52 protein-coding genes are annotated in these 48,288 nt (G+C 49.1%); 48 read left to right on the top strand and 4 right to left on the bottom strand.

The features are described 5' to 3' along the window. Positions 1 to 1,551, bottom strand: a 1,551-nt coding sequence (locus SHK35_RS09175) for an Rqc2 family fibronectin-binding protein (RefSeq protein ID WP_318709556.1), incomplete at its 3' end; no start/stop codon positions are given. A gap of 184 nt (positions 1,552 to 1,735) precedes the next feature. On the opposite strand from SHK35_RS09175, the gene SHK35_RS09180 reads away from it, so the two are divergent. The 14 genes from SHK35_RS09180 to SHK35_RS09245 all read left to right on the top strand — a co-directional run bounded on the left by SHK35_RS09180 (position 1,736) and on the right by SHK35_RS09245 (position 15,013). Beyond that, on the top strand, positions 1,736 to 2,614 hold the full coding sequence (locus SHK35_RS09180; protein ID WP_318709558.1) for a YicC/YloC family endoribonuclease: 879 nt from the start codon (positions 1,736 to 1,738) through the stop codon (positions 2,612 to 2,614). Between the two features lie 7 nt (positions 2,615 to 2,621). Next, entirely contained in the window at positions 2,622 to 2,882 is a 261-nt protein-coding gene (locus SHK35_RS09185; RefSeq protein ID WP_318702849.1) for a DUF370 domain-containing protein, read from the top strand. After that, on the top strand, positions 2,879 to 3,514 hold the full coding sequence (gene gmk / locus SHK35_RS09190) for a guanylate kinase (protein ID WP_318709559.1): 636 nt from the start codon (positions 2,879 to 2,881) through the stop codon (positions 3,512 to 3,514). Before SHK35_RS09185 ends, gmk begins: the two co-directional genes overlap by 4 nt. Beyond that, the gene (gene rpoZ, locus SHK35_RS09195) at positions 3,514 to 3,756 is read left to right on the top strand and encodes a DNA-directed RNA polymerase subunit omega (RefSeq protein WP_318702851.1); all 243 of its coding nucleotides are present in this window, start codon (positions 3,514 to 3,516) and stop codon (positions 3,754 to 3,756) included. The genes gmk and rpoZ overlap by 1 nt, the downstream gene beginning before the upstream one ends. 65 nt (positions 3,757 to 3,821) lie before the next feature. Beyond that, a complete protein-coding gene (gene rimO / locus SHK35_RS09200) occupies positions 3,822 to 5,150 on the top strand; it encodes a 30S ribosomal protein S12 methylthiotransferase RimO (protein WP_318709561.1) in 1,329 nt (442 codons plus the stop codon). A gap of 1 nt (position 5,151) precedes the next feature. Further along, positions 5,152 to 5,706 (top strand): CDP-diacylglycerol--glycerol-3-phosphate 3-phosphatidyltransferase, encoded by a 555-nt coding sequence (gene pgsA / locus SHK35_RS09205; protein ID WP_318709595.1) that lies wholly within the window; start codon positions 5,152 to 5,154, stop codon positions 5,704 to 5,706. A gap of 55 nt (positions 5,707 to 5,761) precedes the next feature. After that, positions 5,762 to 7,003: a competence/damage-inducible protein A gene (locus SHK35_RS09210; protein ID WP_318709563.1), complete on the top strand. Its 1,242-nt coding sequence runs from the start codon at positions 5,762 to 5,764 to the stop codon at positions 7,001 to 7,003. A gap of 528 nt (positions 7,004 to 7,531) precedes the next feature. Next, on the top strand, positions 7,532 to 8,605 hold the full coding sequence (recA, locus tag SHK35_RS09215; protein ID WP_318702856.1) for a recombinase RecA: 1,074 nt from the start codon (positions 7,532 to 7,534) through the stop codon (positions 8,603 to 8,605). Positions 8,606 to 8,616: 11 nt separating this feature from the next. After that, complete coding sequence (locus SHK35_RS09220) at positions 8,617 to 9,246, top strand: regulatory protein RecX (protein WP_318709565.1); 630 nt, start codon at positions 8,617 to 8,619, stop codon at positions 9,244 to 9,246. A gap of 182 nt (positions 9,247 to 9,428) precedes the next feature. After that, positions 9,429 to 10,976: a ribonuclease Y gene (gene rny / locus SHK35_RS09225; protein WP_318702860.1), complete on the top strand. Its 1,548-nt coding sequence runs from the start codon at positions 9,429 to 9,431 to the stop codon at positions 10,974 to 10,976. 115 nt (positions 10,977 to 11,091) lie between these two features. Further along, complete coding sequence (locus SHK35_RS09230; protein WP_318702862.1) at positions 11,092 to 12,438, top strand: glycoside hydrolase family 28 protein; 1,347 nt, start codon at positions 11,092 to 11,094, stop codon at positions 12,436 to 12,438. Positions 12,439 to 12,496: 58 nt separating this feature from the next. Further along, complete coding sequence (locus SHK35_RS09235) at positions 12,497 to 13,783, top strand: aminotransferase class I/II-fold pyridoxal phosphate-dependent enzyme (RefSeq protein WP_318709566.1); 1,287 nt, start codon at positions 12,497 to 12,499, stop codon at positions 13,781 to 13,783. 1 nt (position 13,784) lies between these two features. Beyond that, on the top strand, positions 13,785 to 14,324 hold the full coding sequence (locus SHK35_RS09240; RefSeq protein ID WP_318709567.1) for an NUDIX hydrolase: 540 nt from the start codon (positions 13,785 to 13,787) through the stop codon (positions 14,322 to 14,324). An 86-nt stretch (positions 14,325 to 14,410) separates the two neighbouring features. Continuing rightward, complete coding sequence (locus SHK35_RS09245; RefSeq protein WP_318709568.1) at positions 14,411 to 15,013, top strand: stage II sporulation protein M; 603 nt, start codon at positions 14,411 to 14,413, stop codon at positions 15,011 to 15,013. Between the two features lie 5 nt (positions 15,014 to 15,018). Here the strand turns inward: SHK35_RS09245 and SHK35_RS09250 are convergent, their stop codons facing one another. After that, complete coding sequence (locus tag SHK35_RS09250) at positions 15,019 to 16,047, bottom strand: 3-deoxy-7-phosphoheptulonate synthase (RefSeq protein ID WP_318709569.1); 1,029 nt, start codon at positions 16,045 to 16,047, stop codon at positions 15,019 to 15,021. Between the two features lie 463 nt (positions 16,048 to 16,510). On the opposite strand from SHK35_RS09250, the gene SHK35_RS09255 reads away from it, so the two are divergent. From SHK35_RS09255 to yaaA, 19 genes are all read left to right on the top strand, one after another. After that, on the top strand, positions 16,511 to 17,062 hold the full coding sequence (locus SHK35_RS09255) for an RNA polymerase sigma factor (protein WP_318709570.1): 552 nt from the start codon (positions 16,511 to 16,513) through the stop codon (positions 17,060 to 17,062). 36 nt (positions 17,063 to 17,098) lie between these two features. Beyond that, the gene (locus tag SHK35_RS09260; RefSeq protein WP_318709571.1) at positions 17,099 to 18,046 is read left to right on the top strand and encodes a hypothetical protein; all 948 of its coding nucleotides are present in this window, start codon (positions 17,099 to 17,101) and stop codon (positions 18,044 to 18,046) included. A gap of 148 nt (positions 18,047 to 18,194) precedes the next feature. Further along, a complete protein-coding gene (locus tag SHK35_RS09265) occupies positions 18,195 to 18,701 on the top strand; it encodes a hypothetical protein (protein ID WP_318709572.1) in 507 nt (168 codons plus the stop codon). A gap of 202 nt (positions 18,702 to 18,903) precedes the next feature. After that, positions 18,904 to 19,161 (top strand): KTSC domain-containing protein, encoded by a 258-nt coding sequence (locus SHK35_RS09270; RefSeq protein ID WP_318709573.1) that lies wholly within the window; start codon positions 18,904 to 18,906, stop codon positions 19,159 to 19,161. 260 nt (positions 19,162 to 19,421) lie between these two features. Continuing rightward, entirely contained in the window at positions 19,422 to 20,288 is an 867-nt protein-coding gene (locus SHK35_RS09275) for a hypothetical protein (protein ID WP_318709574.1), read from the top strand. A 189-nt stretch (positions 20,289 to 20,477) separates the two neighbouring features. Then, entirely contained in the window at positions 20,478 to 20,636 is a 159-nt protein-coding gene (locus SHK35_RS09280; protein WP_318702875.1) for a FeoB-associated Cys-rich membrane protein, read from the top strand. 149 nt (positions 20,637 to 20,785) lie between these two features. After that, positions 20,786 to 21,700 carry a polysaccharide deacetylase family protein gene (locus SHK35_RS09285; protein WP_318702876.1) on the top strand — a complete coding sequence of 305 codons (915 nt, stop codon included), beginning with the start codon at positions 20,786 to 20,788 and terminating at the stop codon, positions 21,698 to 21,700. 18 nt (positions 21,701 to 21,718) lie between these two features. Continuing rightward, positions 21,719 to 22,603, top strand: a complete 885-nt coding sequence (locus SHK35_RS09290) for a polymer-forming cytoskeletal protein (RefSeq protein WP_318709575.1) — start codon at positions 21,719 to 21,721, stop codon at positions 22,601 to 22,603. A 12-nt stretch (positions 22,604 to 22,615) separates the two neighbouring features. Then, a complete protein-coding gene (gene pyrH, locus SHK35_RS09295) occupies positions 22,616 to 23,311 on the top strand; it encodes a UMP kinase (RefSeq protein ID WP_318702878.1) in 696 nt (231 codons plus the stop codon). Positions 23,312 to 23,390: 79 nt separating this feature from the next. Continuing rightward, positions 23,391 to 23,942 (top strand): ribosome recycling factor, encoded by a 552-nt coding sequence (gene frr / locus SHK35_RS09300; RefSeq protein ID WP_318709576.1) that lies wholly within the window; start codon positions 23,391 to 23,393, stop codon positions 23,940 to 23,942. A 117-nt stretch (positions 23,943 to 24,059) separates the two neighbouring features. Beyond that, positions 24,060 to 24,767, top strand: a complete 708-nt coding sequence (locus SHK35_RS09305) for an isoprenyl transferase (protein WP_318709596.1) — start codon at positions 24,060 to 24,062, stop codon at positions 24,765 to 24,767. Positions 24,768 to 24,771: 4 nt separating this feature from the next. Further along, positions 24,772 to 25,596 carry a phosphatidate cytidylyltransferase gene (locus SHK35_RS09310; RefSeq protein ID WP_318709577.1) on the top strand — a complete coding sequence of 275 codons (825 nt, stop codon included), beginning with the start codon at positions 24,772 to 24,774 and terminating at the stop codon, positions 25,594 to 25,596. A 13-nt stretch (positions 25,597 to 25,609) separates the two neighbouring features. Further along, complete coding sequence (locus SHK35_RS09315; protein WP_318709578.1) at positions 25,610 to 26,755, top strand: 1-deoxy-D-xylulose-5-phosphate reductoisomerase; 1,146 nt, start codon at positions 25,610 to 25,612, stop codon at positions 26,753 to 26,755. A 3-nt stretch (positions 26,756 to 26,758) separates the two neighbouring features. Further along, complete coding sequence (gene rseP / locus SHK35_RS09320) at positions 26,759 to 27,814, top strand: RIP metalloprotease RseP (RefSeq protein ID WP_318702883.1); 1,056 nt, start codon at positions 26,759 to 26,761, stop codon at positions 27,812 to 27,814. A 109-nt stretch (positions 27,815 to 27,923) separates the two neighbouring features. Beyond that, positions 27,924 to 28,712: a hypothetical protein gene (locus SHK35_RS09325; RefSeq protein WP_318709579.1), complete on the top strand. Its 789-nt coding sequence runs from the start codon at positions 27,924 to 27,926 to the stop codon at positions 28,710 to 28,712. Next, a complete protein-coding gene (locus SHK35_RS09330; RefSeq protein WP_318709580.1) occupies positions 28,702 to 29,553 on the top strand; it encodes a serine/threonine protein kinase in 852 nt (283 codons plus the stop codon). The genes SHK35_RS09325 and SHK35_RS09330 overlap by 11 nt, the downstream gene beginning before the upstream one ends. A 90-nt stretch (positions 29,554 to 29,643) precedes the next feature. Then, positions 29,644 to 30,297, top strand: a complete 654-nt coding sequence (fsa, locus tag SHK35_RS09335; protein WP_318702886.1) for a fructose-6-phosphate aldolase — start codon at positions 29,644 to 29,646, stop codon at positions 30,295 to 30,297. Positions 30,298 to 30,324: 27 nt separating this feature from the next. After that, complete coding sequence (locus SHK35_RS09340) at positions 30,325 to 30,777, top strand: peroxiredoxin (protein WP_318709581.1); 453 nt, start codon at positions 30,325 to 30,327, stop codon at positions 30,775 to 30,777. Positions 30,778 to 30,793: 16 nt separating this feature from the next. Beyond that, positions 30,794 to 31,534 carry a peroxide stress protein YaaA gene (gene yaaA / locus SHK35_RS09345; RefSeq protein WP_318709582.1) on the top strand — a complete coding sequence of 247 codons (741 nt, stop codon included), beginning with the start codon at positions 30,794 to 30,796 and terminating at the stop codon, positions 31,532 to 31,534. 83 nt (positions 31,535 to 31,617) lie between these two features. Here the strand turns inward: yaaA and SHK35_RS09350 are convergent, their stop codons facing one another. Then, positions 31,618 to 31,815, bottom strand: coding sequence for an alpha/beta-type small acid-soluble spore protein (locus tag SHK35_RS09350; protein ID WP_318683647.1), 198 nt, complete (start codon positions 31,813 to 31,815; stop codon positions 31,618 to 31,620). Between the two features lie 240 nt (positions 31,816 to 32,055). On the opposite strand from SHK35_RS09350, the gene SHK35_RS09355 reads away from it, so the two are divergent. The 15 genes from SHK35_RS09355 (at position 32,056) to SHK35_RS09425 (ending at position 47,407) form a co-directional block, all read left to right on the top strand. Then, positions 32,056 to 33,087 carry an ABC transporter substrate-binding protein gene (locus SHK35_RS09355; RefSeq protein WP_318709583.1) on the top strand — a complete coding sequence of 344 codons (1,032 nt, stop codon included), beginning with the start codon at positions 32,056 to 32,058 and terminating at the stop codon, positions 33,085 to 33,087. A gap of 3 nt (positions 33,088 to 33,090) precedes the next feature. Further along, the gene (locus tag SHK35_RS09360; protein ID WP_318709584.1) at positions 33,091 to 34,380 is read left to right on the top strand and encodes an ATP-binding cassette domain-containing protein; all 1,290 of its coding nucleotides are present in this window, start codon (positions 33,091 to 33,093) and stop codon (positions 34,378 to 34,380) included. A 134-nt stretch (positions 34,381 to 34,514) separates the two neighbouring features. Further along, a complete protein-coding gene (gene tig / locus SHK35_RS09365; protein ID WP_318709585.1) occupies positions 34,515 to 35,855 on the top strand; it encodes a trigger factor in 1,341 nt (446 codons plus the stop codon). Between the two features lie 179 nt (positions 35,856 to 36,034). Then, positions 36,035 to 36,634, top strand: coding sequence for an ATP-dependent Clp endopeptidase proteolytic subunit ClpP (gene clpP, locus SHK35_RS09370; RefSeq protein WP_318702892.1), 600 nt, complete (start codon positions 36,035 to 36,037; stop codon positions 36,632 to 36,634). A gap of 40 nt (positions 36,635 to 36,674) precedes the next feature. Continuing rightward, positions 36,675 to 37,937, top strand: coding sequence for an ATP-dependent Clp protease ATP-binding subunit ClpX (clpX, locus tag SHK35_RS09375; protein WP_318709586.1), 1,263 nt, complete (start codon positions 36,675 to 36,677; stop codon positions 37,935 to 37,937). A gap of 73 nt (positions 37,938 to 38,010) precedes the next feature. Further along, positions 38,011 to 38,622, top strand: coding sequence for a ribosome biogenesis GTP-binding protein YihA/YsxC (gene yihA / locus SHK35_RS09380; protein ID WP_318709587.1), 612 nt, complete (start codon positions 38,011 to 38,013; stop codon positions 38,620 to 38,622). Between the two features lie 6 nt (positions 38,623 to 38,628). Next, positions 38,629 to 39,804 carry a sporulation integral membrane protein YtvI gene (gene ytvI, locus SHK35_RS09385; RefSeq protein ID WP_318709588.1) on the top strand — a complete coding sequence of 392 codons (1,176 nt, stop codon included), beginning with the start codon at positions 38,629 to 38,631 and terminating at the stop codon, positions 39,802 to 39,804. Beyond that, a complete protein-coding gene (gene truA, locus SHK35_RS09390; RefSeq protein ID WP_318709589.1) occupies positions 39,791 to 40,528 on the top strand; it encodes a tRNA pseudouridine(38-40) synthase TruA in 738 nt (245 codons plus the stop codon). Before ytvI ends, truA begins: the two co-directional genes overlap by 14 nt. 171 nt (positions 40,529 to 40,699) lie before the next feature. After that, positions 40,700 to 41,248, top strand: a complete 549-nt coding sequence (locus SHK35_RS09395; protein ID WP_318709590.1) for an RNA polymerase sigma factor — start codon at positions 40,700 to 40,702, stop codon at positions 41,246 to 41,248. Beyond that, positions 41,241 to 42,050, top strand: a complete 810-nt coding sequence (locus SHK35_RS09400; protein WP_318709591.1) for a hypothetical protein — start codon at positions 41,241 to 41,243, stop codon at positions 42,048 to 42,050. The genes SHK35_RS09395 and SHK35_RS09400 overlap by 8 nt, the downstream gene beginning before the upstream one ends. A gap of 15 nt (positions 42,051 to 42,065) precedes the next feature. Then, entirely contained in the window at positions 42,066 to 42,764 is a 699-nt protein-coding gene (locus tag SHK35_RS09405; protein WP_318702904.1) for a response regulator transcription factor, read from the top strand. 173 nt (positions 42,765 to 42,937) lie between these two features. Continuing rightward, positions 42,938 to 43,789: a TraX family protein gene (locus tag SHK35_RS09410; protein WP_318709592.1), complete on the top strand. Its 852-nt coding sequence runs from the start codon at positions 42,938 to 42,940 to the stop codon at positions 43,787 to 43,789. 72 nt (positions 43,790 to 43,861) lie between these two features. After that, the gene (locus SHK35_RS09415) at positions 43,862 to 44,575 is read left to right on the top strand and encodes an ABC transporter ATP-binding protein (RefSeq protein ID WP_318702906.1); all 714 of its coding nucleotides are present in this window, start codon (positions 43,862 to 43,864) and stop codon (positions 44,573 to 44,575) included. A 1-nt stretch (position 44,576) separates the two neighbouring features. Next, positions 44,577 to 46,148, top strand: a complete 1,572-nt coding sequence (locus SHK35_RS09420; protein ID WP_318709593.1) for a putative ABC exporter domain-containing protein — start codon at positions 44,577 to 44,579, stop codon at positions 46,146 to 46,148. Positions 46,149 to 46,270: 122 nt separating this feature from the next. Next, positions 46,271 to 47,407: a glycoside hydrolase family 88/105 protein gene (locus SHK35_RS09425; protein ID WP_318709597.1), complete on the top strand. Its 1,137-nt coding sequence runs from the start codon at positions 46,271 to 46,273 to the stop codon at positions 47,405 to 47,407. On the opposite strand, the gene SHK35_RS09430 is transcribed toward SHK35_RS09425, so the two are convergent. Beyond that, positions 47,404 to 47,964 (bottom strand): manganese efflux pump MntP, encoded by a 561-nt coding sequence (locus SHK35_RS09430; protein WP_318709594.1) that lies wholly within the window; start codon positions 47,962 to 47,964, stop codon positions 47,404 to 47,406. The genes SHK35_RS09425 and SHK35_RS09430 overlap by 4 nt on opposite strands. Positions 47,965 to 48,288 lie beyond the last annotated feature (324 nt).

Here is a 48,288-nt window from a genome sequence, read left to right on the forward strand (position 1 = left end):
GTCAGGAAGCTCTTTTTCGCCCTCGGTCTTTACGATCACATGGGAGCCGGGAATTCCCTTTGCGTGAAACCACCAGTCGTTTCCAGAGGCAAACTGAAAGGTAAGCTGATCGTTCTGAAGATTATTTTTCCCCACATAAATATGAAAGCCGTCGCTGCTGATGTAGTGTAAGGGCCTGCTTGTGAGCTTTGCCTTTTTGGCGTTTCCTTTTTTGCGGATATAGCCGCTTTGGGCCAGCTCCTCTCTGATCTGGGCCAGATCAGCCTCGGAAAGGGCGATGTCGAGAGCCGTGCTGATGGATTCCAGATGGTCGATCTGGGATTTGACCTCCCTTGTCAGCTCCGACAAAGCCTCATAGGTTCGCTTGAGCTTTCCATATTTTTCAAAATACTTTTTTGCATTTTCCGTGGCGGTGAGATTGGGGTCCAGGGGGATGGTAACTTTTTCGTTGGTATAGTAATTGACGGCCTCCAAAGATTTCGCCCCCGGTTTTGCGTCATAGCCGTAGGTATTTAAAAGCTCGCCCCAGATGCGGTAGGTATCTCTCTTTTGGGTATCCTGCATCTGCTTCAGCTGCAGGTCGTATTTTTTTATATTGCGTTCCAGCGCAGTCTGCACAATACGGCGGAGGTCTGCGGATTTCTGACGGATGCGTGTCAGCGTGTTTTTTTTCGCGTAATAGCTTTCCAGCAGAGCCGACATGGAAGGATACGCCACAGTTTTGTCAGGCCCATGGGTGTACATGGAAAGGGGCAGGGCGCCAAACTCTACCGGCTGAGAGCCGGTGTAAGCGATATTGGGCCCAAAGTCCTCCTCCCGGACAACGCGCACCATGTTTTCAAAGCGTTCAAAAAGCCGATGGTATGCGGCCTCGTCCAAGGCGGCGGTGGGAAGCTCGCCGTCAATATCAGCCTCATAGCAAAGCTCCTGGGCGAGAATGGGGGAGATTCCGGTAAAGCTGCCGTAAAGGGCCTTGAACACAGGCTGGGGCTTTGCAGAAACAGCCTTCCAAAAGGTGTCATAATCTGTGGAAAGGGCGTCCAGCTTATCCTGGGTGTGGGCCACAAAATAGGGCTTTCCGGGAAGCACCTCCCGCACACTGCTGACAGCGGCGGAAATATGCTTGATGCTGTCAATGATCCTGCCGTCCTCATCGCAGAAAATGATATTGCTGTGCTTGCCCATAATCTCCACGATAAGGGTCTTTTTCCGCAGGTCTCCAAGCTCGTCCAAGTGCTCCACCGAAATCTGCACAATGCGCTCCAGTCCAGGCTGGGAGATGTGGGTAATGCGTCCATTCTGCAGATGCTTGCGCAGAAGCATGCAGAAATTAGGGGCGGTCATGGGACTTTGCTTGTTGCTCTGGGTCAGATAAATCAAGGGCAGGGAAGCGTCGGCAGAAATGAAAAGCCGTTTCTGCCCGTTTCCTGTTTTTATGGTAAGGAGAAGCTCGTCGGCCTCCGGCTGGGCAATTTTATACAGCCGTCCACCCAAAAGCTCCCGTTTCATTTCAGAAACTACGTTTGCAATAGTGATTCCGTCAAATGCCATGAAAGATTTCCTTCCTTATATGATATGGAATTCCCAAAGGCTCTTGGGGCCTGGAAAACATTCTATAGTATAGCAGAAAATACACGGAAAAGAAAGCCCCTTACCCTTGACACTCAGAGTAACTTAATTTACAATAAAGTGAAGTGTGCGGCAGTACAATGCCGCTGCCCGGATTGGAGCGCTTATGATAAAAAGCATGACCGGCTTTGGCAGGTTTGAGACTGCAGGCAGGGACAGAAAGTTTACGGTGGAAATGAAATCCGTAAATCACCGTTATCTGGACGTAACCATCAAGATGCCGAAGAAGCTTAATTTTTTTGAAGCCGCTATTCGCAGCGAGCTGAAAAAATATATTTCCAGAGGAAAGGTAGATTTGTTCATCAGCTATGAGGACTTTTCGGGGAGCAGCGCAACCGTTTGCTATCACAGGGAGGTGGCTGAGGAATATTTAAGGTATCTGCGGCAGATGGCGCAGGACTTCGGGCTGGACGACGACATCAGAGTATCCATTTTGTCAAAATATCCCGAGGTTTTTACCATGGAGGAGCAGACCGAGGACGAGGAGGAGCTTTGGAAGGAACTGCAAAGGGCCATTGACGGCGCTGCCCAGATGTTTGTAAACGCCCGTGTGGAGGAAGGCGAGCGCCTGCGTCAGGATTTGCTTAAAAAGCTGGACGCTATGCAAAAGCTGGTGGATTTTGTTTCCAGGCGTTCTCCGCAGATCATAAGACAGTACCGGGAAAAGCTGGAGGAAAAGGTAAGGGAGCTTCTGGAGGACGTGTCTGTGGACGAGGACAGACTGCTCACGGAGGTGACTATTTTTGCGGACAAGGTGTGTGTGGACGAGGAGGTAGTGCGCCTGCGCAGCCACATTGAGACTACCAGAAACACTCTGCTGGAGGGCGGAAGCATTGGCCGGAAGCTGGATTTTATTGCACAGGAGATGAATAGAGAGGCCAATACCATACTCTCAAAGGCCAACGATCTGGAGATTTCAAACTGCGCCATTGAGCTTAAGACAGAGATTGAAAAAATCCGGGAACAGATTCAGAATATAGAATAGAGGGGCTATGAACAGGCTAATTCATATCGGCTTTGGAAATATTGTAAATACGGAAAAAATCATTGCCATTGTAAGTCCTGATTCTGCGCCCATTAAGCGTCTGGTGCAGAAGGCTAGGGAGCTTGGAACGGCTGTGGACGCCACCCAGGGACGAAAGACAAAATCCGTACTGATTATGGAGGGCGGACAGCTTGTGCTTTCGGCGCTTTTGCCGGAAACCATTGCGGGCCGGGCCCAGTCTGGAGAGGACGAAGGGGAAGAAACATGACGGAAAAAGGGATTTTAATTGTAATTTCAGGATTTTCAGGGGCGGGCAAAGGCACCATTGTAAAAAGGCTTCTGCAGACTTATGACAATTATGCCCTTTCTGTTTCCATGACCACAAGACCGCCCAGAGATGGAGAGCGGGAGGGTGTGGAATACTTTTTTACAGACAAGGAGCATTTTGAGGCAGAAATTGAACGTTCAGGTCTGATAGAATATGCCATGTACTGCGGCAATTATTACGGAACGCCCAGAGCCTATGTAGAGGAACAGCTGAGGGCTGGAAAGGATGTAATCCTGGAGATTGAGATTCAGGGAGCCCTAAAGATAAAGGAGCAGTTTCCGGAGAGCCTTCTGGTCTTTGTGACGCCGCCAAACGCAAAGGAATTGGAGCGGCGTCTGGTGGGGAGAGGCACGGAAAGCCAGGAGGTCATTCAAAAAAGGCTGGCAAGGGCCAGCGAGGAGTCGGAGGGCATGGAGTCCTATGACTATATCGTGGTAAACGACGATCTGGAAAAATGTGTGGAGGAGTTAAACTGTCTGGTGGATGCGGCCCGCAGGGCGCCTGTCCGCAGACGGGGATTTATAAAAGAAATCAGAGACGAACTGAAAGGGTTCGCGAAAGGAGCAGAATAATGTTACATCCATCTTATTCCGATTTAATGAAGGTAGTAAACAGCGACGTGGAGCCCGGAGAGGCGCCCGTGGTAAACAGCCGTTATTCCATAGTGATGGCTACCTCAAAGAGGGCAAGACAGATTATTGCCGGAGAGGAGCCCCTGGTGGACGGCAAGGATAAGAAGCCCCTTTCCATAGCGGTGGAGGAGCTCAATCAGGGAAAAATCAAAATTTTAGGCGACGAAGAAACACAAGAGTAGCTTTTTAGGGCTGTCGGGGGAAGTATGAGCGGCGGCCCTTTCTGCTGTCTATGGAGAAAAGTTTTATGAAAATATTGTTTGTGTCATTGGGCTGCGACAAAAACCTGGTGGATTCGGAGAGGATGCTGGGGATGCTGGCAGAGAAGGGCTTTACCTTCACGGACGATGAAAACCAGGCGGATATCGTAGTGGTGAATACCTGCTGTTTCATTGGCGACGCCAAAGAGGAAAGCATAAATACACTGCTTCAGATGAGCCAGCTGAAGGAGGAAGGGCGCATTCAGGTGCTGATTGCCGCCGGATGCCTGGCACAGCGCTACCGGGAGGAAATCCAGAAGGAAATTCCCCAGGTGGACGCCGTGATAGGCACCATGGCTATTGCCGATATCGCAGATGCGGTGGAGAAAGCCCTTGGGGGAAAAGCCCGCAATTACTATGAGGATATTAATGCAAGGCCGGTGGCGGGCGGAAAGCGTGTGGTGACTACCGGCGGGCATTTCGCTTATTTGAAAATTGCAGAGGGCTGTGACAAGCACTGCACTTACTGCATTATTCCAAAGGTGCGGGGAAGCTACCGCAGCATTCCCATGGAGAGCCTGCTTAAGGAGGCAGAGCAGCTTGCCGAGGAGGGCGTAAAGGAATTAATTTTAGTAGCCCAGGAAACCACCCTGTACGGTGTAGATTTATATGGAAAAAAGACACTGCCCACACTGCTGGAGCGTCTGGCAGAAATCGACGGCATTTCCTGGATCAGGCTGCTTTACTGCTATCCGGAGGAGATTACGGATGAGCTGGTGCAGGTCATTGCCACCCAGCCCAAGGTCTGCCATTATCTGGACATTCCCATCCAGCACGCCTCGGATTCCATTCTGCGGCGGATGGGAAGAAAAACAAATAAAAAAGAGCTGGAAGGGCAGATCAAAAAGCTCCGGGAAAAAATTCCTGATATTTGTCTGAGAACCACGCTGATTAGCGGCTTCCCCGGGGAAACCCAGGAGGATTTTGAGGAGCTGTACCGGTTTGTGAACGAGATGGAATTTGACAGACTGGGAGTCTTTGCCTATTCCCAGGAGGAGGATACGCCTGCGGCGGTGATGCCCGATCAGGTCGAGGAGTCCGTGAAGGAAGCAAGAAGAGATGAATTGATGGAGCTTCAGCAGGAGATTGCCTTTGAGAAGGCCGAGGCCATGGTGGGACGGATACTGACTGTGATGATCGAGGGAAAGGTGGCGGACGAGGACGTATATGTGGGCAGAACCTACAAGGACGCCCCGGGCGTGGATGGATATCTGTTTGTAAACACCTCCGCCAGTCTGATGACCGGAGATTTTGTCAAGGTACAGGTGACAGGGTCCAACGAATATGATTTGATTGGAGAAATATATCATGCGTAAAATGAATTTACCAAACAAGCTGACTATTTTCAGAATGATACTGATCGTTCCCTTTGTGGTTCTTTTGCTGGGAGGACATGCGGGATGGTTCGGTGAAAGCACCTTTACAACGGACTTGATCTCCCTGGCCGTCTTTATCATTGCAAGCCTGACGGACTTGATTGACGGAAAGATTGCCAGGAAATATAATCTTGTGACCAATTTCGGGAAATTTATGGACCCCCTGGCGGATAAGCTGCTTGTGTGCGCGGCTTTGATTGCCTTGGTGGAGATGGGGAGAATCCCTGCCTGGGTGGTAATCGTTATTATCAGCAGAGAATTCATTATCAGCGGCTTTCGGCTCATTGCTTCCGATAACCATGTGGTGATTGCCGCCAGCTACTGGGGGAAATTCAAAACCACCTTCCAGATGCTCATGGTGTGTCTGATGATTGCCAATCTTCCGGCACTTTCGCTGCTTACACAGATCGTTATGTGGATTGCCCTGGCTCTTACGGTGATTTCCTTGATCGATTACCTGATTAAGAATAAAGATGTGATGAAGGATACAAAATAGAGGGCAGAAAATAGAAGCAGGCGGAAGCTGTAAAAAGCGGAAAGGGAGATGTGACATGACGGTGGAATTGGTCTGTGTGGGCACAGAGCTGCTTTTGGGAAATATTGTAAACACCAATGGGGCCTATCTTGCGGAAAAATGTGCGGAGCTTGGGCTTTCCAGCTATTTTCAGACTGTGGTGGGAGACAATGAGGAGAGATTGGGAGAAACCCTGTCCCAGGCAGTGAAACGCTCCGATATTGTAATTGTATGCGGAGGGCTTGGACCCACCGAGGACGATCTGACAAAAGAGACGGCGGCCCGGGTATTGGGAAAAGAGTTAAAGCTCTCTGAGCAGGTAAAGGAGACGATAGAGGCTTACTTTCAAAAGCGCGGAAGAAAAGCGGCCCAAAACAACTGGAAGCAGGCCATGGTTCCTGAGGGAGCCCTGGTTTTGGAAAACAAAAACGGTACTGCGCCCGGACTGATTCTGGAGGCGGAGGGCTGCCGTGTGATTTTGCTGCCAGGCCCTCCGGGAGAGATGATTCCCATGTTTGAGGAGCAGGCAGTTCCCTACCTGCGCAGGCTAAGCCCTGAGGTGATCTGCTCCAAAACGGTGAAAATCTGTGGAATTCCTGAAAGTCAGGCGGAAATCATGGTGAAGGACCTGATCGATACCCAGACCAATCCCACCATCGCCACCTATGCCAAGACCGGAGAGGTGCATATCCGGGTAACGGCAAGGGCATCTGGAAAAAAGGAAGCCCAGGCGCTGATAAAGCCAGTGGTAAAGGAGCTGAAGAGGCGTTTCGGCCATGCAGTTTACAGCACAAAGGCCGGGTGCACACTGGAGCAGGCAGTGGTGGAGCTGCTTAAGAAAAAGGGGCTTACGGTAACCTGCGCAGAGTCCTGCACCGGAGGCATGCTTTCCGCAAGGCTGGTAAATGTGCCGGGCGTATCTGATGTCTACAGAACCGGATTTGTCACCTATTCCAATGAAGCCAAGCATGAATTTTTAAAGGTGAAGAAAAGTACGTTAAAAGAACATGGAGCCGTGAGCGCCGAGACTGCGGCCCAAATGGCTTTGGGCGCAGCCCGCTCGGGCAAAGCCGACGTTGCGGCGGCTCTCACGGGGATTGCAGGCCCGGAGGGAGGCACAAGCAAGAAGCCTGTGGGGCTTGTATATATCGCCTGCAGCGTCAGGGGAAAAGTCATTGTAAAGCGGTATGTGTTCACCGGAAACAGGCAGAAGGTCAGAGAAGCCGCCGTGGCCAGCGCGTTGACGCTGATACGGGACTGTATCCGCCGCTATGGCTGAGCCGATACGGTGATTTTTGAAATGCCGGGGCAGAATGTTTTATATCCAAGCCCCAGGCAGTCAGAATTGGCTGTCATCTGCAGAAGCCTTAGTTGCTCTTAGAAGTGGCAAATTTGCGATGTGAGAAAAAATCCGCATGTTTGAGCGCAGCGAGTTCGGATTTTTTGAAACGAAATCAGCAAATTTGCCACCTCTTAGTGCAACTTGGCTTCGAAGCCGCAGCCAATCTGACTGCCTGGGGCTTGGTAGAGATATTCTGCCCCGTATTTTTAAGAATGTATCACAAACACTTGTCCTTAAGACAGTTTTGTGATACATTTTTAGTATCTGATATTTCTTAACGTTCGGGCATTTCGCCAAGAATTTCAGTGAAGCAGGAAAAAAATTTAAGGGGGGATGCCTTTGAGGGAGTTTTATGGTACATATTGTACTGTAATATAAAAGAAGAAAAAAGAGTTGACAAATACGAACAAATGTTTTATTCTAATAAAAACAGAACATTTGTTCCTGGATGAAAAGGAGACCTTCATGGAAAAAGATGAAAAACTCAAAGCCCTTGACGCGGCGTTGAGCCAGATTGAAAAGCAGTACGGAAAGGGTGCGGTTATGAAGCTGGGAGACCCTTCCGCACAGATGAATGTAGAAACGATTCCTACCGGTTCTTTGAGCCTTGATATTGCCCTTGGACTGGGCGGGATTCCCAGGGGAAGAATCATTGAGATATATGGACCTGAGTCCAGCGGAAAAACCACGGTAACGCTGCACATGATAGCGGAGGTGCAAAAAAGAGGCGGCATTGCAGGATTTATAGATGCGGAGCACGCGCTGGACCCCGTCTATGCCAAAAATATCGGGGTGGATATTGACAATCTGTATATTTCCCAGCCGGACAACGGAGAGCAGGCGCTTGAGATTACGGAGACTATGGTGCGTTCCGGGGCCATTGATATTGTGGTGGTGGACTCTGTGGCGGCGCTGGTGCCGAAAGCCGAGATTGACGGGGACATGGGGGATTCCCATGTGGGCCTGCAGGCCCGCCTGATGTCCCAGGCCCTGCGCAAGCTCACAGCGGTGATCAGCAAGTCCAACTGCTGCGTTGTGTTTATCAATCAGCTGCGTGAAAAGGTGGGCGTTATGTTTGGAAACCCGGAGACCACTACCGGCGGACGCGCCCTGAAATTTTATTCTTCTGTGCGCCTTGACGTAAGAAGAATCGAAGCGTTAAAGCAGGGCGGAGAAGTGATCGGCAACAGAACCCGTGTAAAGGTTGTAAAAAATAAAATTGCGCCTCCCTTCAAGGAAGCAGAGTTTGACATTATGTTTGGAGAGGGTATTTCCATGACGGGAGATATTCTGGATTTGGCTGCAAGCATTGATGTAGTGAACAAATCGGGAGCATGGTATGCCTATAATGGCAGTAAGATAGGCCAGGGCCGTGAAAATGCAAAGCAGTATCTGAAGGATAATCCCGAAGTGTGTCAGGAGATTGCAAAGAAGGTACGGGCTCATTTTGGACTGGACGGCGCAGGAGACCACAGCGAAGAGGCGGCTGCACAGGAGAAAAAGGAAGCTAAGCCCGCAAGGAGCAGGGCGGCGGAATAAGGTCGGCAGAGATGACAGTGACACAGATTGTGGAGATATCAAAGAACCGCAGTAAGGTTTATATTGATCAGGAGCTCTCCTTTGTTTTATACAAAGGAGAGCTCCGCCTTTACGGGGTGCGCCAGGGAGAAGCACTGGCCGGAGAGGATTATCAGAGAATCATGGAGGAGGTGCTGCCCAGGCGGGCAAAGCTGCGTGCCATGAATCTGCTGAAAAACAGGGAGTATACCACTGCCAGGCTGCGTGAAAAGCTAAGGGAGGGATTTTATCCGGAGCAGGTGATTGACCAGGCTATGGAATATGTGGCTTCCTTCCGGTATACGGATGACGTGCGGTACGCAGTGGACTTTATCATCTGTCATGAAAAGGACAGAAGCCGCAGAAGAATCGAGCAGGATCTGGCAGGCAGGGGCATTGACAGAGCCACCATGGAAAAGGCATGGAAGGAGTGGGAAAGCAAGGGGGGAGAGCAGGATGAGCAGGCTATGATCCGGCGTCTGCTGGAAAAGAAGCGGTACGACCCCGAAACGGCTGACTATAGGGAAAAACAGCGGATTTATGCCTTTTTGGGGCGGAAGGGCTTTTCCGGAGAGCAGATAAGCAAGGTTATGCGCTCCTTCCCGGAGCTGGATATGGAATAAATAATTTACAAATACTTGACATAACAACTGTTTCAGTTTAAAATTTAACTGTTGTAAATTGCTTGTTAGAATGTTTTCAGCGCTCCTTTGGGAGCATGTACATACATTCTATGATATGCTGCGGAGGAACCTTCTGCAGCCACAGTGTACAATGAAAATTAAATAAGGAGGTGCTCCTGTAGATGCTTAGTTATGTGATCACAGCATTGGTCAGCATCCTTGTAACAGCTGCTATTACCGCTGTTGTAACAGCGGCTTATCAGAAAAAAGTCACGGCTGCAACCATTGGCAATGCAGAGGACAAGGCAAGGGAAATTATTGATGAAGCGCTTAAGACTGCAGAGACAAAGAAACGCGAATCGCTGCTTGAGGTAAAGGAAGAGTCCATTCGCACCAAGAATGAGCTTGACAAGGAAATCAAGGAACGAAGAGCAGAGGCTCAGCGCTATGAGCGCAGAGTACAGCAGAAGGAAGAGAACATCGATAAAAAGGCTGATGCTATTGAAAAGCGTGAAGCAAGTTTGGCGGCAAAAGAAGAATCCTTAAATAAGCTGAAGGATGAAGTTTCCAAACTGAATGAGCAAAGAGTACAGGAACTGGAACGAATTTCAGGTTTAACCTCTGAACAGGCAAAAGACTACTTATTGAAAATTGTTGAAGATGAAGTAAAACATGAAACGGCTGTGATGATCAAGGAAATGGAGAGTCGCGCCAAGGAAGAAGCAGACAAAAAAGCAAAGGAGTATGTTGTGTCAGCAATTCAGAGATGCGCAGCAGATCATGTCTCTGAGACCACAATCTCCGTTGTACAGCTTCCAAACGATGAAATGAAGGGAAGGATTATTGGCCGTGAAGGACGTAATATCCGTACCCTGGAGACCATGACAGGTGTGGATTTGATTATCGACGACACACCCGAGGCGGTTATACTGTCGGGCTTTGACCCGATTCGTCGCGAGGTTGCAAGAATTGCCCTCGAAAAACTGATTGTCGATGGACGTATCCATCCCGCCAGAATCGAAGAGATGGTGGAAAAGGCACAAAAGGAAGTAGAGGTAATGATAAAGGAAGAGGGTGAAGCAGCGACCTTGGAGGTCGGTGTACACGGTATTCACCCTGAGCTCGTAAAATTACTGGGTAAGATGAAATTCAGAACCAGCTATGGACAGAATGCGCTGAAGCATTCTATCGAGGTAGCACAGCTGTCGGGTCTGCTGGCAGCCGAGATGGGACTGGATGTAAGGCTTGCGAAAAGAGCAGGTCTGCTCCACGATATCGGCAAGTCTGTGGATCATGAGATGGAAGGCTCTCATATCCAGCTGGGTGTTGAGCTTTGCCGGAAATACAAGGAGAATGCTACCGTTATCAATGCGGTGGAATCTCACCACGGCGATGTAGAGCCCACTTCCCTGATTGCATGTATTGTACAAGCTGCTGATACAATATCCGCTGCAAGACCGGGAGCTAGAAGGGAAACATTGGAAACCTACACTAGCAGATTAAAACAATTAGAAGATATAACAAACAATTTCAAAGGCGTAGATAAATCTTTTGCTATTCAGGCAGGTCGCGAAATTCGTGTAATGGTGGTGCCGGAGCAGATTTCAGATGCCGATATGGTTCTTTTGGCACGTGATATTTCCAAGCAGATTGAGGCTGAATTGGAGTATCCCGGACAGATTAAGGTAAATGTAATCCGCGAAAGCCGTGTTATTGATTATGCAAAATAGTCAATGGGCAGCGCTGCCGTGACGGTTTTTGACTTGAAAAATTTCATAGGAATCAAAACCGCTGTATTTTATAGGTACAGCGGTTTTTTATTACAATGTAGAAATGAGGGTCAATATGCGAGAATTTAACATTATGGATTATGGGGCTGTGGCAGACGGCGTTACCAATAACGCAAAGGCCATTCAAAGGGCGGTAGATTTGTGCTGGGAGAGCGGAGGAGGAAGAGTGACGGTTCCGGCAGGAAGGTACATGAGCGGTTCCATTCAGCTCAAAAGCAATGTGGATCTGCACCTGGAGATGGGAGCGGTGCTGATTTCCAGCCTGAACAAGGAGGACATTGACGACTTTATGACCCAGGTGGACGACGATAATGAGACCACCGGCTGGGAGGGTGGCTGCTTTTTGGGCGCTATCCATGGAGAAAACATTTCTTTGTCCGGCGACGGTATGATTTACGGACAGGGAGAGAAGGTTTTCTACGATGACGGCGCAGACGGCGGGTATGCGGAAAGTCCTATGTGTGTGGCCGATTTTCGTCCCAGGCTGATTTTGTTTGAGGATGTGGAAAATCTCAGTGTGAGGGATGTAACCCTGAAAGATGCTGCCTTTTGGACACTGCATATGGCGGGGTGCCGTCATGTGCGTATTCATAATATCCGGATTCTCAATGCAGTGCGGGGTGCCAATAATGATGGGATCGACCCGGACAGCTGTCAGGACGTTGTAATCAGCAACTGCATGATTGAATCCGGGGACGACGCCATTGTGGTGAAATCCACAAAGCCCATGGCAGCAAGATACGGAGCCTGCGAAAATGTGGTAATCACGGGGTGTGTGCTCCATTCCCATGATTCTGCGCTGAAGGTGGGAACAGAGACGCACGGGGTAATCCGTAATATTTCCTTTGGAGACTGCATCATCAAGGACTGCTCCAGAGCAGTGGGCATCTGGGTGCGGGACGGCGGCACCGTGGAGGATATCCATGTGCATCATCTGACGGGGGCGGTGAGAAGATATGCAGACGCACCCCAGAGAAGATGGTGGGGAAAGGGGGAGCCCTTTTTTATCAGCGCCACCTACAGGAACGAAAAGAAAGATTTCCCCGGCATTATCCGGCGCGTTTCCTTTGACCATATCTACTTAAAATCCGAATCCTGTATTTTTATCGCCGGGGAGGAGGAGTGCCCTGTGGAGGATATCAGCATGGATCATGTGCGGATCGAAATGATCAGACAGGGCACACAGAAGGAAATCCCTTTTGATGAACAGCCCTCTCTTTATGGAGTGTATGCCCACGGCATTCCTTATTTTTACGGAAGGCATGTAAACGGCATGAGGGCTTTTGACTGTGTGATCAGACGTTTCGGAGAAGGATTTCCTATGTGGACGGAGGAAGTGGAGCTGATAAATTGTAAAAAAATTGAATTTTCCTCTTGTGAAATACCGTCGCTTATAGTATGATAGTCGGAGTGTATGATTGTATACGATTATCCAATAAGGCATGAGAGGAAGAGAAAACATGAAAGCGTATCAGGAGCTTAGTAAGGAAGAACTGTTATCACTGCAGGCACAGCTTGCCGCGGCTTATGAGGATGCCAAGGGAAAGGGATTAAAGCTGGATATGTCCAGAGGCAAGCCCTCCATAGCCCAGCTGAATATGGCTATGGACTTTATGGATGTGATAAATTCTGAAAGCGATATGAGGACAGAGGACGGCGTGGACGTGCGCAATTACGGCGTTCTTGACGGCATACCGGAGTCAAAGCGTTTGATGGCCGATATTATGGGAGTGAATGCCGACAATGTGATTGTCTGCGGCAACGCCAGCCTGACGATCATGTTTGATACGGTTGCCCGCTCTATGACTCACGGCGTGCTGGGAAGTACTCCTTGGTGCAAGCTGGATCAGGTAAAATTTCTCTGCCCTGTTCCGGGATATGACAGACATTTTTCCATTATGGAATACTTCGGCATTGAAATGATCAACGTTCCCATGACCCCGAATGGACCGGATATGGATATGGTGGAGCGTCTTGTGGCACAGGATGAGAGCATAAAAGGAATCTGGTGCGTACCCAAATATTCCAATCCCCAGGGATATTCTTATTCAGATGAAACGGTAAAGCGCTTTGCAGCCTTAAAGCCTGCAGCGGCGGATTTCCGTATTTACTGGGATAATGCTTATGCGGTCCACCATCTGTACGACGACAGACAGGATGAGATATTGGATATTCTTACAGAATGTGAGAAGGCAGGCAATGCCGATATGGTATATATATTCGGTTCCACCTCAAAGGTGACCTTTGCGGGAGCAGGAATTGCGGCAGTGGCATCCTCCAAAGCCAATCTGGACGCCATCAGAAAGAGCATGACCATTCAGACCATCGGCTATGACAAGATCAACCAGCTGCGCCATGTGCGTTATTTTAAAAATTTTGAGGCCGTGAAAGCTCATATGAGAAAACACGCGGAGATTATGCGTCCCAAATTTGAAACCGTGCTGCGTATTTTGGACAATGAGCTGGGAGGACTGGGCATTGGCCAGTGGACCAGGCCAAACGGCGGCTATTTTATTTCCTTTGACGCCATGGAGGGATGTGCTAAGGCCATTGTGAGCAAATGCAAGGAGGCCGGCATGGTGCTCACCGGTGCAGGCGCCACCTATCCCTATGGAAAAGACCCCAAGGACAGCAACATCCGCATAGCGCCCACCTTCCCGACCACAGAGGAAATGGAAATGGCTACAGAGCTGTTTGTGCTGTGCGTGAAGCTGGTAAGCGTAGAGAAGCTGCTTGAGGAGAAGTAGGATGGAAAATTTTAAGCGTATCAAGAGAGAGCTGGTGGCAAAGGGCGCCATTATCGACTATTATCAGGATACCATGCAGATTCCAAACGGAAATATTGCAAAATGGGATTTAATTGACCACAAGGGAGCTGCGGCAGTGGTGGCTGTGAAAGAGGACGGCAGGCTGCTTATGGTCCGCCAGTACCGCAATGCGCTGGAGCGGGAAACCCTGGAGATTCCAGCCGGGGGCTTAAACGGCAGACAGGAGCCCACCGATGTGGCGGCAAAGCGGGAATTGGAGGAGGAAACGGGATATACCTGTGAAAACTTGGAGCTTTTAACCTCCATTTTTACAACAGTTGCCTTCTGCAATGAGAAAATTGATATTTATGTGGCCAGAGATTTAAAGCCGGGGAAGCAGCATCTGGATGAAGATGAATTTATCAATGTGGAGGCATACACGGTAGGAGAGCTGAAGCAGATGATATTTGACTGTAAGATTCAGGATGCCAAAACCATTTGCGGCATTATGACCTATGCCGCAAAATATTCCGCAGACTAAAAAGGGAATCATGTTTGCTTTCCACACAGCATAGAATAAACTGTCATGTAAGGCGTGAAGGTTTATCAGACAAGGCGGTGCGGAATATGCTGCATATCTCGGGAAGAAATACAGGGTCGGGGAAACTTCCCCTTCTCCCTGTTTTTCTGACAGGAATTCTGGCGGGAATTTTTATCATGAATATAGGAAAGAGCATTTTGCTTGAAAATACGGGATTATTGGACGAATACGCATTGTATCATATGAAATATATGACCGTAAACAGCAATGCTCTTTTTTATTATGTGTTAAAACAGAGGATGGGTACATTGCTGATTCTGGCAGTGTCAGCCACTACTTATCTGGGGCTTGCGGTCTGCCTGGGGATGACGCTCTGGTACGGCATGGCGGCGGGGGCATTCCTGTCGGCCCTTGTGATACGCTATGGCATGAAAGGAATTTTGTTTGCCCTGACAGGTGTGATGCCCCAGTATCTTTTGTATGTGCCTGCCATGCTGGCGCTGCTTTTTTGGTGTGAAAGCCTCTGCAGAAGCATTTATTTCAGAAATACAGTTTACATGGAAGGGAATATGACTGTGCCGAAACGCCTGGTGCATTTAGCGTTTATTGTTGTGGCAGTACTGGCGGGCTGCTTTTTGGAAAGTTTTGTAAATCCCCATCTGATGTCAGGATTGCTGAAAATCTTTTAGGCGCTTCAGTCATATTCTGCAATATCATAAATCAATCTTTCAGAATCCTCCCAGCCCAGGCAGGGATCGGTGATAGATTTGCCGTATACGCCGCCGCCAACCTTCTGACAGCCCTCCTCGATATAGCTTTCAATCATAAGACCCTTTACCAGCGTGTGGATATCCGCATTGAGCCTGCGGCTGTGCATTACCTCCTTGGCAATGCGGATTTGCTGCTCAAACTGCTTGTTGGAATTGGAATGGTTTACGTCTATCACACAGGCAGGATTTTTCAAGTCCATCTTGCCATACATTTCCAAAAGACGGTTTAAATCCTCATAGTGGTAGTTGGGAATATTGTGCCCGTGCTTGTTTGTTGCGCCCCGAAGCACCGTGTGGGCCAGATCATTTCCTGTAGTGTTTACCTCCCAGCCCCGGTAAATAAAGGAATGGGGATGCTGGGCCGCATACACGGAATTGAGCATAACGGAAAAATCGCCGCTGGTGGGATTTTTCATGCCGGAGGCAACGTCGAAGCCGCTGACCGTCAGACGGTGCTGCTGATCCTCCACGGAGCGGGCGCCGATGGCAACATAGGACAAAATATCCGAAACATACCGCCAGTTTTCGGGGTAAAGCATTTCGTCCGCAGCGGTGAGACCGGTTTCCTCCATGGCTCTGATGTGCATTTTCCGCATAGCAATCAGGCCGGCCAAAAAGTCGGGCTTTTTCTCAGGATCCGGCTGATGCACAATTCCTTTATAGCCCTCCCCGGTAGTGCGCGGCTTGTTTGTGTAGATTCTGGGAATCAAAATCAGCTTGTCCTTTACTTTTTCGTTTACCTTTGCCAGACGATTTACATAATCACATACGGAATCCTCGTTGTCTGCGGAACAAGGACCTATGATTACCAGAAACTTATTGCTCTTGCCCGTAATTACGTCGCGAATTTGCGCGTCCCGCTCTTCCTTCACTTTTACAAGGGAAGGGGGAAGCGGATATTTTTCACGAATCTCTGCCGGAGTGGGCAGCTTCTTGATAAATTCAAAACTCATTTTAATACCTCATTTCTGAGCGACTTGTTGCGAAAAGGCGACGGAGGCAGATCCTTTCTTTCGCTCTGTAAAATCCTTACTATTATAGTATAGATCGGAAAAACCTGCAAGGCATACAGGTGTGTATTGTCATTGTTACATAAAAAAATTGAAAAATAAGACAAAATTTTATAAAAAAATATATTTCCTTTTTCAAAATCATAGTGTACAATAAGCGTAGGTTTTTTAACAAAACCTCCCCTTTTTTGGACAACATCCCACCCCCAAGGGATGTTGTCTTTTTTTGCGATGAAAAGTCCGCAAAGCATCTGATGCGCCGCCCCGGAAATTTACAGAGGCTGTATTATGCTGTGGGGTGCAAAAAGCCAGTCCACGTTTTCTAAATTAATGGTAGAATTTTTGGAAAATAATGGTAAATTAGTATTATACAAAAGATAGCTGAACAAAGCAGGCGGATAAGGAAATGGATAAAGAAGCTGAATTTGTAAAAATGTATGAGGAGCACTATAAAACGTTGCAAAGATATGTGAGGACAATTCTCGGCAGCAGCTCTTTTTCGGAAGACGTGGTACAAGACACATTTTTGGAGGCGTGGAGGAAATTTGACATTATCAGAGAACATCCCAACCAGGGTGGATGGCTGATACGCACCGCATGCTATAAAATCCGCAACATCAGGAAAAGATTTAACAGACTGGAAACGATTTCTTTGGATGATGGCGTGGAACCCTCCAGGGAGGATTACGCCCTGGAGACAAAGGAGCTGGATGTGATTTTGGAGAAAACGCTGAATGAGGAGGAACGTCTGCGGTTTAAGAGATATTATCTGTGGGGATACACCATTCCGGAGATTGCCAGACTGGAGGGGATTTCGGAAAACAATGCCAGAGTGAGAATCAGCCGTGTAATCCATAAGCTGAGAAAGGAAATTCTGGCGGTGAGCTTTTTGTCCTTTGCCATGAGCGGTATGCTGGAAAATCTTTGCATGCTGGTGAAAGACTTCATGATGTTTTGACGTGTAAAAGGGAAATGGAGGAAGTGGATGTAGGAAATGAACAGGGAGTATAAAAATCAAAAGGGTAAGGAAACAATTATTAATGAAATCAGGGAGCGGCTGCGATGGTATACCTTTGAAGCTTCCGAAGAGGAGATTGACCCGAAGGAAATGGCGGCCATGGTGAAGCTCTTGGAGGTTTTAGAGGGGGAAAACAGGGAACCTGAAGAGAGCATAAAGGAGGCTTATGCCCGCTTCCAGACCCACCGGGACCAGTGGGAGGCGGATGAGGCCGAAATTTCAGCCCTGAGAGAACAGGAGACTTTGCAAAAGGCGGAAGAAAAGGGACGCCGGAAATTTGTTCCAGGGCTTGGCAGAAAAATGGGAGCAAAGAGAAGGCTGGTTGTGGGCCTTTCTGCTGCGGCCTTATTTGTGGCAGTATTCACCGCAGGGGGAGCGGTGGGCGTCAACGCCGAGAGAAACGGCGGATTTTTCCATTGGCTGAAGCGGGACGAGACGGGTGTTACGATGATTACGTCACCGGACAGTTTGGATACGGGGACAAATATTGAGGGGACAGCAACCTACGAAAGCTGGGATGAGGTGCCGGAGCCATATAGGCAATACGAAATCCAGCCGGAGGACATAGAGGTTCTGGAGGGGTATTCTTTGGCGAGAGTCGAAGTAACAAAAACAAACGCTTATGTAAATGTATCTTCTGAGTTTGAAAAAAAGGAAAACAGTCATATTCTAAATATTAGTGTCATGGATTATGAAAATGTGATTTCTTATAGTAGGTTGCCTTATCTGGAAGCAGAGTATCTTTACACTATTCAGGAGGGGGAAATACAGATGGACGTTTTATCTCAGGAGGATCATGGAGAAGAGATATACACAGTTTATTTTTACTTTGGTAGAGGGCAGTATTGTGTACGGGGGAAAGGAGAGTTGGCACTTATTGAGGAGGCGGCCAGGGAATACTATGCTTTTGTGTCGGGAAAATAGAAAAATTAAAAAAATTTTATCTTTTTTGTAATAAACTGCCTCTTCGGGACATATATTAAGTAGAAGGGTAAAATTGGAAGACACGATGAGGGAAGGAGGAAGAAAGCCCTTCGATAACAAAGCTACAAAAGAAAAAGGAGTACTTAGAATGAACGGAAGGATCAAAAAGAAAATGCGGAGATTTTTCTGTACGGCGTTGGCAGCGATGTTTCTGGTGTCTGCTCCCTGTACACAGGCTCTGGCCGCAGAGGCGGATACGGGATATGAGGAGGTGCAGGTGCTGGAGGCTTCAGTCTATTCCTTGCCGATGGATGAAAACGCCCCTAGCCTGCAGACGGTTTTTGGCAACTGTGCGATTGTCGTCGATGGTAGCGACAGCGGTATGCTGATTCAGATTCAGACACAAAGCTTCGGTGTTTCCTCTGTCATTGGAGTGAAGGATATCAAAATCCAAAAGAAGGTGTGGTATGGCTGGCAGACAGTGGGCACCTCCAGCGGCGGAGAACTTACCAACGTGAGCAATGTAGTTTGCAGTGTTTTGTATGAGGGCGCTGAAAAGGGCGAAACCTACAAGATTACTTGTGTGCATTATGCCAATGTGGATGGGTATAAGGAAGGAATCGGAGACAGCGGTGAATTTGTGTACAATTATTAAGTAAAATAAGTAAAAAGGGAAATGGGATGTCCGAAAATTTTTAAGGGGAATTTTCAGGATTTTTACATAGCAGGTTTTTGATACAACAGGAACAAATGCAATTGTCTTAGTGGGTGGGAATTGTCATACGTGAATTGGGGAATTCTACGGTGGACAGATCGCAGATGGCGATGAATACATTGGTTGGGCGTAATGGCCCGGGTTGACAGTTGTAAGGAAAGGGGCTTTTATCATTAAACATTTCAAATTTGGCGGCACACACATTGACACGGCGGCGTATGACGCTCAATGCGAGGTGCTGGAGGTAAGATTTTGGCGCGGCGGAGAAGTGTGGCAGTATTCCGGCGTACCGGAGGAGCTCTGGTACACATTTAAGGGAGAAGCAAGACCGGACATGTTCTATCACAGGAATATTAAGGGACGCTTTGATGAAAGAAGGATATGGACGCCAAAATATTAATTAAGCGGCAAGCAAGAGTTGTTTTTGGGGAATTGGGAGTGTCGCAAAATCATCAAATAAGGTGATTTTGCGGCACTTTCGCGCTTGACAGGATGCCTGCAATTTGCTACGATAAAGTTACATATCAGGGAAGGTTCTTAACCGCTTCGGTTGCAAATCCCATGGACAAAATAATAAATAAGGCGGGATGCACGGAAGGGGAGAGAGCTTTCACAGAACCCTTTGTCTTTGCATCTGCCAAAGTACGAAAGGGGAAAGCTGTGGAAAAAAGAAAATTAAAAGAGCTGAATCTGCTGGATGATTTTTTGTTCAATACCATGGTGACACATCCGGAAATCGGAGAGCAATTCTGCAGGATATTGCTGGGGATGATACTTGGAAGAAGCCTTGGAAGATTAGAGATCATAGCACAGAGAACTTATTATGGATGCGACACGGATTTACATGGGGCGCGGCTGGACGTGTGTCTGGAAGAGACGAAAGAGAGCGGCAGACAGGGATATATCTATGATGTGGAGCCTGGCCTTTATGGGAGGGGCGGTGCGGCAATGGTGTATCCCAGGAGGGTGCGCTTTTATCACGCGCAGATTGATGCGGACAGCCTCAGGTCTGGTCAGGATTATGCCCTTTTGAAAAATGTGTATGTGATCGTGATTACGCCCTTTGATCCCTTTGGCTTAAACCGGATGCTTTATACGATAAGGAGAAGCTGTGAGGAAGAACCTTATATGTATTATGAGGACGGGGACCGCACCTTATTTTTATATACCAGGGGCACGAAGGGGGACCCTCCTGAGGAGCTGGCACAGCTTTTGCATTACATGGAGGACAGCACGGAAGCAAACGCGGTAAATGAAAAGCTGCGCACGCTTCATGGAATGGTGGAAAGAGTAAAACAGGACAGGAAGGTGGCGGTACATTATATGAAAATCTTTGAGAGAGAGCAGATGCTTTTGGAAGAGGGCAGGGAGGAAGAACGTGCCAACACGGAAAGGGAGCGGGCGAAAGCGGAAAGGGAGCGCAAAAGGGCTGAGACCGCAGAACGTCAGGTCCGGGAGCTGGAGAAGGAGCTGGAGGCTTTAAGGAAGCAGATGCTTTTTCAGAATGCACACGATCAGGAAAACTGACATAGACTGTTTATAAGATAGGTAATTGAGAAACTCGCTCCCTGGTATCAGAAACTGGGCATAATAACCAAAATAAGGGTGACTAGCCACTGCTTCGGAACCCGTTTTTGGTTATTATGACCGGGTTCTTGACTTTGTCAGCGAGTTTCGTAAACGCCTATGTTTATAAGAATAAGAAAGGAAAGACACATGGCAGATATTGTGATTGTGGCGGCAATAGCCATTGCAGCGTTTTTTATCATACGAAACCAGCTCCGTCGCATCAGAAAGGGCGGCTGCGGATGTGGATGTGCAGGCTGCAGCGGATGTGGGGCGGAAAAGAAAAGAAGCCAGACACAGGACAGATAAAGGAAAACGAAAAAAAGGGCATTTTTCATGTCCTTTTTGTATTTTTGTCTTTCCCAAAAAAGTGGAATATGCTATACTGTTACGGAAGTATAAAAAAGAAGATCAAATTGGGAGAGACTATGCCGCAAGAGAATCCTCAAGGCGCGGCAATGAGAAAAAAGCTCATTTTATTGCCGTTGTCTGTATTCACTTTGATGCTCTTTATCCTGTGCCTGATTTTGTTTGGCAGGATACAGAGTCTGAATGAAAGGCTTGATATGCTTTCCTCTCAGCTGGAAACGCTGGAGCGCACTGCACAGGAGCAGCAAAAGCAGCTGGAGGAGCTTCTTTCTTTCAGGGAGACAAAAGAGGAGGATGGGGAAGGACAAACTCAGGAACCGGAGGATGTGGAGATTTCGGGGAATGCCGTTTCCAGACAGGAGGAAGCGGCGCATAAGGTATATCTGACTTTTGACGACGGTCCCAGTAAGCATACGGAAGAAATCTTGGAAATATTGGACAGGTATGACGTGAAGGCAACCTTTTTCGTGGTGGGAAAGGAAGGGGATGCCTCAGAGGAAATCCTGAAAAAGATTGTTGAGGAGGGCCACACGCTGGGGATGCACTCCTACAGCCACGAGTACTCTGAAATTTATCGTTCCAAAGAGGACTTTGCAGAAGATTTTCAGAAGATACGGGAGTATGTGTATGAGGCTGCAGGTATAGAAAGCACGGTGTATCGGTTTCCGGGTGGAAGCTCCAACAAGGTGAGCGATGTACCAATGGAGGAGCTTGCAGATTATCTGGAGAGTCAGGGAGTACGCTTTTTTGACTGGAATGTGTCTGCCGGAGACGGAGGAAGCAGAGAGCTGACGGTGGATATGGTGGTGGAAAATTGTACCAAGGAGATTGACCAGAGAAAAACATCGGTTATCCTGATGCACGATTCCGTAAATAAGAGCACGACCCTGGAGGCACTGCCTGTGATTATTGAGAACATTCTGGCGTTGGAAGATACTGTAATTTTGCCAATTACAGAGGAAACAGAGCCGGTTCAACATATAAAAACAAAAAACAATGAATGAATGGAGGTATAAGGTACCATGGGTTTTTTCTCAGATTTGAAGGAGGACCTGTCGCAGGCGGTTAATGAATTAATGCCGGAAGAGGAACAAAATGCAGAAGGAAATGCGGAAAGGAACGGCGAGTCTGTAAAGCCTCCCCAGACGGTGGCAGAAGCGGACCAGGGAGGGCTGTCTGGCATACAGGAAACGGCGGAAGCCGTAAAGGAGGAAGCGGAGCCGGTACATACGCAGTCTTTGTATACGCAGCCTGGGCAGGGGGAAGCTGCTTTGGAAAGCGGCACATCCGGAGAGCAGAACAAAGAACCGGATTCCCAGGAAATGGATTTGGAGAGCGTGGTGGAGAAGGCGCTTGCGCCTGACACAGAAATGGAAGAACAGGCAGAAGAGGGGGCGGAAAACAGAATGGATACCTACGAACGAAAGAGTGTTTCGGACGAAACCTCTATTATCACTGCGGGAATGACCATTTCTGGCGATATCACGTCGGAAGGGTTTTTAAATGTGGTGGGAAATATCATTGGAAATATTGATATATTAGGGAAGCTAAATGTCACCGGCTATATCACGGGTAATTCCAAGGCGGCAGAGATTTATGCGGAGAGCGCGAAAATCAACGGTGAGATTGTCAGCGAGGGTGCGGTAAAGATCGGGGCAAGCTCAGTTGTTATCGGTAATATTACGGCCACAAGCGCTTCCATTGCCGGCGCCGTAAAGGGAGATATTGATGTAAAGGGACCGGTTATTCTGGATGCGTCGGCTATTGTCATGGGAAACATCAAGTCAAAATCCGTTCAAATCAACAATGGTGCGGTGATCGAAGGTATGTGCTCTCAGTGCTATGCGGATGTCAGCCCCTCTTCCTTCTTTAAGGATTACAAAATGGAAGGCAAAAAACAGAAATAGGAGAGTTAGAACATGCGCAGAATATTACTGAAGCTCAGCGGTGAGGCTCTTGCAGGTCCTCAAAAAAGCGGCTTTGACGAAGAAACGGTCAAGAAGGTTGCACTGCAGGTCAGGGAATTGGCTGATTCCGGCTTTCAAGTGGGAATTGTCATTGGAGGCGGTAATTTCTGGAGAGGGCGCTCCAGTGAAAATATCGACCGCACCAAGGCGGATCAGATCGGAATGCTGGCCACCGTTATGAATTGTATTTATGTGTCGGAAATCTTCCGCTCCCAGGGCATGAGGACGGGGATTCTCACACCCTTTGTATGCGGTTCCTTTACGGAACTCTTTTCCAAGGACCGGGCGGAGTCGTATTTTGAACAGGGCATGGTGGTCTTTTTTGCAGGAGGAACAGGGCATCCTTATTTTTCCACCGATACGGGAGTAGTGCTGCGCGCGGTAGAGGTAGAAGCAGATGTTATCCTGCTGGCAAAGTCTATTGACGGGGTGTACGATGATGATCCCAACAAAAACCCGGCGGCTAGAAAGTATGATCAGGTCACCATTGACGAAGTGATTGCCAAAAATCTGCAGGTGGTGGATATGACGGCGTCGATTCTGGCAAGGGAAAACAAGATGCCCATGTGGGTGTTTGGACTTCAGGAGGAAAACAGTATTGTAAACGCCGTGAAGGGACGGTTTACGGGAACAAAGGTTATCGTTTAAAGCGTATGAAATCTGGCGGCAGGTAAAGAATAAAATTGGAACCGCGGTGAAACCTTCACAGCGGTGGGACGGAGGAAATATGGATACAAGACTACAGCAGTATGATGAGAAAATGAAAAAGGCATATGATTATCTGGAATCGGACTATGCCACCATCCGGGCCGGGAGAGCCAATCCCCATGTACTGGATAAGATCAAGGTAAATTATTATGGATCGCCGACTCCTATTCAGCAGGTAGGAAATGTCACCGTTCCGGAGGCCCGGATCATTCAGATATCTCCCTGGGAGAAGTCCATGATCAAGGAGATTGAAAAGGCGATTCTGACCTCTGATCTGGGTATCAATCCCTCTAATGACGGCAATGTGATTCGTCTGGTGTTCCCGGAGCTGACCGAGGAGAGAAGAAAGGATCTTGTGAAGGAAGTAAAGAAAAAGGCGGAGGAGGGAAAGGTGGCTGTCCGCAATATCAGAAGAGATGGAAACGATGCCTTCAAGAAGCTGGCGAAAACGGAAGTCTCTGAGGATGAGATAAAGCAGCTGGAGGAGCAGCTTCAAAAGCTCACCGACAAGTACATCAAGGATATAGATGCCTTGATGGACAGCAAATCCAAGGAAATCATGACGGTGTAAAGTCCAATCAATGCGGGGGCGGAGAATGCGAGAGCTTATCCGCTCCCTTGTGTATAACCCGAGTGGTATGTGGTCCTGTAAAAACAAGGAAAGGCATGTGGGAGAATGAGCGAGGAAATAAAAGTGCCAAGGCATGTGGCGATTATCCTGGACGGAAACGGAAGGTGGGCAAAGGCAAAGGGAATGCCCCGCAATTACGGACATGTCCAGGGGGCCAAGACAGTGGAGACCATCTGTGAGGAGGCATACAGAATGGGAATCCAATATTTGACGGTGTACGCCTTTTCCACGGAAAATTGGAACCGTCCCCAGGATGAGGTGGACGCATTGATGAAGCTTCTGCGAAACTATATGAAAACCTGCCTGAAGACGGCGGAGAAGAACCGTATGTGCGTCCGGGTGCTGGGAGAAAAGTCGAGGCTTGACGAGGATATCCGAAGCCGCATTGAGGAGCTGGAGGAGGCAACAAAGAATAACGACGGCCTTCATTTTCAGATCGCCATCAATTACGGCGGCAGAGACGAGATTCTGCGGGCTGTGAAAAAGGCTGTGCAGAAGGTGAAGGACGGTGGACTGTCAGAGACAGGGATCAGTGAGGAAGTCTTTGCAGGCTTTCTTGACACGGCGGGGATACCGGATCCGGACCTTTTGATCCGCACCTGCAACGAGCAGAGAATTTCAAACTTTCTGCTCTGGCAGCTTGCATACACGGAATTTTATTTTACCCCGGTTGCCTGGCCTGATTTTTCAAAAGAAGAATTGGTCAAAGCGGTGGAGGCATATAATCATAGAGACAGAAGATATGGCGGCTTAAAGGAGGAATAACCCTATGTTTTGGACCAGACTTGCCAGTGGGATTGTATTGGTTTTGATAGCGCTTTTAGCCATGGGGTTTGGAGGGATTCCCCTTGCGGCCATATTGCTGGTTATCTCGCTCATAGCCTACAGGGAGCTGACAAAGGCCCTTCGGTGTGCGTCGAAGCCAAAGGGATTAAATGGCCTTGAAATTGTGGGAATGGCGGGAATTCTGTGCTGGTATGGGGCTGTTTTCTTCTCGGGGGACACACAGCTTATGCTCATGTGCATTGTGGGAGTGTTTATGGGTCTGATGCTTGTATACGTGGTGACCTTTCCCAAATTTCAGGCGGGTCAGGTGACAGCCGCCTTTTTTTCCTTTCTGTATGCGCCGGTGATGCTGTCCTTTGTGTACCTCACTCGTATGTGCCCACAGGGAATTTATATGGTATGGATGATTCTGATCAGCTCCTGGGGGTGTGATACCTGCGCCTATGCAGTTGGAAAGCTGATTGGAAGGAAAAAGATATTCCCGGTGCTCAGCCCCCATAAATCCTTAGAGGGCTGCATTGGCGGCGTGGCCGGAGCTGCGTTAATCGGCGGACTGTACGGATATTTTTTTGTGGAGAAAGCATTTCCCGATCAGACGGTTGCGTGGATGATTGCCTTTATCTGCGCCGCTTCCGCAGTGATGAGCATGGTGGGAGACCTGGCGGCCTCCGCCATCAAGAGAAACCATGACATTAAGGATTACGGGCATCTTATCCCGGGACACGGCGGCATTATGGACCGCTTTGACAGTATGATAGTGACAGCGCCTATGATTTACTTTCTCACGGTGCTGATGATTCGTTTTTAATTGAGGAAATACCATGAAGAGAATAGCAATATTGGGCTCCACGGGCTCTATAGGAAGACAGACGTTAGAGGTGGCAAGAAGCAACAAAGACCTTTCGGTGTCGGCGCTGGCAGCAGGCACCAATGTGGAACTGATGGAAGCGCAGGTCCGGGAATTTGGGCCATCCACGGTCTGTATGTGGACACAAGAGGCGGCTTCGGACTTGAAAAGAAGAGTTGCAGATTTGGACGTGAGGGTAACCTGCGGCATGGAAGGACTGCTGGAAATTGCAGGTTTGAATGAGGTGCAGGTATTGGTTACCGCCATTGTGGGAATGATTGGTATCAAGCCTACCATTGCCGCTATTGAGGCCGGTAAGGACATCGCTTTGGCCAACAAGGAAACCCTTGTTACGGCGGGCCATATTATTATGCCCCTTGCAAAGGAACGGGGTGTTTCCATTCTGCCGGTGGACAGTGAGCACAGCGCAATTTTCCAGTCCCTGAACGGAGAACCGGCGGAGAGGGTATCCAGGTTATTTCTGACCGCTTCCGGGGGACCTTTCCGGGGGAAAACCAGAAAAGAGCTGGAAGGCATACAGGTGGAGGACGCTCTGAAGCATCCAAACTGGACCATGGGGCGCAAGATCACCATAGACTCTTCCACGCTGGTGAACAAGGGACTGGAGGTAATGGAAGCCAAATGGCTTTTTGGAGTGGACCTGGACCGGATTGAGGTGGTAGTCCATCCTCAGAGCATAATTCATTCCATGGTGGAGTATGTGGACGGCGCCGTTATGGCGCAGCTTGGGATGCCGGATATGAAGCTTCCCATTCAATATGCTCTTTTTTATCCTGACAGAAGACCCATGGAGGGAGAGCGGGTAAACTTTTTTGAATTGGGAAATCTGACCTTTGAAAAGCCGGATACGGACACCTTTACAGGCCTTGCCCTGGCTTACAGAGCTGCCAGACTGGGAGGAAGCATGCCTACGGTGTACAATGCGGCAAATGAAAAGGCGGTGGAGCTGTTTTTGGCGCGGAAGATTTCCTATCTGCAGATACCGCAGCTGATAGAGGAATCCATGGATCAGCACAAAAACCTTCCAAATCCAACTGTGGAGGAAATCCTTGAAACACAGCGGCAGGTTTATGAATTTATTGCAGGAAAGGTTAAGTAGCAGATGGTAACACTGATCTTATTTATCATAATATTTGGGGTGGTGGTTGTCTCACATGAGTTTGGACATTTTCTGCTGGCCAAGGCTAACGGGATACATGTGGTGGAATTTGCGGTGGGAATGGGCCCTACGCTTTTTTCCTTTCAGAAAAAAGAGACCAAATATTCCCTGAAGCTGTTTCCTATCGGCGGAGCCTGTATGTTTGAAGGCGAGGACGGGCTGGAGACCAAGGAGGGGGAAATCAGTGAGGGCTCCTTTCTAAAGGCCAGTGTGTGGGGAAGAATTTCCACTGTATTTGCAGGTCCGTTTTTTAACTTTATTTTGGCTTTTATTATCGCGTTGATCATGGTCAATCTGATTGTGATCAGGGACCCGGTGGCTACGGAGGTGCTGGAAAACGGGGCGGCTGCAGAAGCGGGGCTTATGGACGGAGACCGCATTGTTTCCCTGAACGGGGAAAAGGTTTACCTGTACGAGGAAATTCAGCTGTTTACCATGCTGTATGAGTCGGGGACTGTGGATGTGGTGTATGAACGGGATGGGCAGCGTTACAGCACAGTGCTGACGCCCCAGTATGATGAGACCACAGGGCGGTATATGCTTGGAATCTCTAATGCGGAATTTGTGGAGCTTAAAGGGCTGGACGGTTTGAAATATGCCTGGTATGAAATGCGCTATTGTGTAAAGATGACCTATAAGAGCCTTGGGATGTTAGTAAGGGGCCAGGTTGACAGGCAGGATGTTGCGGGGCCGGTGGGCATTGCGGTGAACCTGGTGGGGAGAACCTATGAGGAGACCAAGGACGAAGGCTTTATGAATGTCCTGGTGAATATGTTAAATATCACGCTGATGCTTTCCGTAAACCTGGGAATCTTAAATCTTCTGCCCATTCCGGCGCTGGATGGGGGCAGGCTGGTCTTTCTGCTGATTGAGGTTATCCGCGGCAAGCCCATTCCTCCGGAAAAGGAGGGCATGGTGCATTTTATCGGCCTTATGTTTTTCATGGTGCTTATGGTATTTCTGTTCTTCAACGATTTATCCAATATTTTTCTGAATTAAGGCGGGAGGGCGGCTGCCCTTCCCCGATTTTTCTTTTTATTTCCATCAATAAAATCTTATTTTTCACAAAATTTCACAAACAAATCAAAACAGAATAGGGAGACAAAAAATGGGAGACTTTTTAACTTCCTGTTACCATAAACGGGGCGCAGGAAAAAAAGACGGAGTGTCTTTGCTTTTGCAGCAGGGAACTTGCAGGCAGACGGCATTGGCCTTTGCCTGCGTGTGCTGCGACCCGGCTGCAGCGGGAGGGGACAGGTATTTTACGGGACAGCTTCTTTTGTGGTACCGCCGTATGGGAGCTTTGCTTTGTGCAAAAGGCAGAGGAACAGAAAGCAGGGCGGTAAAAGAAAGCCTGGAGCGGGCGCTTCGGAGGGTGGATGAGGAGCTTTTGGACTACAGAACAAAAATGTCTGGGAAATGTGCTGGGAAGGGCGCTGAAAAAGGCGCTGGAAAAGACATAGAAGTATCGGGTATTTTGTGCGGAGGGGATGGCTTTTTGCTTTTTCACCGGGGCGGGCAGAGTATTTACCAGATTAACACCAGGTTTCTGCGGCCCAATGTGAAAAAAATTGCGGGAGAAAACACGGAAGTCTGTGGAAGCGGCGGCTGCGGAGAGGGACAAGAGCGTTTCTGCATAAAACAGGGAATTTTACAGCCGGGCGCCGGGGTTTTACTGGCAACGGCTTCCTTTTGCAGTAATCTGACAGAGGAGATGCTCAAGGGGTGTATGGAGATGGAGAGTCTGCGCACCCAGAGGCAGCTGGATAAGCGTCTGGGGGAGCTTGGGCGGGAGGCAGAAATACGGGCGAAGGCCGCAGAGAGAGGCAAAGGACTGGGAGCGGCGCTGGTGGTGTCCCTGGCAGAAAAGGGAGGGGGATTAAGAGATGGAAGGTGAGATAACAGGGAAAGGGGCAGAAATGGAGAGGAAGCTGTACGAGAAGGGATATGAAATGCTTGACAGCGCAGGACAGGGAGCCTTCTCCAGGGTGTACCGGGTAAAAAGGAGAGATACGGGAGAATTTTTTGCCTGTAAGGTAAGCGGCAAAAAGGAAATGCTGGCCGCAGAGGCAAAGCTGCTGGGGCAAGTGTCTCATCCCCTGTTTCCGCGCTTTTGCGATCATTGGCAGGAACAGGACAGGGCGTTTTTGATTATGGAGTATCTTCCGGGAATGAGCCTGAAGCATCTGGTGGAAAAAAGAGGGGGACTTTCCCCTGCCCAGACGGCCAGAATCGGCATGTCCCTTGCCCAGGGGCTGCTCTACCTTCATGAGCGCTGTAAGCCTGTGCTTTACAGAGACTTAAACCCGGGGAATGTGCAGATATTACAGGATGGACGGGCAAAGCTTTTGGATTTGGGGTGCGCCTGTGCTTTGGGGGAAAACAGAGACCGGGCAGGAACGCCGGGTTTTGCGCCTCCGGAACAGCTGACCGGGGAAAGGCTGTCTGCTGCGGGGGATATTTATGCTTTTGGAAAAATGCTGGAATATATGCTTCAGAGCGGGAGCTTAAGAGAAAAAAAGAGCGGACGCTGCGGGGAAAGGAAATGCCGGAAAACGCTGGAGGCTCTCTTGGCGGAATGCACCAGAAGGGACCCTGAAAAAAGACCGGGAGATATGCGCTTTTGTCTGGATATGCTGTGGGAGTGCCTGGAGGAGGAAAAAAGAGGAAGGCTTCTTTGGGGATGGAAGGAAAAAACCGGATACCGGGCAGCTAAGGCTGTTTGGAAAAAGTCCTAAAAACAGCAAAAATTGACTTGCTGTTTTTGGAAAATATAATATACTTAAATTAATAACAACCCTATTATAATTTGAAAAGGAGTGTGAAGTATGCGTTTTTTTATTGATACCGCAAAGGTGGAGGAGATCAGAAAGGCAAACGATATGGGGGTTATCTGTGGGGTTACCACCAACCCGTCCCTGATTGCAAAGGCTGGCAGAGTCTTTGAAGAGGTGATTGCCGAGATTGCCTCCATTGTGGACGGCCCTATCAGCGGCGAGGTAAAAGCCACAACTGTTGACGCAGAGGGAATGATTGCCGAGGGAAGGGCAATCGCGAAGATTCATCCCAATATGGTAGTTAAGATTCCCATGACCGTGGAGGGATTAAAGGCTTGCAAAGTGCTTTCCGCTGAGGGTATCAAGACAAACGTTACCTTGATATTTACCGCGAATCAGGCGCTTTTGGCGGCTCGCGCCGGTGCTGCTTATGTGTCTCCCTTCCTGGGACGTCTGGATGACATCAGCCAGCGTGGCGTAGATTTGATCCGTGAAATTGCAGAAATCTTTGCTGTGGCTGATCTGGACACGGAAATTATCGCAGCCAGCGTCCGCAATCCCATTCACGTTACGGACTGCGCTCTGGCGGGAGCGGATATTGCAACGGTTCCCTATGCCGTAATTGAGCAGATGGTGAAGCATCCGCTGACGGACGCAGGCATTGCCAAATTCCAGGCAGATTACAAGGCTGTTTTCGGAGAATAGAGAAAAAGGACGAAGGGAAAATAAACTATGCTGGAAGCGGGAACAAAGGCGCCTGATTTTGAGCTGCCTGATCAAAATGGGGTCATGCACACCCTGAAGGAATACAGAGGTAAGAAGGTGGTGCTGTATTTTTATCCAAAGGATAACACGCCGGGCTGTACCAGACAGGCCTGCGGCTTCGGGGAGCTGTATCCCCAGTTTTTGGAAAAGGATGCGGTTGTAATTGGCATAAGCAGGGACAGCACAGTTTCCCATAAGAAATTTGAGGAAAAGTACAATCTTCCCTTTGTACTGCTCTCGGACGTCAACCTTGAGGCCATACAGGCCTATGATGTATGGCAGGAGAAAAATATGTATGGCAAAAAGACCATGGGAGTAGTCCGCACCACCTATCTGATCGATGAAGAGGGTGTGATCACAAAGGCCTTTGGAAAAGTAAAGGCAGCAGAGAATCCGGGGCAGATGCTCTCACAGCTGTAGGCGTTGGGGAATAGGGATGAGAATTATCATTTCACCGGCCAAGAAAATGAAAGTGGATACGGACACCTTTCCTGTGGAGGGAACGCCGGTATTTTTGGAAAAAACAAGGATACTCGCACAGCTTATGGCGGACATGGACTATCAGGAGCTCAAGACCCTGTGGAGGTGCAATGACAAGCTGGCCCGCCAAAATTATGACAGGATACGCTGCATGGATCTTACACGCAGCCTGACTCCTGCCATCATTGCCTATGAGGGGCTTCAGTATCAGCATATGTCTCCCATGGTTTTTACGGACAAGGCCCTTGCCTACATAGGGGAGCATCTGCGGATACTGTCCGGCTTTTACGGTATTCTTTCGCCCTTTGACGGGGTTGTGCCATATCGTCTTGAGATGCAGGCGCCGCTTGCAGTGGAGGGAGCCGGAGATTTGTATGAATTTTGGGGCAGTCTGCTGTATGAGGCTGTGTGGGATCAGGACAGAATTCTCTTAAATCTGGCCTCCAGAGAATATTCACGGGCCATAGAGCAGTACTTAAAGCCAGGAGATAAACTGGTAACCTGTGTGTTCGGACAGCTGGAGGGAGGACGGGTAAAGCAAAAGGGAACCCTTGCCAAAATGGCAAGGGGAGAGATGGTCCGGTTTCTTGCGGAAAATGATATTTCAGATTTGGAGGGCGTGAAAGCCTTTTCGGCTCTGGGCTATCGGTTTTCTAAGGAGCTTTCGGACGAGAAAAAAATGGTGTTTGTCATATAGGCATGGGCCTGCGCACAAAGCGGAAGGCGCCGCGTATCATCTGTTTTGATGATTTTGCGGCGCCTTCCATTTTGTACAGTGTTTTACTTCATCTGCTCTTCCTGTTTTCTGATCATACGACGTACCATTTCTCCGCCGATAGAACCGGCCTCCTTGGAAGTCAGGTCACCGTTGTACCCCTCCTTCAGGTTTACGCCAAGCTCAGATGCAACCTCAGTCTTGAAACGATCCATTGCTGCCTTAGCTTCAGGAACTTCTACTCTATTACTTCTGCTTGCCATTTTGTTTCACCTCCGAATACATTCTTGTTTTTTGCAGTTTATATGATCAAGATAAGTTTTGACATCACGTGTTTGCCATCACTTATCTTGGTAATAGTATGAACGGCAGAAAAAAAAATATGATGGTAACTTTTTCATTTTTTTGTTATACTGGATGTCAGGGTCAAAAGGTTAGCATAAAACGGAGACCGGGAAGCGAAAAGCTCACCGGAATCCCAGCCTTTGAAGGGAAGAACTACAATGAAAAGGAATGAAGCAAAAATAAAAAGAAACAAAAAAGGAAATAAAATATGGATGCTGGGCCTTGCCTTGCTTGCGGCCGCTGGGCTTTTGACAGGCTGCGTGGGAAGCGGAGACACATCTGCGCAGGAAGGGGAGACGGTGCGCGTGGGGTCACTGAAAGGGCCTACCTCCATGGGACTTCTTTTTTTGATGGAGAAGGCGGAGAATGGGGAGGCGCAAAACAATTATGCGTTTCAGATGGCGGCGTCGGCGGATGAGCTGCTGCCTTTGATGGTCAAGGACGAGCTGGATATCGCGCTGGTTCCGGCCAATGTGGCCAGCGTGCTGTACCAGAGAACAGAGGGCAATGTCTGTGTGATAGATATTAACACACTGGGCGTGCTCTATGTGGTGTCGGGGGACGATTCTGTGGAGAGCATTGCCGATCTGAAAGGCAGAACCATTTATCTGACGGGCAAAGGCACCACGCCGGATTATGCCCTGCAGTATCTTTTAAATGCCAATCAAATGACCACTCAGGACTGTGTGCTGGAGTATAAGTCCGAGGCTGCGGAGGTGGCAGCGGTGCTTGCGGAAAACCCCGACGCCATCGGCCTGCTGCCCCAGCCCTTTGTGACATCAGCCTGCGTCCAGAATCCCGAACTGGACATTGTGCTTGATCTGAATGCGGAATGGGACAAGGTGCAGGGGGAGGACGGCAGCAGTCTGGTAACCGGAGTTACGGTTGTAAGGAAGGAATTTCTGGAGGAGCAGGAAGAGGCGGTGCGCTCTTTCCTGGAAGAGCACAGTCAGAGTGCGGCGCAGATTAATGAGGACGTGGAAACAGGTGCGTCTTTTGCAGTTTCCCAGGGGATTGTAGCTGAGGAGGCCATTGCACAGAAGGCGATTCCCCGGTGTAATATAACCTGCATCACAGGGGAAGCCATGAAGCAGGCACTTTCCGGATATCTTGAGGTGCTTTATGGGCAGTCCCCGGAATCCGTGGGAGGAGCGCTGCCAGGAGAGGATTTCTATTATATGGGACAGTAAATTATGGGACGCAAAATTTTAATTGTCATATTTTGGCTGGCTGTGTGGCACGGATTGGCTTTGTGGGTGGACAATCCCATTCTCCTGGTCACGCCCACCCAGGCCCTTTGGCGGCTGTGGGAGCTGCTGCCGAGAGCGGATTTCTGGTGCAGTGTGGGCGCTTCCCTGCTTCGTATTTCAGGAGGCTTTTTCCTGGGGACGGCGCTTGGACTTTTCCTGGCGGGGGCAAGTTATAAAAGCAGGCTGCTTGAGGAGGTGCTTTCTCCGGTCATGACGCTCTTAAAAGCCATACCGGTGGCCTCCTTTGCAGTGATATTGCTGATCTGGTGGGGGTCTTCCGCGCTGGCGGCGGCTATCAGCTTCTTAGTGGTGTTTCCGAATCTGTATGTTCAGACCCTGGAGGGGCTTAGGGCGGCGGATCAGAAGCTTTTAGAAATGGGGAGAGTGTTCGGACTGCCTTTTTGGAATCGTTTTTTTTATATTTACCGGCCTGCGCTGAAGCCCTTTGTGTACGGCGCAATGAAGATATCCCTGGGCATGAGCTGGAAATCCGGCGTGGCGGCAGAGGTGATCGGGATACCGGATTTTTCCATCGGAGAAAGGCTGTATCTGTCAAAAATTAATCTGGATACGGCGGGAGTTTTTGCCTGGACGGCTGTGGTGATTCTGCTGAGCGTAGTATTTGAGAGGGCGGTTCTTTTTCTGCTTTCCTTATTTTTCAGGTGGGAGCCCTCCTGTAGAAGGTCCGCCTTAAAAAAAGAGTCCGGTACAGAGGGGAGGCTCCTCTTAAGCGGAGTATCCAAGTCCTATGGGGAGTTATCCGTGATAAAGAACCTTTCCGCCAGCTACGGACCGGGAGAGCAGGTTCTGCTCCAAAGCCCTTCGGGCAGCGGCAAGACCACGCTGCTTTTCCTGCTGTGCGGATTGGAACAGCCGGATGAGGGCAGCATCCTGCGTCAGGGGAACTGCAGCATGGTGTTTCAGGAGGACAGGCTCTGTGAGGATTACAGTGCAGTTAAGAATGTGGAGCTGGTTACGGGGGACAGAGAGTGTGCCAAAAGAGCTCTGAGGGAGCTTTTGGAGGAGGAAGCTCTTTATAAGCCCTGCAGGGAGCTGAGCGGGGGCATGAAGCGCCGCGTGGCGCTGGTGAGGGCCCTGGAGGCGGATTCCCGGATTCTGCTTTTGGACGAGCCCTTTACGGGTATGGACGTGCAGACCAGAGAGCGGGCCAGGGAATATGTGGAGAAAAGAAGAAAAGGGAGACTGCTTGTGATGGCAACCCACATGTACTAAAAATCTTCGTAAAAATGTTTGTGTTTTTGCGGGTCCTATGCTATAATTCTAAAATGACTGTAATTATGTGCTGATTTTTATATGAAAGAATGAATAGATACCCGGCACAGGGCGGTTGAAGGAGGAAATATAGAATGAGTTTACAGGTAGAAAAGTTAGAGAAGAACATGGCAAAGCTGACCATCGAGGTGTCTGCGGAGGAATTGGAAAAGGCGCTGGATGAGGCTTACAGAAAAAATAAGAACAGGATCAGCATCCCGGGCTTCCGCAAGGGCAAGGCGCCCCGCAGGATGATTGAGCAGGTTTATGGCAGGGAGGTATTTTATGAGGATGCCGCCAATGCCCTGATTCCCCAGGCATATGACAGTGCGCTGGAGGAGTGTGAGGAGAGTATTGTTTCTTCACCAAAGATTGAAGTGACCCAGATCGAGGCTGGAAAGCCCTTTGTCTTTACGGCGGAGGTGGCCTTGAAGCCGGAGGTGACCCTTGGAAAATATAAGGGCGTGAAGGTGGATAAGATGGACGTGGAAGTAACCGATGAGGAAGTGGAAGCGGAAATCGGCAGAGAGAGAGAGAGCAATGCAAGGACCATTACCGTGGAGGACAGGCCGGTACAGGACAAGGATATGACGGTAATTGACTTTGAAGGCTTTGTGGACGGCGTTGCCTTCGAGGGCGGAAAAGGAGAAAACTACCCTCTGACCATTGGCTCCGGTGCTTTTATTCCCGGTTTTGAGGAGGGATTGATCGGCGCACAGATCGGCGAAGAGGTTGAGGTGAACGTGACCTTCCCCGAGGATTATCAGGCAAGCGAGCTTGCAGGAAAGCCCGCTGTGTTCAAGTGTACCGTTAAGGAGATCAAGGAAAAGGAGCTTCCCGAGCTCGACGATGAGTTTGCAAGCGAGGTGTCTGAATTTGACACCATGGCAGAGTACAGGGAGGATGTGAAAAAGAAGCTGGGAGACAGAAAGGCGGCTGAGGCAAAGAGCGCAAAGGAGGATGCCGTGATAGACGCTGTCATTGCGGAAGCGCAGATGGAGATTCCTGATGCCATGCTGGAGACACAGCAGAGACAGATGGTGGATGAATTTGCCCAGAGAATCCAGTCCCAGGGTCTTTCCATGGATCAGTATATGCAGTTTACCGGTCTTACTGCAGATAAAATGCTGGAGCAGGTAAAGCCTCAGGCCCTTAAGAGAATCCAGTCCCGTCTTGTTATGGAGGCAGTTGCCGCTGCTGAAAAGATTGAGGCTTCCGAGGAAGAATTTGAGGAAGAGGTAAAGGTAATGGGCGAGGCTTATCAGCTTGAGCCTGAAAAGGTAAAGGAACTGCTTGGCGAAAACGGCAAAAAGCAGGTAAAGGAAGATATCTGCATCAAAAAGGCGGTGGACTTCGTGGTGGAAAATGCCAAGGAGACAAAGGCTTCCAGGACAAAGGTCCAAAAGGCAGAGGAAGAGACCAAAGAGGAAGCTTAAGCCCGCACAGAAGGACGATGGGGAGAGAGACATACGGTTGTACCCGGGAAATTCCCGGGTACAACCGTATGTATGTTAAGTTTTTATTAAATCAGCGTTTTCTCATTGAAAAAGGAAATTGAGTGGGATATGATAGAACTGATGTGGATTTTATGAATTGACGGATTGGAGGATTTGAGATGGCTTTAATACCTTATGTCATTGAACAGACAAGCAAGGGTGAAAGATCTTACGATATCTATTCAAGACTTTTAAAAGACAGGATTATTTTTTTAGGAGAAGAAGTAAATGAGACCACGGCCAGCATTGTGGTGGCACAGATGCTGTTTTTGGAGGCGGAGGATCCGGAGAAGGACATCCACCTTTATATTAACAGCCCCGGGGGCAGCGTTACGGCGGGCATGGCTATCTACGATACCATGCGCTATATCAAATGTGACGTATCCACAGTATGTATCGGCATGGCGGCCAGCATGGGGGCTTTTCTGCTGGCAGGCGGCGCAAAGGGAAAGCGTTTTGCCCTTCCCAACGCGGAAATCATGATACACCAGCCGCTGGGAGGAACCCAGGGCCAGGCTACGGAAATTGAGATTGCGGCAAAGCATATCTTGAAAACCAAAGAGAAGCTGAACCGTATACTGGCGGAAAACACAGGAAGAGATTATGAGACTATTTGCGCGGATACTGAGCGTGATAACTGGAAGAGCGCACAGGAGGCCTGCGAATACGGACTGATTGATAAGGTGATCGTCTCCCATGACGTGCAGGAGACCAAGTAAAAAGCGCAGAAAGTAAAAGTGAGGAAACAGGAGTAAATTAATGGCAGGTAAAAATTCCGGTAATGATGTAAGATGTTCCTTCTGCAACAAAACCCAGAGCCAGGTGCGCAAGCTGATTGCGGGACCGGCAGGGGTATATATCTGTGACGAGTGCGTGGATATCTGCGCCGATATTCTGGAGGAGGAGCTGGAGGATGAAGAAGTAGAAGAGGTTCAAAATCCCGAGATTAATCTTTTGAAGCCGAAGGAGATCAAGCATTTTCTGGACGATTATGTGATTGGCCAGGAGGAGGCAAAAAAGGTTTTGTCTGTGGCGGTATACAATCATTACAAAAGAGTGACGGCGCCCAAGGATCTGGATGATGTGGAGCTGCAGAAAAGCAATATTATTATGATAGGGCCCACGGGCTCCGGCAAAACTTATCTTGCCCAGACTCTGGCAAAGATTATCAATGTGCCCTTTGCCATTGCGGACGCCACCACCCTCACCGAGGCCGGCTATGTGGGCGAGGATGTGGAAAACATCCTGTTAAAGCTCATTCAGGCTGCGGACTATGATGTGGACCGCGCTCAGTTTGGCATCATTTATATTGATGAGATTGATAAGATCACAAAGAAGAGTGAAAATGTCTCTATTACCCGTGATGTGTCCGGAGAAGGTGTTCAGCAGGCCCTCCTGAAAATTGTGGAGGGGACTGTGGCAAGCGTTCCTCCTCAGGGAGGAAGAAAGCATCCCCATCAGGAGCTGATTCAGATCGACACCTCCAACATTTTGTTTATCTGCGGAGGGGCCTTCGACGGACTGGAGAAGATCGTGGAGTCCAGACTGGACCGCAAGTCCATTGGATTCAACACAGAGATTTCCAAGAAGTCCGAGAAGGAGCTCAGCGATCTGCTTGCGGAGGTTACCCCGCAGGATTTGGTGAAATATGGATTGATTCCTGAATTTGTGGGACGTGTGCCTATCTGCGTATCCCTGAGAGGACTGGATAAGGAGGCCTTGGTAAAAATACTGAAGGAGCCGAAAAACGCCTTGATCAAGCAGTATCAAAAGCTGTTTGACATGGATGATGTGGAGCTGACCTTTGAGGAGGATGCGATACAGGCCATCGCGGAAAAAGCTTTTGAGCGCAAAACTGGAGCCCGGGGACTCCGCTCCATTATGGAGAGCGTTATGATGGATACCATGTATCAGATTCCTTCGGACGATACCATAGAGGCCTGTGTGGTTACCAAAGGAGCGGTGGAGGGGGACAGCAAGCCCCTTACCATTCACAGAGAGGCTATGAAGAGAGCGAAATAAACATGAGACGGCAGCGTCTTATGCAGCAGGCGCCGCCTTTTGGGCGGCGCTTTTTTGACAAAAGTGAGGAAAAATGATAATTAAAAGTGTAAATCTGGAGACGGTCTGCGGCATTACCAGCAAGCTGCCGGATAATGCCTATCCGGAGGTGGCCTTTGCGGGGAGGAGCAATGTGGGAAAATCTTCTCTGATTAACGCGCTGATGAACAGAAAGTCTTTGGCGCGGATCAGCTCACAGCCCGGAAAAACCCAGACCATCAATTATTACAATGTAAATGATGCCATTTACTTCGTAGATCTGCCCGGGTACGGCTATGCCAGGGTCAGCGAGAGCGTGAAGGCCCAGTGGGGAAAAATGATTGAAAATTATCTGCGCCGTTCCAAACAGCTTCGGACGGTCTTTCTTCTGGTGGATATCAGGCACGCGCCCACAAAGAACGATGTGGTTATGTATGACTGGATCTGCAGAAACGGTTATCAGCCTGTTATTATCGCCACCAAGCTGGATAAGATAAAGCGCAGTCAGATACAGAGTCAGATAAAGCTGATTAAAACTACGCTGGACGCATCAAAGGAGACTCTTATCATTCCTTTTTCGGCCCAGACCAAGCAGGGAAGAGAAGAAATCTATGAAGTGATAGAAACATTCCTTGGGACAGAGGGCCCGCAGCAGGGGGGAGAGTGAAGCGCTGTGAAGAAGTATTGCAAGGCATTGACAAATCTGGCGATTGCCGGACTGGTGTTTCTGGCGGTTTGTTTTCTTGTGCCCAGACTGTTGATTTTTTTCTCCCCTTTTGTGGCGGGGTGGATTATTGCGCTGATTGCCGGGCCCTTTGTGCGGTTTTTTGAGGAAAAGATCAAGCTGAAGAGGAAGGTGGGCAGCGCATTTGTTATCATAGTGGTAATCGGGCTTGTGGTGCTGGTGCTGTATCTTGTTGGAGCAAAATTAGTGGAGGAGATTGTGGGTCTGATCAATTCCCTGCCGCAGATATGGGAAAGCATGGAGGAGGATTTTGCGGAAATTGGTCAAAATCTCAGTATTATCTACAGCAGGCTGCCTGTAGATATCCAGAACACTCTCACAAGCTTTTCAGACCAGATTGGCGGTTACGTGGGAGAGCTGTTTAGCCGCGCGGGTTCCCCTACCATCGCAGCGGCAGGAAATTTTGCAAAGCGGCTCCCCACCATTATTATTGGTGTGATTATGGCTCTTTTGTCCGCTTATTTCTTTGTGGCGGAGCGGCATCTGATCGGGGAATGGTTCCGCAAATACACGCCGGAGTCCATTCAGACCCGTTACCGTATGCTGAAGCGGGCGCTGTTAAAGGCCGTGGGCGGTTATCTGAAGGCCCAGCTGAAAATAGAAATCTGGATGTATCTGCTCTTAGTGATCGGGCTTAGTATACTTCATGTGGACTATGTGCTTTTGATTGCTCTGGGAATTGCATTTTTGGATTTGCTTCCCTTTTTTGGAACGGGAACCGTTATGGTGCCCTGGGCAATATTGAAAATTTTGAGCGCCGATTACCAGATGGCCATTGGACTTTTGATCATATGGGGAGTGGGGCAGCTTGCCCGTCAGTTGATTCAGCCTAAGATCGTGGGAGATTCTATCGGAGTGCCGCCCATACCTACCTTGTTTCTGCTGTTTTTGGGCTATAAATTCGGAGGTGTGCTGGGGATGATTGTGGCGGTTCCTCTGGGATTAATTGTGTACACCATGTATGAGGAGGGGGTTTTTGACACTACCAAGAACAGCGTGATGATTCTGGTGAGCGGGATCAACTGTTTCCGCAGGCTGCAGGAGGAGGACCTGGAAGGGATTTCCAAAGACCGGAAGGAGGAAGAAACGCATGAGGAACATTAGGCTTCTTTTGCAGTATGAGGGGACCAGATACCAGGGCTGGCAGCGCCAGGGAAGCTCTGAAAATACCATTCAGGGCCGTCTTGAGACGCTTCTTGGCAGAATGTGCGGGGAGCCGGTGGAGCTTTCTGCAAGCGGAAGAACGGACGCGGGGGTTCATGCGCTGGGACAGGTGGCAAATTTTCACACGAACTGCCCGATGTCCACAAGGGAAATGCTTCAGTACATAAACAGGTATCTCCCTGAGGATATAGCAGTGACGGAGGTTTCGGAGGCGGGGCCCAGGTTTCACAGCAGACTCAATGCAAAAGGCAAGCAGTATCGGTATCTGGTGTTAAACAGCAGTGTGCCGGATGTGTTTTTGCGGCGGTATTCCCTGCAGGTGGCGGAGCCTTTAAATTTGTCTGCCATGGAGCGGGGAGCCCGTTATCTTGAAGGAGAGCATGATTTTGCTTCCTTTACCTCTGCAAAGAAGGGAAAGAAATCCACAATCAGGCGGCTGGATTCCATTTCTGTGGAACAGGAGGGAAGTCTGATTTCCTTTACCTTTACCGGAAATGGATTTCTGCATCATATGGTGCGGATTCTTGTGGGAACCTTGCTGGAGGCGGGGGAAGGCAAAAGGGATGCAGACAGTATCCCGGCATTGATAGAGGCCAAAAACCGACAGCTGGCCGGGGCGCTGGCTCCGTCCAGGGGATTGACGCTGATGAAGGTTTTCTATTAAATTTTATGAATCATGAAACTTTTTGCCCTGTAAAGTAGTCTAATACTTGTACAGGGCTTTTTTTGATGCTTTTTGATGAGTTTATATGCAAAAAGTTTACAAGTTTGCAGTATATTATGCCTGAAAGGGATATTACTTAATAGAAAGGCTTGCCTTAAGGCGAAAGAAAAAATGACGGAACAGGAAAGAAACCATCAGGAGCTACAACTAAAAATTGACCGGTATGCGGATATGCTGTTCAAGATCAGCTTTCTCAAGCTGCAGAATGTGCAGGATGCCGAGGATGTGGTACAGGAGGTTTTTTATCAGTACGTGAAACGGCAGGAGTCCTTTGCGGGAGAGGAACATGAAAAGGCATGGCTGATCCATGTGACCTTAAATGCCTGCCGCAAAATCTGGCGCAGTGCATGGAACCGGCATAGAAGCCGGGAGGAGATATGGGAGCAGGACTGCAAGGCTCTCTGTGGAAGATTTGAGGAACCTGTGCCAGGGCCGGAGGAAAGCCTGATGAATGAGGAGGAGAAGGAAATGCTGTTTCGGGCGGTGAGCGCACTGCCTGTCAGATACAGAGAGGTGATTCATCTGTTTTACTATGAAGAGCTTTCCGTCAGGGAAATCGCCAGGGTCATGGGACGTAAAGAATCCACCGTCACATCCCAGCTGACCAGGGGACGGGAGCTTTTGAGAAAATCGCTGAAGGAGGAGTATGATTTTGCGTAAATTTAAGGAAGCATATAAACAGGCCGTGGACAGTATGCCCAGGTATCATATTTCCGCTGACTGCGTGACAGATGAGCTTAGACACAGGAGACTGTTGAACCGGCGGAGGCGTAAAACGGCAATGCAGGCTGCTGCGGCGGTTTTGTTTCTGGCCTGCGGGGCGGGAACGGTTACGGCCATGAATTATCACAAAAGTATTTTCCAGGTGACGGAAAACGGCTTTACCGCTGTCAGCGAAGGAGCGCTGGTGACGGAAGAAGAAACTTTACCCGCAAAAGAAGCCGGTGCGGAAGCAGAAGCGGCACAAAGCGCTCTGGCACAGGAGCGGGAAGAGCCGCAGGTATTGGAAGCACAGACCTATGTGCCGGTGGAGTATACCTCCATAGAAGCCTTTGAGGAAGCGGAGGATATTTCCATAGCGATTCCTGACCAGGACTGGCTGGGGGGAACGCCCTTGAACGAGAGGGTCTTAGTTATGGGAGAGGGGGATCGGGTGATGCTCACCGTAAACTATGAGGAATGCTGTTTTTCCATGTCCCAGTGGGATCACAGGGATGCTACGGGATATGCCTCCAGCACTGTATTTACCGGAGAGAGTGACAATGAGCGGGAATATACCAATTCCCAGGGGCTGGAATATATGCTGTTTGACATAATGGAGGAAGGAATGGTGAGCTCAACCCATGCAGTGATTTCCGTGAACGGGCGGGATCTGCAGCTGGACTTTAGCGGTTATGATGAAGAAACCATTGAGCACATTCTAAATAATCTGGATTTGAGTATCTATTTTAAGGAAGAGTAGGGAGGTACGGCATCTATGGAAAGGACAATTTTAATCTACAACAATCGTACAGGAGTTGCGGAGGCTATCGGCTCTTTGCTGGAGGGAGAGGAAATCCGCATGCAGACCATTGAGGATGATAAGGAGCTTCACAGGAAGCTGCATACAGGGGAGTACCATTTACTGCTGGTGGATGTGGAGCTTCAGGATAAGGGCTGGAGCAGCGGCGTTGAGATGATTGGGCAGATCCGCCGGGAGAGCAGCATTCCCATTGTAGTGGTGTCAAATCAGGCGTCTGAGACCGCAAAGATTATGGCGTTAAATGCGGGCGCAGACGATTATGTGCTGGCGGACTGCAATCCTCTGGAGATCGTGGCCAGGGTGAAATCCCAGCTGCGCAGATACACGCAGCTGGTGAATATGTGCGCCAATATTGATAGAATTTATAAGGTAGACGGGCTGGAAATCAACGATATGCGCCGGACGGTTACCGTGGAGGGACGGGAGGTAAAGCTTACCCCCATCGAGTACAATATTCTGCGCCTTCTGGTGCAGCAGCGGGGAAGGGTTCTGTCCATAAGCCAGATTTATGAGAGCATATGGCATATGAGGGCCATTGGCGCGGATAATACCATTGCGGTACATATCCGGCATATCAGAGAAAAGATAGAGGCAAATCCCAGGGAGCCCCGTTACCTCAAGGTTGTGTGGGGGAACGGCTACAAGGTGGGATAAGGAAGGAGACAGGTTTTCGGACCTGTCTTTTTTCTGCGTGAAAAAAATTTTTTTTTCGGACAGCGGTTTTGCACGTTAAAAAACGTAACGTTCTGATTCAGTGATTGACAAATGATATCATTTATATTATTGTATTAATTGACTAATACAACAATAGTTAAAGGAGATTGTCTATGGATAGTTTACAGATCAATGAACAGGCAGGAAAAGCTGTTTTGTCTGCACCCGATACAAGAAAGAGAGGAATCAGCGGAAGCACCTTAAAGATCATTGCCATTGTCACCATGTTTATCGATCATGTGGGGGCTGCCCTGCTGGGACGGTTTTTGATGGCAAGCGGTTATATGGAAGCGGCGCTCTCACAAAATGTGGCAGACCTGATTCTGTGGCTTGAGGAAAACGCAGCTTTATACCTGACCTATACGGCTATGAGGATGATAGGGAGAATTGCCTTCCCCATTTTCTGCTTTTTGCTCATAGAGGGCTTTCAAAAAACCCATGATGTGAAAAAATATGCGCTGCGTCTGGGAATTTTTGCCCTGATCTCGGAGATACCCTTTGACCTGGCATTTAATGCGCAGGTATTGGAGTTTTCCTATCAAAATGTATTTTTTACCCTGTTTTTGGGACTGCTTGCCATGCTTGCATACGATAAGATATGGAAGGCACAGTTCTTTTCCGGGAAAGCCCCAAATCTGGCGGCAAAGCTGTTTTTGTCGGCGGCCGCCCTTTTGGTCTGCTGCGGGCTGGCAGAAGCGCTCAAAACAGATTATGCGGCCATCGGAGTGCTGTGCATTACGGTGATGTATGCCTTTCGAAAGAAAAAGGCGGCTTTGATCGCTGCAGGCTGTGTGGCCTTTGCATGGGAGGTTACGGCGCCGTTAGCCTTTCTTCCCATTGGTTTTTATAACGGGCAGAGGGGACTTAAGCTGAAATACATTTTTTATCTGTTTTATCCGCTGCATCTTTTGCTGATTTACGGAATCAGCCTACTGCTGGGTGTGGCTGGGTATGCAGTGGTGTAAACGGCCTTTGGAAAAATTTATCGTAAAAACAAAGGGACGAAAATACAAGGAGAAAGTATAAAGAGGAAAAATATGCTTGAAGTAATTCAATTATCAAAAAAATACGGTTCCACACTGGCGGTGGACAAAGTGAGCTTTCGGGTGCCGGATGGTCGGGTGGGCATTCTTCTGGGTCCCAACGGAGCTGGAAAATCTACCGTAATCAAAAGCATTGCCGGGCTGCTGCGCTTTGAGGGGAGTATCCGCATTCAGGGGCTCAGCTCCCGGGATATGGAGGCCAAGCGTTCCTTTGCCTATGTACCGGAGATTCCCAGCATGTACGAGGCACTGACGGTGAGGGAGCATATGGAATTTATCAAAAGGGCTTATGGGCTGAACGTGGGAGACCAGGAGACGGAAAGGCTTTTGGAGAGATTTGAGCTTTTGGACAAGCAGGATAAGCTGGGAAATGAGCTGTCCAAGGGTATGATGCAGAAGGTCAGCATCTGCTGTGCGCTTTTAGTTTCCCCTAAGGTGATTCTGCTGGATGAACCCATGGTGGGCTTAGACCCTGCAGCCATCAAGGAGCTCAAGCAGGTGGTGCGGGAGCTGAGGGATAACGGCAGTACCGTGCTGATCAGCACTCATATGCTGGAGATGGTCAAGGAGCTGTGGGATGTGACCTTTGTGATGGACAAGGGAAATATTCTGGGAACCTATACAAGAGAGGAAGTGGGGGATGAGGATCTGGAAGAGCTGTTTTTCCAGGTTACCGGCTCCGGAAAAGAAGAGGACAGGGTGGAGTGATATGGGAGCGATTTTCTATTTATACCGGCGGATTTTTGTAAATCGTGTAAAAATGGCTTTGAAAAAGCCGATCACATATATTTATCTGCTTTTTGTGCTGCTGTATGCAGTTATGATTCCCTTCTCTCTGCAGGTTATGCTGGAGGAATATGGGATGGATTCCCCCTCCTGGATGGCGGCAGTTCTGACTGCTTTTGCCTTTTGGGTGATACCGGGAAACCTCATTGCCTATGCCAAAAGAAAGGGATTGATCTACCGAAAAAGCGATGTACATTTTTTGTTTTCATCGCCTGTGACGCCGAAAAAGATTCTTCTGTATGCTCATCTGAAAAATCTCGGCATACAGACCGTCTTGAATCTGGCAGTGGCAGTGCTGGGAGCCCTTCTCTTTCATGTGGGGTGGCTGCAGGTGACGGTATATTTTGTTTTCTCCATTTTGGTGGAGAATCTGCTGGAGGGGGGCATAATGCTTTTGCTCTACGGCGCTGAGTGGAAAAGTCCTAAGGTCCGCCAGATGGTGGTAAAGGGCGCCTATGCTCTGGTGGCAATGTTTGTGGCGGTGGGAATTTATTTTTATATCACTCAGGGGCTGAGTCTTGCCAGCGTCTTAAATTTCCTCAACAGCGATCTGGTGCAGATGGTTCCTGTGGCGGGCTGGTATATTGCGGTGCTGCACCTGATTTTCACCGGGCCAACGGCGGTAAATCTGGCAGGAACGGCGGCCTATTTTATTTTTCTGGCGGCGGTTCTCTGGGCGGCGTTTCGTATGCGGTGCACGGGCGCGTACTTTGAGGACGCTATGAAATTTGCGGATGATTACGAGGAGGTTTTGGTAAGCCGCAGGCAGGGCAGAACCGATAAAAGGCTTGGAAAGCGGACCAGGTACGGCACGGCCAGGGTGACCTATAAGGGAACAGGCGCAAAAGCATTGTTTTACAGGCAGCTTTTGGAATATCGCAAAAGCAGGTTCTTTATTTTTGACCTAAATACCGGGGCGGCGCTGATAGCAGGAGTGTTAATTGCGTATTTATATCTTGCCGAGGGCGGCATGGGAGAGCTTACGCCCTTTATGATTCCGGGTGTCTCTGCCTACGTGATTTTTATTTTTACCACCTTGAGCGGGAAATGGGCAAAGGAGATAGCCTCTCCCTACACCTATCTGATACCGGACACAGCCTTCCGCAAGCTGTGGTATGCTACAGCCATACAGCACATACAGGCATTGATCAATGGCCTGCTGCTTACGCTGCCGGGAGCTGTGGTGATGGGGATGTCGCCCCTTACGGCGGCTCTCTGTGTGGTGTTTTACGTGGTGTTAAGCGCCAATAAGCTGTATGCGCTTGCTGTGGCGGAAGCGCTCACCGGAAATATTCTGGGCAGAGTGGGCAGGCAGCTGTTTCAGCTTTTCATACAGGGGATTGTAATCGGATTCGCTTTTTTGGGAGCCTTTGTGGGATTCCTTGCAGGGGGTCTCAACCTGGCCTATTTCCTTATGATCGTATTTTTGACATTGGCTACCGTCCTGTTTATGCTGGCGGCAGCTCTGAATTTCTATAAGCTGGAGACGGCCTGAAGGGGAGCGCCCCAAGGGGGAAGAGCTGTCCGAGGAATTGTTCATTGACGCAGCGGGCATTTGCGTGTAAAATTGTGATTGTAAGAGGTTACAAGACTGATTGGAGGGAAAACTGCATGCAAATGCCAATTTTTGAGAAGTATATTGATGAATTAATTGAAAAAAGCACTCTGGATATTCCGGCCTGGAATATTGAGAAGGCAAAGGAAGGAAAGGCTGTGGGCTGGAATTACATAGACGGCTGCATGATACTGGCGCTTCTGGAAATCTACCAGGCTACAGGGGAACAGAAATACTATGAATTTGCCGATGCCTTTATTGATCACAGAGTAAATGAGGATGGCACCATAAAGGGGTATTCCGTGGAGGAGTACAATATAGACAATGTGAACGCGGGAAAAACCCTGTTTGCCCTGTATGCGCTTAACGGAAAGGAAAAGTACCGCAAGGCCATTGATTTGATTTACAGTCAGGTGCAGAACCAGCCCAGAACCCCGGAGGGTAACTTCTGGCACAAAAAAATATACCCCAATCAGGTCTGGCTGGACGGTATGTATATGGGACAGCCCTTTTATATGGAGTATGAGACTAAATTTAACGATAAGAAGAATTATCAGGATATCTTCCATCAGTTTGCAAATGTGGTAAAGAGGATGCGGGATGAAAAGACCGGACTTTACTATCACGGCTATGATGCGTCCAAGGAAATTTTCTGGTGTGACAAGGAAACGGGATTGTCTCAGAATTTCTGGCTGAGAGCCCTGGGATGGTATTCCATGGCCTTGCTGGATACCCTGGATAAGTGTGAGCCGGACGAAAGCTGCCAGAAGGATTACGACAATCTCAGACAGGTGTTTGTGGACCTTACGGATTCCATGCTTAAGTTCCAGGATGAGAGCGGTCTTTGGTATCAGCTGCCTGCCCTGGGCGGGAAGGAACCCAATTATCTTGAGACAAGCGGCAGCGCCATTATGGCATATTCCCTGTTAAAGGGCGTGCGTTTAGGCTTCCTGCCGGAGTCCTACCGGGCATACGGACTGAAGGCCTTCCATGGCATCTGCGATAAATACCTGAAGGAAAAGGACGGCAGCCTAAGCTTGGGAGGCATCTGTCTGGTGGCCGGCCTTGGACCGGCAAACAATACCAGGCGGGATGGAAGCTTTGAGTACTATATGTCCGAGCCCGTTGTGGAGGATGACGCAAAGGGAGTAGGCCCTCTGCTTTTAGCTTATACGGAAATGCGGCGTCTGGGGAATTAAAGAATCCCCAGATGCTCCAACAGAATTTTAAGGCCCATAAGGATTAAAATAATGCCTCCGGCCAGCTCTGCCTTTGCCTTGTATTTGATTCCGAATACATTTCCCACCTTTACGCCGATGGAAGAGAGGAAAAAGGTGATCACGCCGATCAGGGAAATGGCGGCCGCAATGTCCACCTGCAGGAAAGCGAAGGTGACGCCCACCGCCAGCGCGTCTATGCTGGTGGCCACGGCAAGCAGGAGCATAGTTTTGACATCCAGGGAAGCGTTGGCGCATTCCTCTTCTTTAGAGAGAGCCTCCTTTATCATAGAGCCTCCGATAAGGCACAAAAGGACAAAGGCAATCCAGTGGTCCACGGAAGTGATGTAACGTTCAAACTGGCTGCCAAGCAGGTATCCGATCAGGGGCATCAGCGCCTGAAACCCTCCGAACCAAAGCCCCACGATTCCGGCTTTCTTCAGGGTTACCTCCTTCATGGCCAGTCCCTTGCAGATGGACACCGCAAAGGCATCCATGGACAGGCCCACTGCAATGACAAAAAGACTCAGTAAACTCATGACATTCTCCTTAGTCTGATATTTGGATTTGAGAAGAACCGATAAAAAAACCCACGGACAACAGGCACGCCAAAATGCCTTTGTCCGTGAGTCTCATTATCGCAAAACTGCTTCGGTAATACCAGATGAAAACATCATTATGTTGATACTACCACAGCCGGGGGCTGTCAACTACTCCCTCACAGTGTTTATTCATCTCAGTTTTTACATGATACCCTAATTGATATTTTTTGTCAAGAAGATTTGTAACTTGAGTTTCCGCAGAATTATCTCCACCAGGCAAATCTGCCGTATCCTGTTATCCACAACTTTCAAAAAATGCCA

The organism is Candidatus Acetatifactor stercoripullorum (genome assembly GCF_944382095.1).
GTDB lineage: Bacteria > Bacillota > Clostridia > Lachnospirales > Lachnospiraceae > Acetatifactor > Acetatifactor stercoripullorum.

Coding starts and splice junctions, on each gene's coding strand:
- gmk (WP_318709559.1), top strand. CDS start 2,879: ATGACGGAAAAAGGGATTTTAATTGTAATTTCAGGATTTTCAGGGGCG.
- SHK35_RS09240 (WP_318709567.1), top strand. CDS start 13,785: ATGGAAAATTTTAAGCGTATCAAGAGAGAGCTGGTGGCAAAGGGCGCC.
- rny (WP_318702860.1), top strand. CDS start 9,429: ATGCTTAGTTATGTGATCACAGCATTGGTCAGCATCCTTGTAACAGCT.
- SHK35_RS09360 (WP_318709584.1), top strand. CDS start 33,091: ATGGGACGCAAAATTTTAATTGTCATATTTTGGCTGGCTGTGTGGCAC.
- SHK35_RS09285 (WP_318702876.1), top strand. CDS start 20,786: ATGAGAAAAAAGCTCATTTTATTGCCGTTGTCTGTATTCACTTTGATG.
- pgsA (WP_318709595.1), top strand. CDS start 5,152: ATGAATTTACCAAACAAGCTGACTATTTTCAGAATGATACTGATCGTT.
- yaaA (WP_318709582.1), top strand. CDS start 30,794: ATGAGAATTATCATTTCACCGGCCAAGAAAATGAAAGTGGATACGGAC.
- SHK35_RS09420 (WP_318709593.1), top strand. CDS start 44,577: ATGGGAGCGATTTTCTATTTATACCGGCGGATTTTTGTAAATCGTGTA.
- SHK35_RS09405 (WP_318702904.1), top strand. CDS start 42,066: ATGGAAAGGACAATTTTAATCTACAACAATCGTACAGGAGTTGCGGAG.
- SHK35_RS09280 (WP_318702875.1), top strand. CDS start 20,478: ATGGCAGATATTGTGATTGTGGCGGCAATAGCCATTGCAGCGTTTTTT.
- SHK35_RS09410 (WP_318709592.1), top strand. CDS start 42,938: ATGGATAGTTTACAGATCAATGAACAGGCAGGAAAAGCTGTTTTGTCT.
- rimO (WP_318709561.1), top strand. CDS start 3,822: ATGAAAATATTGTTTGTGTCATTGGGCTGCGACAAAAACCTGGTGGAT.
- rseP (WP_318702883.1), top strand. CDS start 26,759: ATGGTAACACTGATCTTATTTATCATAATATTTGGGGTGGTGGTTGTC.
- SHK35_RS09220 (WP_318709565.1), top strand. CDS start 8,617: ATGACAGTGACACAGATTGTGGAGATATCAAAGAACCGCAGTAAGGTT.
- SHK35_RS09235 (WP_318709566.1), top strand. CDS start 12,497: ATGAAAGCGTATCAGGAGCTTAGTAAGGAAGAACTGTTATCACTGCAG.
- SHK35_RS09290 (WP_318709575.1), top strand. CDS start 21,719: ATGGGTTTTTTCTCAGATTTGAAGGAGGACCTGTCGCAGGCGGTTAAT.
- SHK35_RS09355 (WP_318709583.1), top strand. CDS start 32,056: ATGAAAAGGAATGAAGCAAAAATAAAAAGAAACAAAAAAGGAAATAAA.
- SHK35_RS09325 (WP_318709579.1), top strand. CDS start 27,924: ATGGGAGACTTTTTAACTTCCTGTTACCATAAACGGGGCGCAGGAAAA.
- frr (WP_318709576.1), top strand. CDS start 23,391: ATGGATACAAGACTACAGCAGTATGATGAGAAAATGAAAAAGGCATAT.
- clpX (WP_318709586.1), top strand. CDS start 36,675: ATGGCAGGTAAAAATTCCGGTAATGATGTAAGATGTTCCTTCTGCAAC.
- SHK35_RS09185 (WP_318702849.1), top strand. CDS start 2,622: ATGAACAGGCTAATTCATATCGGCTTTGGAAATATTGTAAATACGGAA.
- SHK35_RS09210 (WP_318709563.1), top strand. CDS start 5,762: ATGACGGTGGAATTGGTCTGTGTGGGCACAGAGCTGCTTTTGGGAAAT.
- fsa (WP_318702886.1), top strand. CDS start 29,644: ATGCGTTTTTTTATTGATACCGCAAAGGTGGAGGAGATCAGAAAGGCA.
- SHK35_RS09265 (WP_318709572.1), top strand. CDS start 18,195: ATGAACGGAAGGATCAAAAAGAAAATGCGGAGATTTTTCTGTACGGCG.
- recA (WP_318702856.1), top strand. CDS start 7,532: ATGGAAAAAGATGAAAAACTCAAAGCCCTTGACGCGGCGTTGAGCCAG.
- SHK35_RS09260 (WP_318709571.1), top strand. CDS start 17,099: ATGAACAGGGAGTATAAAAATCAAAAGGGTAAGGAAACAATTATTAAT.
- tig (WP_318709585.1), top strand. CDS start 34,515: ATGAGTTTACAGGTAGAAAAGTTAGAGAAGAACATGGCAAAGCTGACC.
- SHK35_RS09425 (WP_318709597.1), top strand. CDS start 46,271: ATGCCAATTTTTGAGAAGTATATTGATGAATTAATTGAAAAAAGCACT.
- SHK35_RS09415 (WP_318702906.1), top strand. CDS start 43,862: ATGCTTGAAGTAATTCAATTATCAAAAAAATACGGTTCCACACTGGCG.
- SHK35_RS09430 (WP_318709594.1), bottom strand. CDS start 47,964: ATGAGTTTACTGAGTCTTTTTGTCATTGCAGTGGGCCTGTCCATGGAT.
- SHK35_RS09310 (WP_318709577.1), top strand. CDS start 24,772: ATGTTTTGGACCAGACTTGCCAGTGGGATTGTATTGGTTTTGATAGCG.
- SHK35_RS09245 (WP_318709568.1), top strand. CDS start 14,411: ATGCTGCATATCTCGGGAAGAAATACAGGGTCGGGGAAACTTCCCCTT.
- truA (WP_318709589.1), top strand. CDS start 39,791: ATGAGGAACATTAGGCTTCTTTTGCAGTATGAGGGGACCAGATACCAG.
- pyrH (WP_318702878.1), top strand. CDS start 22,616: ATGCGCAGAATATTACTGAAGCTCAGCGGTGAGGCTCTTGCAGGTCCT.
- SHK35_RS09395 (WP_318709590.1), top strand. CDS start 40,700: ATGACGGAACAGGAAAGAAACCATCAGGAGCTACAACTAAAAATTGAC.
- clpP (WP_318702892.1), top strand. CDS start 36,035: ATGGCTTTAATACCTTATGTCATTGAACAGACAAGCAAGGGTGAAAGA.
- yihA (WP_318709587.1), top strand. CDS start 38,011: ATGATAATTAAAAGTGTAAATCTGGAGACGGTCTGCGGCATTACCAGC.
- SHK35_RS09315 (WP_318709578.1), top strand. CDS start 25,610: ATGAAGAGAATAGCAATATTGGGCTCCACGGGCTCTATAGGAAGACAG.
- SHK35_RS09255 (WP_318709570.1), top strand. CDS start 16,511: ATGGATAAAGAAGCTGAATTTGTAAAAATGTATGAGGAGCACTATAAA.
- rpoZ (WP_318702851.1), top strand. CDS start 3,514: ATGTTACATCCATCTTATTCCGATTTAATGAAGGTAGTAAACAGCGAC.
- SHK35_RS09350 (WP_318683647.1), bottom strand. CDS start 31,815: ATGGCAAGCAGAAGTAATAGAGTAGAAGTTCCTGAAGCTAAGGCAGCA.
- SHK35_RS09340 (WP_318709581.1), top strand. CDS start 30,325: ATGCTGGAAGCGGGAACAAAGGCGCCTGATTTTGAGCTGCCTGATCAA.
- SHK35_RS09330 (WP_318709580.1), top strand. CDS start 28,702: ATGGAAGGTGAGATAACAGGGAAAGGGGCAGAAATGGAGAGGAAGCTG.
- SHK35_RS09180 (WP_318709558.1), top strand. CDS start 1,736: ATGATAAAAAGCATGACCGGCTTTGGCAGGTTTGAGACTGCAGGCAGG.
- SHK35_RS09250 (WP_318709569.1), bottom strand. CDS start 16,047: ATGAGTTTTGAATTTATCAAGAAGCTGCCCACTCCGGCAGAGATTCGT.
- SHK35_RS09230 (WP_318702862.1), top strand. CDS start 11,092: ATGCGAGAATTTAACATTATGGATTATGGGGCTGTGGCAGACGGCGTT.